Source organism: uncultured Aquimarina sp., from assembly GCF_947496855.1.
Taxonomy (GTDB): Bacteria; Bacteroidota; Bacteroidia; order Flavobacteriales; family Flavobacteriaceae; genus Aquimarina.
The window spans coordinates 57,672-100,143 of sequence record NZ_CANMED010000009.1; the positions used below are offsets into that span (position 1 = coordinate 57,672).

Below are 42,472 nucleotides of genomic sequence, written 5' to 3' on the forward strand. Positions count from 1 at the left end.
AAGGATCCATATGCTATAATCGCTATGCTAATTTCTGGATTATTGTTGATTCCTCTTTGGATCACTATAAAAAAGGGTAGAAGAGTATTGAGTAGACTTTTTGCAGGCTTACAAGTATTTTTGATTTTGCTTGCAGCATTCGTATCTCATTTTCCTAATATCATTATTACAGAAACGCATAGTGTTAGCTTATTAGAAAATATAGCACCGGATAGTGTGATTAATGTTTTAGGAATATCGTTAATTATTGGTGGTGCAGTAATCCTTCCTGGATTGTTTCATTTATTGAAATCATTTAAGATGATTAAGATTCTAGAACAGCACGATAATCCTTCAGTTTAATAAAAGTATTTTTATATTTGTTTTATAAGTACGGGATGTGGCGCAGTCCGGTTAGCGTACACGGCTGGGGGCCGTGTGGTCGCAGGTTCAAATCCTGTCATCCCGACTTGACTATTTTCTTTTAGTTACAGAACGTTGTAAATCGAATGATTTTCAACGTTTTATGTTTTTGTGGGTATCAAAAGAAACCCAAAGAAAGCATAGAATATAAAGGGCATATATATCCTTTATTTCAATTGCCTACAATATGAAAAAACTGCTTCAAATAATAATTCTTACTTTAATCACAGCTTGTGGTTCAACAAAAACTACGACTGACTTAATTGCAGACGAAAAATTTGAGTTATGCTCTAAAATCAGATATAATCAGCTCATGACCGAAGTTGGACCGATTGATGGAAAACTGATTTACAAACAGAATATTCATAGTTTACTAGAAAACTCTTTGATCCAAGAAAAATATCTGACCGAAATAAGTAAAAGTGGATACTCTGAATTATTAAAAAAAGTAAATCGGGGAGAAATCAAACCTGATTTTTTTGAGAAACTTAAAACGGATATAGGGTTTGATCCTTATTTATTATTTCCGATTAACTCTCATTTATCCTGCTATGGCTACTTATTTGAACAATTAAATGTTTTAAACAAATCAAGTTGGCAATATGAATTTGGATTAGCTTATAACAAATTTGAAGCTTATGGGAATTTAGAAAAAGAAAGTGAATATTTAATTGACGTACTGAATAAAATTCCAGAAGATAAATTTCAATTAATAATGTATCGGAAGTTATTCTTGGATTTAATATTTACACAACTGAATTAAGAATACTGCGGGTAATCAATAACTTTCTAAATATATTGAGTCATATCTTGTAAAGAAATTAGAAAAATAAAGTTCAATAAAACGATGAAATTAAGTGATACTATTCTGTGGTTATCTTCAAAATCAATCGAAGAGAAAATACAATTCAACGAGATTTTGCTGTCCCAAATGACAATTATGAATAGAGCCATTTGGAGTGACTCTGGATATTCTGACAAAATTAAAATAGAATGCCTAAAATGGTCAAATGAACTGGCTCATAGAATCTGGAATTTAATATTTGAACTCAGGAGAGGAGAAGACAATAATTCTGAAAATGAATTGGCAGAAAACATTAATTTCTATAGACAGCAATCCAAAGATTTCGCAGGACATTTAGGTGCAACTATAAAAGAAACAATAAGTAGATATAATCATTTTGAAAAAAGTTAAGTCAAAAATCAATATAAAAAGTTCAATAAACCGATAAATGAACAACTTAACTGTAAGGGATGAGGTCGTATATTTTAAAAATCTAACTTGGAGGGAGTTATAATTTTAATGATTTTTTGTTTTTTTTCTCCGATAATCAGAAGGTTTTTGTTCATAAACCTCCTTAAAACATTTGATAAAGTAGGAAGTACTAGCGAATCCTACATCAAATGCGATCTCTGATATATTCTTATATTCTTCTTTTAAGAGCGTTGCTGCTATCTTTAATCGATACGTCATAACCATTCGGCTGGGAGACATTTTGGTAATAGACTTTACATGACTATAAAAATTAGTTCTACTCATTCCTAAATCATATCCCATTTTTGAAATACAAAAATCAGTATTTGAATAATTTTTAGATAAATAATTATAAACCCTATCCATAAACATGATATTTTTATCTTTTATAGGACTATTGGTACCGTCAAAAAAGAGTTTCCCTTTTAAATGATTTTCTAATAAGAAAATTCTCCCTAGGTGACCATTTATTTTTGCTTGTAGTAGAAATAACGTTTTAGAAGTATCTAATATAAAATCGATGCCTTTATCATAACAACTGACAAGTTCTGTTTCTGATATGTTGTCTTTTTCGGGATACCATAAGATTGTTATATGAGTCATATCGTCCTCTTGTAAGATGTAGAGAATTTTACGAACTTGATCAAATTCAGGTAGATGAAGAACGATAAGATCTGGATCTTTTTGTCGTATAAGAGATGATAATTTTGATATATTATATAAGAGCATTACAGTATATAAAGTGTTTAAAACAGTATATACGGAGTTATCACTATATGTACTGGTGATAAAAAATAGAGTATGTTTTTTTACTAATTTGATAGTACACTTCTTACTACTATATTATATAACTAACCTATAAAAAAGATCTTTGTATACTATGTGATATCATAATTAAAAAAGAATAAATTTCCCTTAAATAATTTTCGATCCAGATACTAACTCATTACTAACTTTTAGTAAGAAATAAGTTTTTCTTATTCGTATTATGATTTTATAAAAAAGACCTTTTTTTTAAGCTTATATTAGAAGTTAATTATTCATCAACTAGTCTCGAAATCAATGAAAATATTTGATTTCTACAATCTCTTTTTCTACCCATCAAAATTTATCAATGAATTGTCTTCTGTAACTGTAGCCCGAAGAGTTCTTTGAGTTTATTATTTAGCTATTGGATAGCATGGATAGTCAATCGAAAAATACAATTGAACCCAGATTATGGATTGAAAAATCTATTATAATTTGAAATCTTCATTATGAAGTTCCAAGATATAATCTGGGTTCAATGAATTTAACACAGTACTATCTGTTAAGATTCCTTGTGTTCATCCTAGTTCTTTGGAAAAACTAGTATCAACGTGTTTTCATAATATCTATTTGCCCTTTTATAAAGGAGATATTAAGGCAAATCATTGCCAGTATAAGCCTGTCGAGACTTAAAAAAATTAAAATTTCTTTAATCTGTAACAAGCTTTTTATGATACAATAACTTTATTTTATCGAGATACTAATTAATTTAATTTTTTTACTCCTCCTTGCTTAGATGATAGAGGGGTATCATTTGAAGAATACCGATATTATTAATTAGGTGCTTCTAATCCTATAGATGTTCCTATAGTAGTTGCCCAATTACCACCATTATCACTAGAAAATTGCCAATTCATCATACCTCCAAGAACTCCATCTTTTTGAATAGGATCTATGATTTCTGAAACAATATCATCTATAGAGATATATCCAGAACCGGCATCATTAACTGTTACAGGTAATCCAATCAAAAGTTTTTCAGAACTTAAACCAGAAAGTTCAGAGAATAGCTGATAAGAAGATATAATTTCACTGGGATCACCACTCCAAGGAGGATTGTTATAAAACTGCACATTTAACCAATCAATACTATCTCCAACTTGTTGCATTACTTCTACATAGCCATCCATACCACTATCTACTTCTAAGTATGGAGGTTGAGGGGCATGCGTAATTAAATATTGTGGACTTGGTAACTCTGTTCGTAAAGCATTCGTCAAATTGACGAGAAAATCAACGCCATTATATGCTGCAGTACCCGTAAAAGAAGATGTATCTTCAAAATCGATATCTATTCCATCAAGGCTGTATTGGGTAATAAATGTAGCAATGGATTGTGCTAATTCTGTTTCATTCCCAACAATTTTACTATACGCTTCAGAAGACATATCTCCTCCTCCAAAAGAGATAAGGACTTTTTGTCCATTGGCTTGGAGTGCTGCAATCGCTTCTATTGTAGTTTGTGTTAATTCAGGAGGGCTTTGTGATGCAGCGATACCTCCCCCAAGTTGTAATGATAATGGCTCTTGTTCTGTGGTATAGAGAAAAGCTAAAATGATATCCGTATACGGAAGACTTGTAGCGGTATCTAAAGCGATAGTTCCATCGTTGTAATAAGTGACTAATTTTGACATAATTGTGTTTTTATTTAAGTTTAAAATTTATTTAGTATTCTAGAGTATAATAGCAAGCATATTTTTAATAATTCTGGATAACTTAGGGCTTTGTTCTTCGCAATTTTATATTATTTTATGAATTGAAACTACCGTAGTCTCCCATCTTTTTCTGTTTTCGAGCAACTTCAAAATCATAAAGGGTATTACTATTTTTTTGTGGTATTTATTTTTCCGAATTTTAAGATGATATTGGGGTTTCCTTTAAAATAAATAGACGGATCTGTTCCAAATATGTCATCATAAGAAAATGCATATGCTAGATTATTAAGTGCTTTTTCATGTAGAATACTTGAATAGTAAAAAATAGGAGCATTTGCAGTATACCAATTGGCATTATTCACCCAATCATCTGCATTATTCATATGCATACACCCTCGACAAATGGAAATTAAGATTGCCATTGCCACAGGATCAGTGGCCCAGTTAGGAGCAGCACTTCCTTCTGTATTAGCTGACAAAAGAAATCCCCAATCAACCGGTGTATCGTCTAACATATTATAACCAGAAAAACCATTAGAAAAATCAGGAAGATTCCCGATATTACTAGGTCTTGGCAGTGTAGGGCAAGATGCATACGGTTGTGTTCTAGCTGCATCGGTATAGATATTTAAATTTAAGCCTGTATTATCAATTTCTCCATAATAAATAGGTCCTGGATTAGTACTCGTATACAATTTACTATAGCAAGTAAATTTTCTGTTACTTGCATAACATTCATTATTGACATATTCTCTCCAAAAATGAGTTCGATGTGTGGCTCCAGTAGCCATTTCACTATCGTTACTACCTAAATCTATTGGGCTAGCTGATTTAGGAGATAATATACGTATCAAGTTATTATTCGTGTCTTTTAATACCAAGGTTTTCATAAAAGAAGTATTCCCATTGGTTCCAGAAATATCTGGAATGGCATTAAAAGCAGTAATTATATCCGCTCTTGAGGTTTTATAACCTATGATTCTATCTTTTGAGATATTTACATCGTAAGCGGTTATTGTAAATGAAAGCCCAAAAAAGTCAACATTGGTAAGGTTTACATTCGGATTTGGAGCTGTAACGACTCCATTAGATTTGTGAGCAGCATTATCAAATTCTATTTTGTCATAAATAACAGTATTATTTTTGTCATTTACGGGTCCTGATACTGCGAATACAGGGATCTCTGTCAGACTTTGACCAAAACTAATATAGAGACGTGCGCTACCAATATAAGGTACTGTTATTACATAATTACCATTTGAATCTTTCGTAAGTAGATCTAATGAGGTCACCATTGTATCTGTTACTTTATTAGAGGAAAAATTTGCTGCCATTAATGCACCTGTTGAGAAATCGAGATAACTAAAGTCTCCGTTCGCAACTGGTTGTCGGTTAACATCAATATTTACAGCAGTGCCAAGCACAAGAACAAAGATTTCTTTATCTCCGTACTCTGTTTCTGTTGTGTTTAGTCGAAAATTAGTATTCATTATATCTGTTTTTTTTTAAGGTTTGAATAATTATATTTTTTCCATTTCAGTATAATTGGATGCCATTATAGAATTAATGACTTCATTATCTACTGGATACCATCGTTTGTCTTGTGTGTTTTTAATACTGGTGTTGGCACTGTGTACTGTGGCTACGAAACCTTTTTCGTAGGTATGACTTTTTACATTCACTCCCCATTGCCAGGCAAAAACAGCATCTTCTCCAATATTGATATCCTGAAATTGATGGTGTTGCCACACCTTTTTTTTGTACGACATAGTAGCACCTGCAACCCATGCTTTTTGCTCTTTTGGATACTGATATTTCCAAGCTTTTTGTGTCTCAGGATTATAGAAATATAACTGAGATAAGCCACAGATATCTGCACCACTAGAGTGTAGTGCTGATACCTGATGTTGTAACCAATCAGAAGCATACCAATCATCATCATCCCAATGCACAATGATTTCGCCGGATGCTTTTTTACAGCAAAAATTCCGTTTGGCACCGATGGTCATCCGTTCCGTAAGCCGAAAATATTTTATTTCTGGATGGTCTGGAATTGAATGTTCGATAGATTCATTTCCATCGTCTGCTATGATCAGTTCTTTAAAGGGGTAATTTTGGCTTAAAAATCGTTGAATTGCTTCTCCAACAAATTGAGAACGATTATACGTGGGCATAATACAGCTTACCGTCTCTGATAACTTTCTCTTTTGGTTGTAAAAAGCTTTATTTCTGATCACTAGCTCAAATTCATTACAGGGAATCCATCCTTCTGGAGAGGGTTTATTTCCTAAAGTAAATTGCCAACTATTAGAAGAATGCCTAAGATATACATACTGATTATCGGCCTCTATTTTCTTAAGCCTAGCATTTTTCTCTATCCCCTGCATTAAAAAATCAGCATCTTCTCTTAGTGAAGTATTAGGATAAGGACCTGCTATCTCCCATACTTTTTTTAGAAAAACTAGTGTTCCTCCAGCAACATTCTCAACAAAAAGTTGGCGATGTAATTCATCCTTACACCTCCAAAAACTCCAATCGTCTAGTCCAAAAAACGGAATGTTGCTTAATGCTGTAATTTCACACTCGCCAGTTATTATAGGTGTTATTTGAACCCTTAATCTCTTGGGGCCATATAGATCATCATCATCCCATTGTGCAATGATTTTCCCACCTGCATGTAAACAAGCTATATTCCGTTTGCCTCCAATACTTTGTTCTGTTGTCTTTATGAAATGAATATTTTTTGCTTCAGGAAACTTTGCAGGAAGGTCAGTTAGATCGTTATATACTATTATCAATTCTTTGTTCTGGTATTCTTGTTCTAGAAAATATCGAATAGATTGTTCAAGATATCCTGCACGATTAGCTGTAGGCATGATACAACTTACTAATGGGCTTTCATCAAGTACAACCATATCTGGATGTATAATGGTTGAGGTATTCTTTTTCCTGTATTCTTTTTCCCAGGAACAATTTGCTTTAAGCGTTTTGATACCAGATAAGTTTTTAGAATGTAACTTTTGGATTTTTTTCTTTAAAGAATATTTGTCGTTTAGCTGATTGCAATAGCTATCTTTTATGATTCTTGTGACACAAATATTGGTTAAAACAACTGCCTGTTTATTTTTGAGATGCGCTCTTATGTTATAATCTAATACCCAGTAGTCTTCTGTTTCATAAGAGATATCCGCATCTCCGATTTCATCCACTAGTTCTTTTCTAACGAAATAACAGTATGTTGGATTTTCATCGGTTAATGAAATGAAACGATATTTGATGTCAGATTTTGTGACTAAAGCATCTAATGGTGTGTCGATTAATTTTTTTTGTTGTAAACGAGGCGTCAATGACGGTATAAGAATTGCTTGTTCAGGCGAATGATTAAAGTGTACGATCATTTGTAATAACTGCGAGATGGTAATCTCCACACCTGCTTCGATCCATAAAAAAGCTTCGACTCCTGTTGTACTAATGAGTTGATTAAAGAAACTTGCTTTTGTAGCAATTTGTTTTTCAGATAGCACTTGTACAAAAGGCATATGTGATGTAATAGCAGGTGTTTTGGTATTCGTAAGCAAATAAAGCTTATGGATCGCATAGAACTGCCCATAATTAAGACTTGCTAGCGATTTATCAATCATAGCTTTTGTAGCCTGTGGAGCTGCATAAATACCTATGTTTATCTTTCTAATGACCTTATCTAACATATGCATATTTTATAAGGTGATGAACATATGCATTTTTAGACCTTGTTTCTGTACTTACTCGTACTGGAGAATCAGCATCAGGCGTATCTGCAGGAGGACTCGTAAAAGCTGGAGTCTCAGTTGCTAATGAAACGGGACCCCCAGTTGTCCCTCCTATTTCTGAAGTTTCAGAGGTTTCGGAATATTGATGTTCATGTGTCTGGAAAGCATCTTCTTGGAAAGTTCCTATTTTATTTATATTATCAGAAGAAGCATTTTCTTCGTTAGCCAAAAGCCTTTGGTCTTGATCAGGATCATTTCCTGAATTACCTGCTGCTCCTCTAAGAAAATATCCTCTATAATCGGGAATGCGAAATGTTTGATCTGCAGGTAAATCATTGGTTACTTCTGTGGGCTCTCCAGAAAGGCTGTACAGAAAACCAATTGCCTGAAAAAGTTCTGGATATGCTCTACAATACAATAGTCGTCCATCACAAACTATCCAACCACTAGCTTCTATATTATTAGTGATTCCTGTTGTTTGTTGGATACTTGTATATGGTTGCTGATTATCTGGAGGTGATGAAACAGGTGTGCTTACTATCCCAGCATAAGCAATGACAGAACCTATTGGAGCGTCACCTCCTTGATTTATAAATGATTGTATCATGAGATTGAAATTATTTCGATATTATTAAAAGGTAATTCGTCTCCATCCTGTAACCATTGCATATTTGTAGGAACTACTATTTCCCATGATTCATCGGTCATATGGGGTACGATATCAGTATCTGTTGTCTTTTTAAGAGCTACGGCAATGGGTTTATCGGATTCTATAATTGGTGTTATTGGATTAGCAGTATATGGGACTAAACCTGTACTCAGATAATAAAGCATTTGATAATTAAAATCAGGTGTTACCGGGACCATTACTCGAACGTGTTTATTGTCAGAATATTCACTAAATGCTTGATCTATATGAAAATTTTGTATGGATTTATGAATGTTTTCTTTTTGTGGAGCGTTATTTTCTTGATAAAATTCATATACACTTTCTTTCCACTCCATTGCAGATTCAAAGAACTGGTAGTAAGTAGGTTGATTGATATCTGTCATGAGAGAATCAATAGGAGATTGTATGGCAGTATTTTTTTCTAGATTGATAGTATATAGCAAAGCTTTACAGGAATTAATCACAGATCGGTTGATCCAATTTTTTGTTTTTGCTTTGTTTGTATCTTTAATCTCATCTATAGTACTTTTTGCCATTGCTATATTATTCGTATATGCTTTTATGATCGCATCATATACGGCAATTCTCCAAGTATTCATTAATGTATTAGAAGGTGTCGTTTGTATGCCTACTGCTATATAAAACCCTGGTGATGTTGGAGGAGAGGTATAAGAAGAAGTTTCGTTTACTACAATAGGAATGACATTAGCTGCATTTTCGGGATGAATAGAATCCTGAAGTGTAATAGTACGCTTAGAAGTAGTGATTTCATTTTCTGATGTGGTAAGGTCAATCATAGCAGTACCTACTAATAATTTCATATCCGAATTTATGGTGTAATTTACTTCTGTCTGATATGGAATGTACCCTTCTTCTATAGGCAACATTTGAGCAGTCATTTTATCATCATTAAAAAAAACATAAAATGTTTTTAATTCTTCAGGAGGAAGTGGTACTCCCTGTACTCCATAATCAGCTGCTAATGTTGCATAATTTTTACGAGAGATAGATTCAAAAGAAATGATAGGTTCTGTTCTATTAGCGGGAGGGATCAATCCATTTTCTATTAGATTGATATCACCTTCTATGTTAGGAAAAGGTTTGTCGATGAGAAATTCTAGTAGAAACCGATTTCCATAATTAATCACGCGAGCATTATATATTTTATTAACCCAATTATAGATACCTCGTACATTGAGTTCATTCGTACGATTGTCTAACGTATGTACTACGGCTTCTTCGGTTTTACTCACTTGATTTCTTGTAAATACCTGTTTTATATTGTGGCTCATACGTGCTATAGTTTGATCTAGCACTTTTTTTGCAAAATGAGTATCATTTGTTTTATCATGTAGATCAGGTGTTCTTGTTAATGTCACCTCACCATTATAAGTTCCTGTAGTGGGAGGACCGTATGAGGCCTCTAACTTGTTGTAATTATCAGTATTGGTATCTGTACCTGTTAGCGTATTACTAATTTCTGTGTTCAATCCTCTAAGACTTGTTTCCCATGTAGTATCATTCTCTAGAATAGTTTCATTCGTGTTTACAGTAGTTTCATTCATTTCCTGCGAGGAAGCGTTACTTCGTTCCTTTATTTCGCCAGAAAGGACATTTTCTATATGAGCAATTTCTCCCGATCGATATCCTATTAATTTATGCTGAATCATATGTAAATCGCCAATGGCATAAGGGACTACTGTTCCTTCGATCTGAGCTATGTTTTGTAAACTACCAGTATTGGCAGGAAGAGGAAATACGGGAGCAGGTAATACGATAGAAGCATTTAGGATGTGAATTAATTCTTCTTCGTTTGGGTTGAGCATAAGATGGTCAAGAATATTACAAACTAATAAAACTTTGATGTCGTCTTGTAATCCTTTGATATTAAAAAAATTGAGCACTGTTAATGCAAAAACATTTTGCCAAACTTGATCTTTTAATTGACTATATGAAGTATCTGTTAGAGCTTCTCCTAAAGTATCAGATACAATATCTAATTCTTTTAAAATTAGTGCTTCTAGTTCATTGCTAGTTGTATATTCGAATCGATGAGTACGATCATAAATAGCAGGAAACTTGTTGTAAGGAAATGGGAGCGAATTAGTATCTATGATATATTGACCAGTATAGGGTGCTGCTCCATTGACAAATTCAAAGGCTTCTGCTGTTATTTTCTCTCGTGCTCCAGGTTCTGGCACTCCATTATTATTAAAACAAGATAAGAAATTAGCATATAAATTAGGAACATGTGGACTAAGTATGATCTCTTGATACTCCATAAAATACATTTCTTCTGCTGAGGTAAGATCTGGCCATTTTCTCAAATAGACATACGGAAATAAATCATTATAATCAGCTGGCAAAATTGTTTCTTCTTCTGGGATAGTAGGTTCTGGTAAAGGATCAATAGGGTCAACAGGTTCTATTGGATCAGGAATAGGATCTACAGGAGTTGGTGATATATCATTAGGAATACGCATGATATTACCTTCGAAATGATTTTCTAAATCTAGACAATAAAAAGTATTGATCCAGATAAAATTCTGATCATTACTTTTATAGAGCATCATTTCTCCTTTTATATTAATCTTATCAGGAAAAATAAGTTCAAATGGTTCTGTTTCATCAGTGCAAAGACATCCTTTCCAATAAAAGATTTCATTATTTTGAGTCTTATCTTTTCTTAATAATCGATATTCGACATAACAACACCCAGAACTATTACAGTCAGATATTTCAAGTGCATTTCCTTCAAATGAAAATTCGAAAAGAAATTGTTTTTTATTACATGTTTCTAATTGATACGTATACATGGTATTTTATTTTTTAGGTATATTTTAAAAAAAAATTGAAATGATTTCATTCGATATACAAACAGTGTTACTTAAAAAATGATTTTTATTCGTTGATTTTATACCAGTTTATGTATCAAAACTTGATCAATGATACTGTGTTTTTTACCCTCTCAAATCCTATGTTAATTCAATAAACTATTGAAATAAAATGTAGGGAAGAAGAATGGGAAAATGAACAGGTATATATACGGTATTTTTAATCCAAAAGAATATCAGACTTTACTTGGAGCTGTTTTTTCCTTCAGTATATAATGCAGGTTATTATAATCATCTGATGTGATGATACTAATAATTTACTACAGATAGTATAGTATTCTCATTTGTTGTGATGCACATTATCTTTTGATTACTAAAAATTATTTTTTAGAGATAAGTATCCCCAATATTTTTATTTTAGTAATTTATAATATAGGCTCTAACTCGAATCTAAAAGGGGTTGCATTAATTCCTGTACCGCCACCAGTCATAATTAGATTTGCGTTGGTTATTCCTTGTAAGGAAATCCTAGTGTTTTCATCACTAATAATTGCAGATTTTACTGCATCTCCTTCTTTAATTTGAGAATTGACTCCAACATATATATAGGGTTCAAATTCGAATACAGCTTTCTCTCCAGGAGATACTCCTTTTTTTATTGCTGCTAATTTGCCTCCTCTATAGATCTCAGCATCTATTGAGCCAACAGCTAAGTCGTTTTTAATCTGGACATCTGTATAGTTTGATGTTTTTATAGGATCTAATTGAAGTATATCTCCAGAGTCTGAATATTCGACGTCCCATTTCTGGCCATAAGATGCTGGTAGTCGATCTGATACATTTCTATAAGAATCTATAACTCCTACATCGAATTCTGTTGGATATATAAAATCATGAGTCCAATTGACTCCACAATTTCTGATTACATGCCAAGCCACTGCAATTTCTTCATAGTCTATGGCTACATTTCTTAGAAAAATAACTACTTGTGAGTTATTCTTGTCATATGATTTATTGATAAAGGTTATATTGATGCTCATTGTTTTAAGAATAATAATATCTGATCTTTTAGAAAAGGAGTCAGACATAGCCCTATTTTTTTTAATTATATTGTTTAAACTTTGAACTTGTTATAAAAGACAATTTTATTGTAGCAAATCCAAAGTACAAATGGTATTAAACCGGACTTATCCATTAGTATTCATATACTGATCCATAGTTAAATCAAAACATTTGTGTGAAAAATGTGATTGATTTGTTGCTCAATCAAGCTTTGACCTTTTTGATGCTAATGATATAAGCCCTGTTTAAGTTTCTGTAATTAAATCTATTAGATATTAATATTAAAAAATTACAGTTGCATACTATATTGTATAGTTTATTATGATGTTGGTATTAAGTCAAATTGAAAAGGCGTAGCATTCACTCCAGTTCCACCACCTGTCATAATTAAACTAGCTTTAGTTAATCCAAGCAAAGAAAATTTCTGATTAATATCACTAAGAATAGAAGAGTTAATAATCTCACTCTGTACTACTTGAGCATTTACACCTACATAGATATAAGGCTCGAATTCGAATACAGCTTTTTCTCCTGGAGACACTCCTGTTTTGGTTGCTAATAAATTTCCGTTTTTATAAATCTGAGCATCTATAGAGCTTGTTGGAAGTGAGTTTTTCACTTCGACTTCTGTGCTACTTGATCCAGGATTAGAATCCAATTGTAACACATCTCCAGAAGTAGAACGAACAACATCCCATTTCTGCCCGTTTACTGCCAACTGTTGATCCGATACGTTTCCATAAGAGTCAGCTGCAGCTACGTCAAATTCCATTGGGTATATAAATTTATGACTCCAATTACGACCACAATTCTGAATTACTTTCCAAGCAATAGCTGTTTCTTCAAAATTTGTAGCCACGTTTTTTTGAAAGATGACAATTTCAGAATTATTCATGTCATCAGAGTTGTTGATAAATGTGATTTCGATATCCATTGTAGTATTGGTATTTACGATGTCTGATCTTTAAAACAGGAGCCAGACGTTACCCTTTTATTATTGTTTTTTAATTAACAATAGGTTATATAGTTTCATAGCTTACAGTAATGTCATTATTTTGTGCTCCGACTCGAAGATGTTCTGATTCAAGATCTTTTTTAAAAACAACCTTAGGTTCGCCATTCCTGAGACTAAATGGACTTTTATAACCTGCATTTCCTTTTATGGCACTTACAAATTCACCAGGTTTTTTTTCGTAATCAACATAAACTTCTGCGACACCCAAATCAGAACTAATAGTCATTGTAGGAGAATTTCCAAGATCAATTTCGGCGGTTTTATCTTTTTTGATTTTTGTTATTGTCATTTCAATTAAATTTTTATTAATGATTTTTCATAGTATATATTCAAAACTAAATACAGACTATTTTTGTTTGTATAGAAAACTTCTAAGGGTTTATATATCTCTTTTCTATTGGTATTTAAACACCTACCCATTTCTTACCGTCCCATCTTAATTCGTGTCCGAATGTTGGTTTTGCTTGAGAACTTAAAAATGGACCTGGAATGGTTGCTTTCTTTTCCCAATGAAAATTAGTTAATAACCAATCTTTAGAGTCAGGTGTGAATTGTTGGTATTTATCATGATCATGAGCACCTTGATCTCCATACATTGTTGCATCTCCTCCTGATTCGTGGGTGAATTTTTGTACTAAATATTTTGGCATGTTATGTTTTTTAAAAAAATGTTAAAGCTTTATTTTCTCAACCAATGATAATTTTTAGGGTATAAAATCACTTTAAAAATTATCATTAGTTTTTGTAGATACGTATTTACTAATATGCTAGTTCAAATGATTTCTGTTTTTGGGCACCTCCTTTCATATTTTTAGATGTATTAATAATTTGATATGTAGTTAATTTCGTATCAATATGTCTTTTTATATTCATTAAAGTAATTAACTCTTACAAAGCACGTTTTTTCATGACTTTATAGATGGAAGTTATGTTCATAGTAATTGAACTTATGTTCTAAAAGAGGGAATTAATCTCATTATTTTGTTAAAAAAGCATCAAGATTGATTTTGATTAACTCATCCTAATAAACAAACCAGAAAATCCTCCAGGGATATCCGGAGTCTGATTATTTCCATCATCGGGATTATAATAATCTGTTGCATCACTTGCAATCCAATGTTGTCCATCACCACAAAGAATGATGTCATATTCATTTACAGGAGGTCTATTATATACTAATCCAGGCTGATCCTGTGTAGCGACTCCTAAATTATCCAACGTTGCTAATTCTGCATTAATTAATTCCTGAAAAAAACCTAATGCAAGAAGCGCATCATTATTAAAGTTAACAATTATATTATCGGGATCTACTCCAACGTTAATCGCCGTATTAACAACAGAAGACGGCAATGACATTCTTGTATCATTGACAATCAGATTAGGATTATTTACGAATTGTTCTTGTACTGACCCAGCTATAAATCCATCTTGTATAACCTGAATAGCTATATATGCCTGAACTCCTAATTCATTATCGGGGGTTTCTACATTAATCCCAATGATACCATGACTTGGCAAATGTGGTAATGCGGGCAAATTCCCTTCCAATTCAATCTCATTTATTATCGCCGCCAGCGCAAATCCACCACAACAGTTATTTGGATTTGGGTTAATTTGATTTTGGTTTCCTGTAAAGTCTAACATTTTTTTGTTTTTTTAGGTTCATATACAATACCTAATATTCTATTATAGATTCTCAAGTTTCTTGATTTGGTTTATACTATATTTTGTTATGTGTAATTTTGTTTATGTAGTATTACAACTTGTGAAAATATGTATAGCATATTTGACACTTACAAAGCACGGTGTTTTTTGTTTTTCAGGATATAAGCTATGTTCATAGTAATTGAACACATGTTCTAATATGGGGAATTAATCTATTTTTATTGCCAATAAAAAACTCGATATACTTATTCTATTATAAAAATTACATTATTGGATTATAGTAATTTGTTTTTGTTATTCTTAGTCTAATACTATTCATAACTGGAAAGGATTATATTACACTTGATGATTAGAGTTTTGTTATAAGCTGATTCTATCAGGTCGTGTGGAAAGTTTCTTAACTATCAAAAGAGGTTAATTCAATAATAATAAATCTCTGTGGTTAATTTGGACATTTTATGATTTTGTTAGTTAAAATTAAAAATACTCAAATAAGATGAATGTGTTTTCATCTATTTGGCTGTAATTTTATGAAAATTCATAAAGTAAAGAGACGTAACAAAACAAATACTATGGAAGCTTCAGAAAAATATTTAAAAGATGCAGAACATCTAGCTAATTCATTAGAAGATAATTCTTATATAGTTACCTTAACTAAAGAAAATTTTGTTCAGTTATCTATTGAATAAAAACAAAAACTGATGGGTTCAAATTTATTTATGGATTCGAATTCAATATCATATTTAAAACCAAAGTCTAAATAAACAATCACCACCAGAATGCAATTAGCACGGATTTAAGAGCGAAGAAAGGAGATAAGTGACGATCAGTCCTTAATGAGTTTTTCGTGAAGTAAATCAAGCTATTGAAGGAAGGTGAAAAAAGCAAAAAACAAAGTCTAAATAAACGGATCGTTTTAAATACTTATAGCACAAACTTTTATGTTCTAGCTTTTACACATCGGTAACGCATAGAAAAGTACCTGGCCATTTTACACAAGGAACGTTGGGACCTGCTTTTACGGAGAGTAGTTCTTGTTTATTTAAAACTTGAACATTTTGTAAATTTAACAGTTTTTCTAACATAATAAAATATTGAATAATGAGGACGTTAGTTTAAAGTTTGTAGATGAACAAACATATTTTTGGGATAATGTTTGTAATTTCTATTAAAAAACTGAAGACCTTAATTAGATTCATACTCCAATAAAAAGAAAAGATATAAAAGTCCAATAAAACGATGGATCAATATCAATTCGAATTATGGCATTTAATAATTATTATACCCGTTTGGCTTTTAGGGATGTGGTTTACTAATTATATTAGAAAAAAGAAATATAAAGGGTTCTAAAATATAGAATTTTCATAGTATTAGAATTCTATATTTCCGTCCACATCCATTCACCAGTATTCTTATTTACATAGTAGTATATTTTGTCACATTCAAAGCTTTGATATGTGTTGATAAGCTTTTTGAAAATTGATTTAGCCGCTCTTAGAGTTTTTTCGCTTTCTTGTTTTCCTTCTATATTATAAACAGTATAGGTGTGGTATTTTAGCAACGCATAATAGCTCCCAGAATTACTAACCTTTATGTAAGATATTCCACTGTATGCCCTTTCAATTTTTAAGTTAATAAAAGCATCATTTACATTAAGCGCTGAAAAGGAACTGTTCATTGATAGGAAATTTCCCACAAATTCAGGAATAATTCCATATAAATAGCAATAAAGAGTTTGTATATTTGGGATATAATATAAAACTGTATGTGTTACGAAGCGTCGCAATATCGAAAAGTAAAGAAGTTAGAAGCTCATTACGGAGCTAGAAGATCAGAAAAATTGAATTTCCTGAAGATCTAAATCTTATAATTAAAAATTTAGCATCGAACTATCAAAAAATGTATGTAAAAACGGAGCTGATCGTTGTTTTGTTACACAAATGTTTTACAAAATTATTTTTTATTCATTTAAGTAATTGATATTCAGTTAAAAGATATTAGTCTGGGGGCCGTGTGGTCGCAGGTTCAAATCCTGTCATCCCAACCAAGAAAACCTCCTTGTTTTCAGTAGATAACAAGGGAGTGTTTCTTCTTCATGTTATAGGTAGTTAGCTTTTAGTATATTGGGATTCGTGCCAAAGTGTGCATACGAAAATATGCATAACCTTAAAAAAATCGATCAATTAAATTTAAAGCTATAAGAGGAAACTATACAATGTTTTATGTACGAGAAGTATTATAAATCGCGTAAAGTGCGAAGAGCTTTATTTTCAATTATGTTAACTATAGTGCTATGAGATGTTTTCTAATCTCATTTATAAGTCATAAAAAAATTTATCCAGATATTTCTAGATATTCTAAGAATTATAGGAAGAGAAAAAATCATTACTAAAACAATGATACAATATGTAATAATCAAATCTATGCCAAATAAGAGGTTCGATATAATAAAAGCCGCACTTGCAAACATAATACCTACAGGATAACTTACATACATAGCACCATAAAAAAAAGAAGGCTCTATTTTATATTTTGTTTGGCAAGAACTACATCGTTCTTTCATTTTTAATGTTTCTCTTAATTTGTATGGATTTTTCTCAGAATACATACTTTCATTTTGACAAACGGGACAACTACCTTTTAAGATACTGTTGATTTTTGTTCCTTTTAGAAATTTCATATGATATAGTATTTGTAAATAAAAGACTTTATTTTTATTACAATAAATATTTTAATTCATTCTGTAAGCCTGTATTTTCTTTATTTAAAATGTAAATTTAATAATGTTTAGGTTTTAAACATTCAGAGTTTTATCACATTTTTTTGTACTTTTAGGACATATTTTACTTTTTCTTGAAAACGATACCAATATTAAATATTGCTCAATTTGAAAAGGAAGAATCCTTGTCTGATTTTTACAGTAATGATCTAAAGAATCATTTGCTAAAAAATAAGGAAATCTTTCATAGACCCCATAAGCATGACTTTTACCTATGCGTATTTTTTTTAAAAGGTTGTGGCTTACATGAAGTTGATTTTAATTCTTACACAGTATCACCAGGAAGTGTCTTTTTTTTGATGCCAGGTCAGACACATTATTGGAAATTTGACAAACAGCCAGAAGGTTATATCTTCTTTCATTCTCAAGATTTTTATGAATTTCATTTTTCAAACAAAAAACTCCAACAATTTCCATTTTATTATTCATATAATAACCCGCCTTATATACACTTGACGGTAGATAAGATTTATGGATTAAAGGCTTATTTCAATGAGGTAAATTTAGAGTTTCATCAAAATCTTCCTTTTAACAAACAAAAGATAGCCAGTTTAGTTGATCTTATTTATATTGATTTATCTCGTTTATACGTAGATAAAAAAACTAGATATACATCTTCAACTCCGATTTACTTACAAACGTTATCTGCTTTAGAAGCTACAATAGAAGAATTTTATAAAACAGAAAAATCCGCAAAATTCTATGCAAAAAAACTTAATATTACCGCTAAACACTTGAATCGGATTACAAAAACAACATTGAATAAAACTACAACAGGATTAATAACGGAACGTATTCTATTGGAAGCAAAACGACTAATTGTACATTCTGATAATTCTTTGTCCTTAATTGGACAAAGTTTAGGTTATGACGATTATGCCTATTTCTCTAAGGTTTTTAAATTGAAGACACATAAAACACCCTTGGAGTTTAGAAAAGAATATCGGTTGTAAAGTAAGCTAAATTAGATCTTAGCGATGTAATAAAAAATCCAATCATTTCTGATTGGATTTTTTATTAATACTAGTATTTACTATGCGTGATAATAGCGTTCTCTATAAATTTTACCGTCTTTCCATTCTGTTACTACTGTTTGTTCAGAGAGCATTGTGCTTCCGCCTTTAAGTTTTAATTCCATTACTGCATCATAGAAAGAATGGTTTCCATTAATAGCATAATTTTTTATATCATATCTAATGAATTCTGAAAGTTGATTATCGATAAAATCTTGTTCAAATTTTAGATTAAATTCTTTTCCTTTTTTGGGTTCATCATTACTTTCTCTTAGTTCAACATCATTATGTAAATAAGTGTCCATAGCTTCAATGAAAGCTCCTTTTGATAATAATTGGTGAACGTGCTTCAGGTTGTTTTCGATTATAGTTTCCATATGTGTTTTATTTTTTGGATTAATTATATGTGCAAATTTAGGACAGAAGTAAAGGTTGCAAAATGTAAATTATTCCTTAAGAGCGATAGATTTTTCTTTTTTGATAAAATTTATTTGTTTATTTGAGTATGAGATTAGATTATTCAAGTATAAAAGATGAGAGTTCCTTTATTCTTACTGATTTTAATTGCTCTCCGGCATTAGGTTTACTAAGAGATAAAGGATTATATAAAATCATATGGAGTAAGGATCACGGGGTAAGTTTTCGTATAGATGGTTCTTTTATTGAGTTAAAGAAAGATCAAATCGTCTTTTGTACCCCGATGAATGTATTAGAGATTGATAAAAATACGGACGGTATCATTTCATTAGTCTTTAATAGAGAATTTTATTGTATTAGAGATCATGACCAGGAAGTCTCTTGTAATGGGTTTTTGTTTTTTGGTTCTTCTGTTCCACAGATATTAACACTCAATGAAAAGGATAAAATAAGTTTCTCGATAATGTTCGATTCTTTTAAAGAGGAATTTGAAAACAAAGACCAAATACAAGGTGAAATGCTTCAGACACTTCTAAAAAGATTTCTTATTAAATCTAGAAGACTTATAAAGGAGGACTTGCCAGAACCGGATTTGCCAAATAATCAATTGGATATTATTAGGAAGTTTAATATTTTGATTGAACAACATTTTAGGGAAAAACATCAAGTAGCTGAGTATGCAGAACTGTTGTTTAAATCTCCGAAAACCTTATCTAATTTATTTCATAAATATAGCGATAAATCGCCTTTAGCGACTATTAACGAGCGTATCGTACTTGAAGCAAAAAGATTATTGATATACTCAGACAAAACTTCAGAGGAAATAGCCTATGAGTTAGGGTATAAAGAAGCGGGACATTTTTCTAAATTTTTTAAGAAACACGCAGGTATGAATCCCACGGAGTTTAAAAGTAGAAAACTCACAAATTATTAAAATTCAGAATGCTAGTATTTTAATTAGAACAATTAAAAAAGACCAACTATTTCTAGTTGGTCTTTTAAGATATATTACATGAAATTTTAAAAGATTAATTCTTCATATTGTCTTTCACCAAATTGTAAAATTTATCAAATTTCGGATCAATTATGATTCTCGTTACAGTTTCAATACCTTCAGTACTAAACTCGCTTTTTCCTATAGCTTCCAGGCGTTTAGCGTCCACTTTATAATCTGATTGTAGCACTCTCACAATAGAAGCAGCTTGTCTGGAGCTTAAATCCCAATTGTCTATAAGCTTTTTCCCATCAAGTTTTAGGGCATTACTATTTCCTTCTACCAGTACATTAAGATTTGGATTGGCATTTAGTGTAGCAGCAATCTTTTCTAATGTTGGTTTTGCTTTTTCATCTACAATATAATTTTTATCGTCTTCTCCGAAAAGTGTAGTATTAGGTAAAACTATATGTATTGTGCTATTACTGATTTTTATATTGTCACCTCCGATAGCATTTTTAAACTTACTAAATACAGCTAAATTGATAGAGTCATTAGCCGTAATTGCATCATTGATTGCATTTAGTTGTTGATCTTTTACTTTAATGATTTCTTGTGAGGTCTGCAGATTAGTGGCTTTTTTGTTAGAAAGCTCTGTGAAACTACTCATGTTAGTTAATAGCGTAGCATTAGTTTCTTTAAGGTCGGCTACCTGAGTCTCCATTGTTTTTACTTTGGACTGACTTACTCTTTCATTTTTACGAGCTTCAGTTAGTTCTCCTTCTGTAGTCTTTATTTCTTGTCTAAGCTTATCAATTTCTGCTAGTAGGTCTTTCTTTTTTTGTGCGTGTACAAATGTATTGGTCAATAACAATACAGAGGCAAATAAAATAATTTTTCTCATGGGTTTAAGCGATTTGTTGCAGCAGCAAAAATAAAACAATTTTATAAACTATAACCAAAAACCAGAGGTTATGACTTTTCTAACAGTTTCTTCGCATTATTAATACTAGAATTAATTTGATCTTTCAACTTATTCACTTCAATTTCTTCTTCCTGAAGCATTTTCATTTTAGCAGTAAATTTTTCTATGTCCTTCGTTGTGTTTTCTTCTCCATGTGGAAACTTAGTACTAAAATCACTCATCCAATCCATCATAAAATCATAAGAGTCCTTAAGATCTTTTTGGGCATTAGCATATGACTTACCTGTAGCGGTTGTATCAATTTTCGGTTCCAGATCTTTTATTAAAGAACTCATCGTTCCCATTTGAGGCATTACTTCATCGTGGACATCAATTACGTTTTGCATTAATGCGTCAAATTCTTGTTCTTCTTTAGATAGTTGATTACAGGAAACATTTAAAATGAGTCCTAAAATGAATAATAAGTAATATAATCTGTTAGTTTTCATGAGTATTGTTTTTTGTGTTTCAAATGTATTAATTTTTTAAGTATACAGGTGTAAGCCATTGTTGATTAATGAATTCTAGTGAGTTTGTACTTTTTTCTTCCATATTCTATTCCTAAAATTAATAAAAGACTTATTCCAAATAAAGGGAATATTAAAGAAAGTAATACAAGAATTACGATAATACCATATCCAACCTTAAATGAAGCTGGAACTTTGGGAACACCCCAACTTTTCTTTCGCTTTCTTAATAAATAAGATAGAATGGCAGATACACTCATTACGGTTAATGCAATAGCGGTAAGAAGAATTAACCACCAATTAATGATACCGAACTGGCCCTGATGAAACGCCATAAACCACATTCTGGCGCGCATTAAAATACCTACATCCGTCCAAGTGAGTTTTAGAATAGGTTCACCTGAGTATTGATCAAAATGTATTTTTTGTTGGGTGCTTAAATCAGAAGGATTAAAATTAGATATACTAAATACTCCTTTAGGTCCTTTGGGAAAACTTACTGTTACTTCACCTGGAAGTTCTATTGCTTTTGCTTTTAAAACCATTTGATCTAATGTTAATGGAGTTCCAGCAATATTGGACTTTAATTGATGACCTCCCCAAGTAGATGGGTACCCAGTATTGGTTAATTTTTGTACGGTTTTGAAGTTTTCTCCGAAAACGTCTGTCCAAGGAAAACCTCCCATTAAGATCATTAATAATAAGATAGATATCCAGAAACCAGAAATAGCATGAAGATCTCGATAAAAGGTTCTACGATTGATATTAGTCCGAGGAATAAAATACCCTTTTAATTTCCACCCTCTTTCTGGCCACCAAATATATAAGCCAGTAAGGATCAAAACAATCATCCAACTAGCAATCAATTCAATAATTTTAGTGCCAAATTTACCCATTAGTAATTCTCCGTGTAATTTTCGTACCGTATGCATATCCGTTTGTTTCGCAACTATCTCCCCAGAAACAGTACCAGAGTATGGATTTATAAATAAACTACTCTTACCGCCAAATCTTCCGGAGACAAACTCTGTAGCATGTTTAGGTGAACTTGGAATAACAATGGAATTTGGTTTTTTAATAGCCTTATCATTAGCTATCGCCAATTGTTCTTGGAAAGAAATTGAATTGTCTGTAACAACTACTTCTTTAATATATTTTTGTCTCGGAGTTTCATAATCAGATTTAAATAAATAAATAATTCCGGTTATAGAAAGTATAAGAATAAATGGAAGCGATATTAGTCCTGCTATGAAATGCCATTTCCAAAGCCATTTATTAAGTTTTGATTTTTTGTTCATGATTTCAATAATTATCAGAGGTTTATAAAAAGATCTACCTCCATTATTTCCTATTACCTCATAATAGAAAACAATATGTGTAAACCAATTGTAGAGAAGTCGACTCTTTAAACACATATTTAATATGGAAGTAGATCATAATTATATTTAAAAAACTTCAAGTTTTAAAAGTTATATCGAACTCCAAGATGAAAAGCTCTTGGGTTTCCTATGGTGAAGCTGTTTTCGCTTCTAAATACATTGTATGAGGCTCTTGCAGCATATAATTCATCAAGAATATTTAAAGCATGTCCCCATATTTCAATTCCTTTATAATTTAATGATGCTCTAAGATTAAAAATACTATGACCATCATAAGTAGCAGTACTAAAAGAACCATCATCATTTTGCGCTTGATTCTCGAAACTAGTATTGTAGCTTCCTACCAGTTCGTGTTCTCCTGTTATACTAAAGCCAATGTTTCCAAAATCCTTACGATAAGTAATAGCAGAAGTCCCTAATAGATTAGGAGCAGTTTCTCTTTCTGTGTCAGAATAATCTACACCAGAATCAAAAAAGTCTATATATTCATGTTTAGCATAGCTACCATTGTGTGAAATGGATAACTCTTTAAGGATTTTATAAGTAATTCCGTATTCTACTCCATAAGATCTTGTTTTACCTGCATTAGTATTAAAGAAATTATCATTTTCATCACGCAATGTGATCAATGTATTTTTTCCTTCTAAAACATATATTGCAGCGTCTAAAGTAAATTTCGATGGAATCGAATAATACCCTCCAATTTCATAATTATTATATCTACTAGGTTTTATTCCTAGTACTTGATTACGATTTCTGTATAGTGTAGAAACTTGTGGGGGAGTAAACCCTTGGGAATAATTAGCATAGATGCCTGTTTGGTTAGAAAAGTTATAATTGATTCCTAGTTTAGGAGTCAGATTATTAAAATTATCTACGGCATCTTCTACACCTACAACGCCATCTGTTTGATTGTCATAATCATATTCGAATCCATCATATCTTAATGCAGCAGTAACTTTTAATTGCTCAATAGGAGATATCTCATATTGCAAAAATCCAGCATAGTTAAAGATATTTGCTTCATAGTTTAATATAAAATCTCCTGAGTTGATTGTAAAATCTGTATTCCTTGCTGTTTCTGGATCAACAATAATACTAGTTGTTTCTGCTACGTATTTTTGCGGAGAAAAATCACCTGTAGCACCTAATATCAAAGAAGAGTTTGCAAAATCAAAATTTAGTTTATGTTGTATTAAACCTACAAAACTCTTAAATTGATTAGAGTTTATTTCTCCAGAACCAAATCCAGTTAACTGACCTTGGTCTCTAAATTGACGTACTCTGTATGATGGATTTTGATCCATTGTATTATCTCTAATAATAAAATTAAAAGAGGTTTTGTTACGATCATTCCAGAATTTATCAAATGTCGTTCTTAGTCTAAAAGTCAGAGCTTCCCGTTCAGTAAAAGTTTGATCACTTTCAAAATTCCCTCCAAAATAATCAGACTCACTTAAAGAACCAGTCATATCTGACCTGTAATCTACAATGTCCAAAACAGTTGTCCATTTTGTAGTTTCAGAAAAGTCATAGACTGTCTTAAACGTAAAGGCGAGTTTTGTGTAATCACTATGTTCTATAGGGCCATTTTTTCGTTGTACATAATGTCCTCCTAAATAAAACCCAAACTTATCATTGGTTCTGTCTGAAACTTCTAATTCATAACGAGTTAATCCAATATCATTTGTTTGAAATCCTAAGCTACCACTAAGGTTTTCTGTCGGTTTTTTGGTGATAAAATTAAAACTACCACCAATAGACTCACTACCGTAAATGCTTGATGCTGGTCCTTTAAGTACTTCTATGCGATCATAAGAAATATCATTCATTTCTAATAATGCGTTATGATTAAATACAGAAGTCGGTCGTATTTGTAATCCATCTTCAAGATATAAAAACAATGCTTTTGTAGAAATAGGGGATCGAACTGCCATGAAATGTTGTTCATTACTAGCAGCTCTAGAAGTAGACATAAAAACTCCAGGTACTTGATTAACCAGTTGGTCAATACCGAAAGCTTTTGTCTCTTCTATAGTTTTGGCGGATATAGTAGTAATAGATCCAGGAACGTCAGAGCGTTTTTGAATTTCTCTACTAGCAGAAGTTACAAAAACCTCTTCTAACGCAACATTATCTAGGGATAAACGGATAATATTGACGCCATCAGTAAGAGGAACTTGTTTCGTTGTATATCCCAAAAAACTAATGGTAACTTGATTTGAATTTTGAAGTATTATTGTAAAGTTTCCATTAATATCACTCATAACTCCATTTATCGTAGTATTAGATGCTATTATTGATGCTCCGGGTAATGGGTTGTTAGAGTTGTCTACAACTTTTCCTTGAAAAGATTGTGCGTAGCTATAAATTCCAAAAACAAGGAATATAGCAAACATTAGTATGTTTTTCATTATATATAATGTGTAGGTATAGTCACTGTTAAATAGATGTACACCTAGTTATTAATTAGTAAGTAAATATTTTATAAGGCGTATTGAAGACCTAGCGTAATGGTTTCTTTATTTCTTAATTGTATGCCATTCATATTTTGGAATAACGGAATGGAAGCTTCAAAACCAAGACGAAGGTTTTTAATACTTCCTTTAAAAGCATATAAATTAAATCCTAAACCAGCATTTGTATAGGTCATTCCAGAATTTGCAGTATCTGCAGTGATTACCATCATTGGGTTTAGATCAGGATTAGTTCCACTTATTTTATCAGTAGCTCCTAGTTCTAATCGTCCAGAAAAACTTAGCCAATCCGCAGCCGTTACAGCTATCCAATTGTTTAAACTATACTTATTTCCTAAACGATATTCATTATCATTTTCACCAATTCTAAGAGTAGTTCTTGCTTGTGTACCAAAAGAAAGAATGTTCCATTGTTTTAAATAGGTTAAAGCAATTTCAGTATCCCAAGTTCCACTTCCGATTTGCATTGGGTAGGGAAGTATTGTTTCATTTGGAGTAGAAGCAGGAGTAACATCTTTTTTGTCAATACTACCTGTAGGTATGGATAGGCCTATCTGACCGTGTAATTGTTGTTTGTTTTTATTAAAGAATTTATATAATGCTCCAATTTTAGTATCACCAAATCCAGAAGATTCTGTTTTGAATGCCCCTCCCATAGCGGTAAGATGATCCATTTCTTGTGATGAATAGTTAACCATAGCCATTAAGGTTATTTTATTATTTGGGGCATACATTATTCCTAACATGTGCATATTCATTGGCATATTAGTAGGAGTAACCATGTAAATATCATTAGGTGGTAAGGCATTAGAAAAATCCACGTTTTCGCTACCTCTATTAAGATCTTCCATGTTCATATACATGTAACTATAACTAAACATGAATTCACCTTTTCCATGTGTATGATCTCCCATTACTGATATTGGAGCGTGTCCATCTGGTCTTGATCCTGACCATTTATTTTCTTTATCTCCTTCTTGTGCGGATATAAATTGTGTTACCATTAAAATAATGGCATAGATATATGTTTTCATTTTATAAATGATTTTTAGTAGAATAAGCTGCCTTTTTCAAGAATACGCTCATAAAGAGGTATAACCAACTTGGTTTTAATAGCTTTAAATTTTAAAAAATAGCGTGCATAGTTAATCAACTAATAATAATTTTCAGTTGACTTCTATAATATGACATCACTTTTATAGTGATTATGAGAAATAAATTTCTGGAGGGTGGTCAATGTTTTTAGAAATATTTTTTTGGTATGAGTATACTGGCTTCCAGTTAGTTATATGTTCTGTTTGGAAATTTAAAATATTTTTAATTTGTAGGGTGTTATCCTCAAAGAAGAGTGGGAGAAAAGCTTCTACAATTATTGTTAAAGCATTGGTTGGAGTATCGGAAGTTGTCTTACTCATTTTCATTTGAGTCATCAGATAACACTTTCCATTACAATTTAGTTTTGGTCTTTCTTTATTGACGCAATATTTTTCTATAATAGTATCAATATTTAATTGGTAATAAAGTACATTACTAATCTCTATTACTGGTTTAATAGCAAAAGCTGTAAATATTAATATGGAAAAAAAGAGTCTCACTATACGATCTTCAAATTTGTCGCAAAGATACAATTCTTGGTATTAGTAATTAGAGGAGAGTTTCTTAAAAAAAGCCTACTATTTACATAAAGCTGCGAGTATATCATATGATTCTGTGAATTAACAGAAATAATAATTCCTCAAGCATACATTATATGCTTGAGGAATTATTTTTAATAATATTTATAAATTACCTATGTATTGTCTGGGTTCTATCCGGTCCAACAGAAACAACAGTTATTGGAGTTTCTAATTCTTTTTCCAAAAACTCAATGTAGTCATTTAGTTCCTTAGGAAATTGAGATTTATCATTCATTTTGGTAAGATCTTCTGACCAACCTTTCATCTCTGTATATACAGGCGTTACATTCTCTGGTTCGATATTGTAAGGTAGATGAGTGATTGTTTCTCCTTGATAATTATAAGCAGTACATACTTTTAGGGTTTTAAAACCACTTAGTACATCACCCTTCATCATCATTAATTGTGTTACACCATTTACGTGTACAGCGTATTTTAATGCTACTAGGTCTAACCATCCACATCTACGAGATCTTCCGGTAGTAGCACCGAATTCATTACCCACACGTCCCATAGTTTCCCCATCTTCATCAAATAACTCTGTTGGAAATGGTCCACTACCTACTCGAGTAGTGTAGGCTTTAAAAATACCAAATACTTCTTTGATCTTATTAGGAGCGACTCCTAATCCAGTACAAGCTCCGGCAGCAGTTGTGTTAGAAGATGTTACAAAAGGATACGTTCCAAAATCAATATCTAGTAAAGACCCTTGTGCACCTTCTGCCAATATTTTTTTTCCTTCTCTTTGTGCTTGATAAAGATATTCTTCACTATCAATAAAAGTTAAAGATTTTAAAGTCTTAACAGCTTCAAAGAATTCATTTTCTAATTCTTCAAGATCATATTCTATTTTTGCATCATAGAAATCGATCATAGCTTCGTGTTTATTTGCTAGGTTACGGTAACGTTCTTTCCAGTCGGTTAACTCAAGATCTCCAACACGAATACCATTTCTACCAGTTTTATCCATATAAGTTGGACCAATACCCTTTAGTGTTGAACCAATTTTAGCCTTTCCTTTAGAAGCTTCTGATACAGCATCAAGAATTCTGTGAGTAGGCAGTATTAAGTGTGCTTTTCTAGATATTACTAACTTCGATTTATAATCTAAATTAAACTTAGCTAGATTATCTAATTCTTTTTTGAATATTACAGGGTCAATAACAACACCGTTTCCTACTAAGTTAATTGCCTTATCGTGAAAAATTCCACTCGGAATCGTATGTAATACATGTTTAATACCATCAAATTCCAATGTGTGTCCTGCATTAGGACCGCCTTGAAATCTAGCTATAATATCATAATTTTTTGTAAGAACGTCTACAATTTTTCCTTTACCTTCGTCTCCCCATTGAAGACCAAGTAATAAGTTTACCGCCATTAGTTTTCTTGATTAGTTGGTTTCTTTTTAGTTCCGTAGAAATACAATGAATGATTTGTAATATCTACATCAAAAATTTCCTCGATTGTTTTTTTTATGGATTGTATTCTTGGATCACAAAACTCCAGAACTTCACCGCTGTCCGTTAGAATAAGGTGATCGTGTTGTCTGTCGAAATATGATTTTTCATATTGTGCCTGGCTTTGACCAAACTGATGTTTACGTACTAACTTACAATCTAGTAAGAGTTCTATCGTATTGTATAGTGTAGCTCTACTAACACGATAGTTTTTATTTTTCATTTTAATATATAGCGACTCAATATCAAAATGTTCTTCACTTTCATATATTTCCTGAAGTATAGCGTAACGTTCAGGTGTTTTTCTATGACCATTTTCCTCTAGAAAACTAGTAAACACATTTTTAACGATGTTTTGATCGTTTTGCGTAGTTGTTTTGGTACTCATAATGCTTAAAAAAGCAAATTTACATTATTTTTTATAAGTGAGAGACCAATTTATAAATACTTATTCAGAAAAAATAGAATGACTTATTCTCGTATAACTTTATCAATCCCATTTATTTTAGTGAGATTTTGAATTACTGTTTTTAATGTGTTTTTATTTTTAACACCAACTGTGATTTTACCAGTGAAAACCCCATCATTTGTATCAAAATTCATGTTGTAGATTGCTAAATGCATGTTGTTCGATATAACCTGGGTCACTTCATTAACGACACCTATATTATCTATTCCGTTAAGTCTAATAACAGCTTTAAATACTTCTTGGCTAGAATCGATCCATTTTGCCTGTATGATGCGATAAGCATAATTACTCTGTAATTGTAGGGCATTAGGACAATCTTTTTTATGAATTTTAATTCCTTCGTTAACGGTTATAAATCCAAAAACATCATCTCCCGCAATAGGATTACAACAATTAGATAGTTTATACTCTAGTTTTTCAGAATCTTTACCAAAAACCAAAAGGTCATATTTGGAGGTGATTTCATCCTTGTTAACAACGTCTTTTGGATTTCCTCTTCGAATTTTATTTTTGATAAAATTCATAAATACATTACTACGAGTAGTAGCGAACTCTTTAATTTTTTGATTGTCAATAGTTCCTATACCTACTCTGTAAAAGAGATCCTGACTAGTTTTAAGCTTGAAGTAGAGTACAAGTTCGTTTACTACTTTTTCGCTCATTGTTATTTTTTGAGAGCGTAGTTTACGTTTTAGTATTACTTTTCCTTCTTCGGCAATTTGTTTCTTTTCGTCACGTAGCGCAGATTTTATTTTAGACCTTGCTCTTGCAGTAGTGGCATAGTCCAGCCAGTTAGAGGAAGGTTTTGATTTCGTGGAAGTAATGATTTCTACTTGATCTCCATTATGAAGCTCGTGACTTAATGGAACTAGTTTATTGTTAACTCGAGCACCTCTGGTTCTTAGACCTACTTCTGTATGCACACTAAACCCAAAATCCAAAGCTGTAGCACCTTTGGGTAGAGATTTTAGATCGCCTTCAGGCGTAAAAACAAAAATTTCTTTAGCATACAAATTTAGCTTAAACTCCTCTACAAAATCTACGGCATTAGCTTCAGAATTTTCTAAAGCTTCTTGTAATCTATTTAACCATCCATCAAGACCTTGATCCTGCTTTTCTTCTGTGTTTTTATATTTATAATGCGCGGCGTATCCTTTTTCTGCAATCTCATGCATACGTTCACTACGAATCTGAACTTCTACCCATTGACTGTCAGGTCCTATTACAGTGATGTGCAATGCTTCATACCCAGTAGACTTAGGTTGAGAAATCCAATCTCTTAATCTAATTGGGTTAGGACGATAGTAATCTGTAACAATAGTGTAAATTTTCCAAGCAATAAACTTTTCATTTTCAATATCGTCAGCTTTGTATATAATTCTTATTGCAAATTTATCATACACCTCATCGAATGAAATGTTTTGTTTCAGAATTTTACGTCTGATTGAAAAAATAGATTTAGGTCGACCTTTTATTTCATAATCAAGCCCTTCTTTATCAAGTCCTTCTTTTATTTTATCTGAAAATCTTTTTATATAAGCATCTTGTTCTTCTTTGCTTTCTTTTATTTTTTCTAAAATATCTTTGTAAACTTCAGGTTCTGTATATTTTAATCCTAAATCTTCTAATTCAGTTTTAATATTATAAAGTCCTATTCTATGTGCTAAAGGGGCATAGATATATAAGGTTTCTGAAGCAATTTTAACCTGTTTATCAGGACGCATGGAATCCATTGTTTGCATGTTATGCAAACGATCGGCAATTTTAATAATGATAACTCTTACATCGTCGTTAAGTGTAAGTAGCATTTTTCTGAAATTTTCCGCTTGTAGCGAAATATCTCTATCCTTTTTTAAAGAAGATATTTTTGTTAATCCGTCTACAATACGTGCAACGGTTTCTCCAAACATTTGTTCAATATCTACTAAAGTATATTCAGTATCTTCAACCACATCGTGTAACAGCGCTGCGGCAATGGAGGTTGCGTCTAAACCAATTTCACTAGCTACTATCTTGGCAACAGCGATAGGGTGGAAGATGTAAGCTTCACCACTTTTACGTCGCTGATCTTTATGTGCGTCTACAGCAATATCAAAGGCCTGTCGTATTAGTTTTTTATCGTCTTTACTGAGATCACGATAACTAATACGAAGCAACTCTTTATATTGCTTTGCAATTTGCTTGTTTTCCTGTTCTATAGCGGCTTCAGTCATACTATAAAGTTTTCTTAGAAAGCCTTTTCTTTAATGTGATTGTGTGTATTATCAATGAATAAAAACTTAGTTTTTATCTTGAGTAAGAGCTAAAAATACAATTAAGAATTGTAACCACCAAGTCTATCCTAATTCATTTGTTTTCGTATATTTTTTATTCTTTGTAAAAGTGGTGGATGTGAGTAATGTATGAATACCATAGCTGGGTGAGGAGTCAAATTACTAAGGTTATTTTTGGATAATTTTTTTAAACTATTAATCAGTGCTTCACCATCATAAGAGCTCTTAGCGTAGTCATCTGCTTGGAATTCAAAGGCTCTAGAAACAACATTCATTATGAGCCCTGTAATTTCTGATATTGGACTATATAGAATTCCAAAAGCAACCAATCCAATATGAAAAGATGGTACAGCTACACCTAATGCTTCAGAAAGTAGAGGATTCGATATGAAAAGAGACAAAAACCATAACGTAACCCCTGTAAGTAAAATGGATAAAAGAAGATTTATTATAACATGTCTTTTTTTGTAGTGTCCTACTTCGTGCGCCAAAACAGCTACAATCTCTTCTTTGTTAAGATCTTTAATTAAAGTGTCGTATAATGTGATTCTTTTTTCACTTCCCAAGCCAGAGAAGTAGGCATTTGCTTTTGTACTTCTTTTAGAACCATCGATTACAAAAATATCTTTTAACTGAAACCCGACATTATTAGAGTATTCTTGAATTGTATCTCTCAGTTCTCCAGGTTCTAATGGGGTTTGTTTATTAAATAATGGAACAATAAGTTTTGCATAAAACATGTTCATTGCTAATGTGAAAATAGAAATTAGAGCCCAGGCATATATCCAGAAATTTTCTCCTGTAATTTCATAAAACCACATAATCAATGCTAGTAAGCTACCACCAACAATAATCATCATGATGATACCTTTTATTTTATCAATAAAAAAAGTCTTAGTAGTAGTTTTATTAAATCCAAACTCTTCCTCTATAACAAAGGTTTTATAATAAGCTGCAGGTGTGGATAGGATATCACTACTAATCATTATAATGCCGAAGAAAATAAGACCTACTATAATCGAATTATCTGAAAAATTTCTAGCTATTCCATCTATCCATGCAAAACCATCAAGAAAAAAGAATAATAACATAATGATTAAAGAGACCGATGAAGAAACCATCTTGAATTTATAATTAGCTTTTTTATAAGCTATAGATTTTTGATATTCATCTCCAGGATAAACATCAGAAAGTTCTTCAGGAATCCTATTGTTATAATGTCTAGCATTAAGAATGTCAAGTAAAGAATCTATAAGAAATACTATTACAATAATAGTAATCAATAGGTAAAACAGTAGGTTAGATGTCATTTGTATAGGTTTGTAGCTTTGGGATTTGTAGGTTTAGAAAGTTAATGATTTTTTAGATATCAGACAACAAAATTACGTTGTCGTTTCGCTTCAAAAATTAGTATTCCTGCAGCTACTGAAACATTCATCGAATCTATAACACCACTCATGGGTATTTTAATATTTTGTGTAGTGTTTTCTAACCACTCATCTGTTAAGCCCTTATCTTCTGTACCAACGACAATTGCAGTAGGTTTAGTATAATCTTGGGTATAATAATTTTCAGAAGATTGTAATGCAGCTCCGTAAATATTTATTTTATTATTAGTTAAGAAATTTATAATTTCTAAAGTACTGCCTGTAGCAACTTTATTTGTAAACACACATCCAACACTAGATCTAATGATATTAGGGTTATAGATATCGGTTCTTGGGTTCGCGATTAAAACAGCATCAACCTTTGCAGCATCAGCGGTACGAAGCAATGCGCCAATATTTCCTGGTTTTTCTGGGGATTCTGCAACTAAAATTAATGGGTTGTCTGTCTGTAAATCTAAATTACTAAGTAATGTTTCTTTTGATTTCGCTATAGCTAAAATACCTTCAGTTGTCGATCTATGAGAAAGTTTTTGATAAATTTCGGAGGTGATTTCAAAAAAATCGATTTCATAATCATCTGCTTTTGTTATTAAAAAAACTTCTTCTTTAGAAATAATAGAATCGCAATAATATATATGTTCTAGTTGATATCCTCCTGAAATAGCAAGGGATATTTCTCTTCTACCTTCAATAAAAAACCGATTTTCTTTTTTTCGGACTCTTGATTTATCTTTAAGCTGGTTTAAGAATTTTATTTTGGGATTCTGGTTACTCGTAATTTGTTTATGCATAAAGGCAAATATAGCAAGAGAAGAAGAAAATTATTCACTTTATAGCTGTAAAGAAGTCAAATTATTGAGCTGGTTTTTTATTTCTAAAATAATTATAGGGTATGAGGTGTCTAGTATATCCATCAATTGTATAATGTAATCAGAACTACGTTCTGTTTTTTCATAGTGTTCCATTTGTTGAAGAATAATTGCTTGTTTTGATAAGCCCAGTGTTTTGAAACTGGATTTCAGTTTGTGAGCAAGTTCTGAAATCAATGATAGATTTTTATCTTTCACTGCTGATTGTAACTTTTTGTAATCTTTTGGTGTTTCTTCTATGAATATCTGAAGTACAGATTTAATGATTTCATTATCTCCGGGAAAAGTTTGGTATAGTGTAGAAAAATCACATAATTTTTGATAATTGTTACTTGTGTTATTTCTTAGTATATCGGCAGTATTGTTAGAAGTTAGTATATTTTTTGTTAAGTTCGGTTTCAGATTATGTAATAGTTCTTCTAGTGCTTTTTCACAGATAGGTTTTGTAAGATAAAAATCCATTCCGGATTCTATCGCGGTTTTTTTAGATTCAGGAAAAACATCTGCAGAACATGCAATAATAGGAATGTTTTTTATTTTTGAGTTACTAGAGCTTCTAATATGAAAAGTCGTTTCAGGCCCATCCATAACTGGCATATGCATATCCATTAAAATTAGATCATACCTACTGTTGTTAAGTTTCTCTAATGCAATTTTTCCATTTTCAGCGATATCTGCTTGGATGTTCCAATTAGAGAATAATTGTTTGATAAAGAATTGATTCATTCGGTTGTCTTCTACGATCAGAACACACATTCCGAATAAAGAAGGAGTATTTTTTTCTTTTGATGTTGAATCCGAAAAATCTTTTGAAGATGTTAGCCTGCTTTTTTTATATTCAATCGAAAACTTGAAATCAGAACCTTGATAAGGAGTGCTTTCTGCTATTAGATTACCTCCTTGTAATTCAATAAGTTGTTTAGATATTGAAAGTCCTAAACCAGTTCCTTCTATTTTATGTTTACCTGGTTCATGAACTTGGTAAAAGCTATTAAAAATATTATGTAATTTATCTTCAGCTATTCCTATACCTGTATCCTTCACAGAGAAGTTTATCACGATACTATTAGATTCTTTTTCTTCTACTTTTATGTTTATGGTGACTTCTCCTTTTTGAGTAAATTTGATAGCATTACCTAGAAGATTTGTTAAAATCTGATTCAATCTAAACTGATCGCCAATGATGAATTTAGGTAAAGATGGGTCTATAATTGTTTTGTAATTAAGCCCTTTTTCATCTGCTTTTATTCTAAAACCTCTAGAAATATTATTAATAAGTTCGTGTATATTGAAATCTGTTTCTTGCCAAGTAAGTTTACCAGCTTCGATTTTGGAGAAATCTAAAATATCATTTACTAGCACTAAAAGATTTTCTGCGGAGAACTGAATGCCATCGAGGTTCGCCTTATCTACTTCAGGACTAGAAAACTCACTTTTTTGAAGAATACCTGTGAGACCTAATATCACGTTCAACGGAGTTCTTATTTCATGACTCATATTAGATAAGAAGATCGATTTAGCTTTTGCTGATTTTTCTGCAAACACTTTTGCTTCCCTTATGTCATTATCAATGATCTTCCTGTTTGTTATATCTCTAAAAAAAGCATTAAATAAATAATCATCCTTTGTTTTAATAGCAATTATGGTAAGTTCTACATAAACTATACTGCCATCTCTTAGAGGTACAGAAGTTTCTACTCTTTTATTAATCAATTGCCCTTCTCCAGTTTCAATATAACTTTTAAAACTACTACGTAGTTCTTCTCTTAGCTTATATGGAACAAGGGGGTAAATACTTTGTCCAATTGTTTCTTCCTTATTTACTCTTAGAATGACTTCAGCTTGTTTATTCCAATCGAGTACTATACCATCTTTATTTGCTAAAATAATTCCATCCAAAGCGGTATCCAAGATCCTGGATTTTAGATGTTCGCTATCTTTTAGATCATCTTCTATTTTTTTTCGTTCTATGATCTCTTTCGTGAGCCTTTCATTAACATCTTCTATGCTGTGTAATTGTTTTTGTAGCATTTTTAGCATTTGCTGCTTACTCGGAAAGTTGATTAGATCTTTAACAAAGATATCTTCTGGAATTACATTTAAGGTAGCGGTAAAAGAGTCGAGTAGGTGATAGGATTGGAAATGTTGTTTGTAGACATTGAGATATATATTAGCAATAGTGTTCTCGCCAAGATTTTCTTTTATTTTAAAAAATATTGTAGAAGAAAATTTCAACAATTCTTTTCTTCCTTCGGCAATTTCTATAGTATTAGAGTTGTCAAAAGTATCTAGATCAATTTTTATTTTTTCTAAACCAGAATCATTAAAAACACCAATTAACTCTATGGATTTTTCTAATACAAGGATGAGAAATATTTTACAGATAGATAGCTCTTGTCTTTTAAGTTCCTGTAAAATTGGTCTAAAATTTGGGTAACGAAATAAAAAACTATGATCAGTATGTATTTTGTCTCGGAGTTTTTGTTTGGTATAATTACGGATTGTGTTTTTTTCAATTAGATGATCTTCTAAAAGTAAATACAATTCTGGAAGTGATTGGATTTTGTTGTTTAAAGAAAGTTTATTAAAAATTTCTGTTTTAGCTTTTATATCTAGAGCATTAGTAGGTTGGTCAATCTCTTTCCAAAGAAAATTTATTAAAAATAGAATATCTTTCTCCTCTTTATTCAAGGGGGTTTTAGATTTTCTCTTTTTGGGTAGAGTTTTAAACCAATTTGGGATCATGGGGCTTTATTTGTTATTGGTCATTTCTATTTTCTAAATATCTAATATCAAAAATTAGAGTTATGAGTCATAGATTAACCTCCTGTTTTTCCCCAAAAAAAACATTTTTTAAAACAGAGTTAAAAATATACCTAACAGAATATAATTTATAAAAAGATAAGAATAGAATATTGAGTTTTCTATTTATTTTTAGCTCAGTTTGGTCAAAAATAGTGAAAAAATGGCAATTAGCACTGTTTTTTACCGATAAAAAGTATGTTTCATCGATGAAGAGTGTTTTCTGAAGTTTGATTATAATAAAAAAACCTCGCTTTATAAAGCGAGGTTTTTCTTATAAGTGAGAAAATATATTATTTAAAAATTACTTTACTTTTTCTACAATAGCTTTAAAAGCTTCTGGATTGTTCATAGCTAAATCTGCAAGAACCTTTCGGTTTAATTCGATGTTATTAGCTTTTACTTTTCCCATAAATTGAGAATAAGACATACCGTGTATACGAGCACCTGCATTAATACGAGTGATCCATAAAGCACGGAAAGTTCTTTTTTTGTTTCTACGGTCTCTATAGGCATATGACATTGCTTTATCGACTGCATTTTTTGCTACCGTCCAAACGTTTTTACGACGTCCGAAGTAACCTTTTGCTTGCTTAAGAACTCTTTTTCTTCTAGCTCTTTTCGCAACGGAATTTACTGATCTTGGCATAATTTTAAATTTTTTAGTAGTAGGCGGTCGATAAATCGACTCTTTATCTTTTTAAATTTTATAGATCTACATTGGTAAATCTCAAATTTTAAAGGCCCAACTCCTGGGTTTATAATAATTCTAACCTGATTAAAAAGCGATTACTTCAAACGTAATTGTTCTTTAATACTATTTTCATCGCTTTTGTGCACTAACGTAGAGTGCGTTAAAGCCAGCTTACGCTTTTTAGATTTTTTTGTCAAAATATGACTCTTAAAAGCGTGCTTTCTTTTGATTTTACCAGTACCCGTAAGCTTGAAACGCTTTTTAGCACTGGATTTAGTTTTCATTTTAGGCATTGTATCCTTGTTTTTATAATAATCTCACTTATTATCTTTAAAACTTCTTAATATTAAGAGGTTTTTATTACTTTGTTTTCTTAGGAGCAATAAACATTATCATTCGCTTACCTTCTAATTTTGGCATTTGTTCTACTTTACCATATTCTTCTAATTCTTGAGCAAGCCTTAATAGTAATATTTGCCCCTGATCTTTGTATATGATAGAACGTCCTTTAAAGAAAACGTAAGCTTTTAGTTTAGCTCCTTCACTTAAAAATTTGACTGCGTGTTTTTTCTTAAACTCGTAATCGTGTTCATCAGTGTTTGGGCCAAATCTAATCTCTTTGATCGTAACTTTAGTAGCCTTATTCTTAAGCGATTTGTCTCTTTTCTTTTGTTCGTATAAGAACTTTTTATAGTCCATTATTTTACAAACAGGAGGTACCGCTTTAGGAGAAATTTCCACAAGATCTAATTCTTGCTCTTCAGCAAGTGCTAATGCTTTCTTAGTTGGGTATACACCAACTTCTATGTTATCGCCTACAAGACGTACTTCCTCAACCCTAATCTTATGGTTGATTTTGTGAGCATCTTCTTTGATTACTCTTAGTGGTTTTTGAGACCTTCTTCTTCTTATTGCTATGACTAAAAATTTTTAAATTAAACTTAATTATTTTATCTATCCGTTAAACGGTTTTAACGTTCTATTTATTTCTTGTGTAATTATTTCAGTGAACTTATCAATAGTGATTGCTCCAATATCTTCTCCTCCGTGTTTTCTTACGGAAATTGTATTGTCATTTTCTTCTTGTTCCCCTACAATTACAATGTAAGGAATTTTTTTCATTTCTGCCTCTCTAATTTTCTTACCCATTGTTTCATTTCTATGATCGGCAAGGGCGCGAATTTCGTTATTTTCTAACAAATTTAAAACTTTTTCAGCGTATTTTTCATATTTCTCACTGATTGATAGTACAATAACTTGTTCAGGCATTAACCAAAGAGGGAAGTTGCCGGCAGTATGCTCTAATAAAATGGCAATAAATCTTTCCATGCTACCAAAGGGAGCTCTGTGAATCATCACTGGTCTGTGCATTTCATTGTCACTACCTTTATATTCAAGATTAAAACGCTCCGGTAAGTTATAATCTACTTGTATGGTCCCTAATTGCCAACTTCTGCCTAAAGCATCTTTAACCATAAAGTCTAGTTTTGGTCCGTAAAAAGCAGCTTCGCCAGTTTCGACTACATAATTAAGATCTTTGTCTTTTGCAGCATTTATAATTGCATTTTCTGCTTTTTCCCAATTTTCAACATCTCCAATGTACTTTTCAGGATTATTGGGATCTCTTAAGGATACTTGTGCTGTGAAATTTTCAAAACCTAAAGATCCAAAAACGTATAGTACAAGATCTATTACTTTTTTAAATTCTTCATCTAATTGATTAGGAGTACAGAAAATATGAGCATCATCTTGGGTGAAACCTCTTACTCTTGTAAGGCCATGAAGTTCTCCACTTTGTTCGTATCTGTAAACAGTACCAAACTCTGCATAACGTATAGGTAAATCTCTATAAGACCACGGGGCGCTATTATATATCTCACAATGATGAGGACAGTTCATTGGTTTTAATAGAAATTCTTCTCCTTCCGCTGGAGTATTTATTGGCTGAAAACTATCCTCTCCATATTTTGCATAGTGACCAGATGTAACATAAAGTTCTTTTTGTCCAATATGTGGAGTAACAACCATTTCATAACCTGCTTTTTTCTGAGCTTTTTTTAAGAAATTCTCTAAGCGCTCACGTAAAGCAGCTCCCTTAGGAAGCCATAAAGGTAAGCCTTGACCTACTTTTTGAGAAAAAGTAAAGAATCCAAGTTCTTTTCCTAACTTTCTATGATCTCGTTTTTTAGCTTCCTCTAATAACTCAAGATATTCTTTAAGTTCTTTTTGTTTCGGGAAAGAAGTACCGTAAACCCTAGTAAGCTGTTTGTTATTTTCATCTCCACGCCAATACGCACCAGCAACACTCATGATTTTAACAGCCTTAATAATTCCTGTGTTAGGGATATGTCCTCCTCGACATAGGTCTGTAAATGTGTCGTGATCACAGAATGTAATGGTTCCGTCTTCAAGATTTTCTATTAATTCAATCTTATATTCGTTACCTTCTTCTTTATATTTAGCTAAAGCATCAGCCTTAGAAACCGATTTCATTTTGAATTCGTGTTTCCCTCTAGCAATTTCCAACATTTTGTCTTCAATAGTCTTGAAGTCTTTTTCAGATATACTTTGATCTCCAAGGTCGACATCGTAATAGAATCCGTTGTCGATAGCAGGACCAATAGATAGTTTTACGCCAGGATATAAATCTTCTAACGCTTGCGCTAGAACGTGAGAGGTAGAATGTCTAAAAGCTTTTTTTCCATCATCATCCCTCCAAGTAAACAAAACTAAGTTTCCATCTGTTGTCAATTCTGTTGATGTCTCTATTGTGGTATCGTTGAACTTTGCAGAAATAACATTTCGCGCAAAGCCTTCACTTATATCTTTTGCAACATCTAAAGCAGTAGTACTATTACTGTATTCTCTAATCGAACCGTCAGGTAACGTAATTTTGATCATTATTTTTCTAATTAAAGAGGCAAAGATAATACGATAATAAAATCCTCACAATAATTACTGAATATTTAAAATAAATAAAGTAGATGTTCAATAAGGTTTTATTTCTTGTAGCTTAATAGTTTGGATGTGTATAGTTTTTTTAGGATTTGTTTTTTGAGGTTTAATTTTTGAGGTTTAATTTTGGAAAAAATAGAATTAAAGTAAGATGACTATTATTGTTTTAATCGAGTAGTATTTGGTTAAAGATTCAAGATCGTATTCCTTTTTGAAAATAGAATCTAGATTTCTATATAATATCATTTCAAATCAGTGCTTTATAATTTATAAAAAATGTATTTGTAGGTTATAAAAGTATGTAGATTAATACTTTTTAGGTTATAATATGAAGAAATGTAACATGTGAATTTAGACGGTAAGGTCTTAGATTAAGTGTAAGTGTAATCAGTTGGATGTCAGTAATTTTATTTCATTTGTGAGAATGATAAGTTGCTATTGTATTTGATTCTACAATGTGTGTAATTAAGAATAAAGAAAGAGATAATAAGTTGTGTAATAATTTTATGAAGATAGCGTTTTTTTGTATTGTTTTTTTGTAGTTTATTCTCTTAAATTCAGGGGGTTAATTGTATTTTAAAAACTTGGAGGACAAGGTTAAAGGTGTTAATGAATTAAATTTTGATGATTTTGCTCCATTGTCTATTGGTAAGACTGATTCATTGTCGTATGAGTGGTTAAGTAAAGCATATAATATGCTGGCTGTAGGGTGCAGTTTTAAAGGCTTAGTTAAGATTAGGGGTTAATATCTTTTAAAAGGTTTGGATTTGTTCAAAAAACAAGTTGTTTGTGAGTAGATGTCTGTTCATCATATTAGAGGTTTAACGGATTATTCCTTTCATATAAAAGTATAGCAAGGCTATTCTTTTATATGAAAGGAATATAGAGGTTAATAAAGATAATAATACTATTTATTTTTCTTTAATAATTTGGGGCAGATTTATTCCTAAAAAATAAGGGGTAAAAATGCTCTTTATTATAAAAAAATGGCTTGTGAAGTTTCTGAAGAATATAGGGCAAGAAGGTATTGTATAGAAAGTATGAGTGATTGTTATTTAAAAATGGGGAGATTTGATGAGGCTATTTCTTACGGAGAACTAGTTTAGGAAATGTTTGAAGATAAAGATTTAAAGTTTGTGCTTCTTTTTTTAGAATACAATGGTACAAGCTTATCATAATGAAAAGCAGTATCAAAAGACTATTAGTATATATGAAAGTTTGTTGGAAAAAGTAAAATAAAAAGAGTTTGTTGATATCGAGATTCAAATTTTAGAAAATCTTAGCCATTCATTAAAAACACAAAAGAAATATAAAGAAGAGGAGGAGCTTACTATCTATAAATATAAACTGAAAGATTCTTTGGTTAAGATTCAAAAAGAGAAGGAGATTACAGAATTATGAATTAAGTACGATATTCTTGATTGGGAAAGGAAAATCGAATTATTAAAAAAGAATCAGGAAATTAAGGATAATCTTTTGTTATTGGATCGGAAGCATATGAGATTGCTCTTCTGTGTACTCTTTATTATAACTGTTTCTGTTTTATTTTCTTAATTGTGTATAAAAAAGTTGGTAAAAAAAATAAACTTAGTAAACAGCAAGAAGAAATTGATGACGAATTCACAAAGTCATTGATTAAAGAACAAGAATAAAAATTAGTAAAAACTTTATTAGATGTTCAGGATACGGAGTGAAACGTATCGCGAAGGATTTACAAGACAGTACTGGGGGTAATTGGTGGTTATAAATCTAAAATTAAGATCGATAAATCGACAAAATCAAGAGCTCAATTTAGTAAAGGAATAAATAGGTAAAACTTAGTAGCTTGTTAGAAAGATTTCTCATAATCTTATTCCTGATAATTTTTACGGGAATAAATTCGGAGATGTTTTAAAGGAGTACCTGAATGATATGGTAGCTGCTAATAATATAAAAATGACTTTTAGTGTGTTTCCTGAAAATATAGTTGATGTGTTAGATGAAAAGTTGTCAGTTGAAGTTTTTAGGATTGTTCGGGAATTATTTGGTAACACCTTTTAAACATGCAAAAGCTAATATGATTACTTTATAGATAGATGTGTTAAACGATGATATTCATATTATTTATGAGAATAATGGTATTGGGGTTAAGCCCTGCGTTGGGAAAGAAGGGATAGGATTAAAGAGTATTAGGAGTAGGTTAGAGAAGCTTAATGGAAAACTTGTTATCGATTCTGTTTTAAATAGAGGGACAATTTTAGATATAGAAATAAGAGGAGTAAAGTAAAACATAGCTTCATACTTTCCGGAAACCAATGTTTTGGTTCCTTATAACCATTATGCAGATAAGAGCAATACTCCAA

The 42,472-nt window shown here is 31.5% G+C and carries 38 protein-coding genes and 1 tRNA gene (1 of these 39 running past the window's edge); 9 read left to right on the forward strand and 30 right to left on the reverse strand.

Annotation, left to right across the window (positions count from 1 at the left end; genetic code table 11):
* From Q0921_RS23815 to Q0921_RS23830, 4 genes are all read left to right on the forward strand, one after another.
* A protein-coding gene (locus Q0921_RS23815; RefSeq protein WP_299261500.1) for a cytochrome d ubiquinol oxidase subunit II crosses the window boundary here: on the forward strand, window positions 1–342 show its 3' portion. The gene continues 696 nt to the left of window position 1, outside the view; the window shows 342 of its 1,038 coding nt (coding positions 697–1,038); its start codon lies off the left edge, out of view; the stop codon is at window positions 340–342.
* A 31-nt stretch (window positions 343–373) separates the two neighbouring features.
* A tRNA-Pro gene (locus tag Q0921_RS23820) sits at window positions 374–448 on the forward strand.
* 141 nt (window positions 449–589) lie between these two features.
* Entirely contained in the window at window positions 590–1,165 is a 576-nt protein-coding gene (locus tag Q0921_RS23825) for a hypothetical protein (RefSeq protein ID WP_299261502.1), read from the forward strand.
* A 177-nt stretch (window positions 1,166–1,342) separates the two neighbouring features.
* Window positions 1,343–1,597 carry a hypothetical protein gene (locus Q0921_RS23830; RefSeq protein ID WP_299261504.1) on the forward strand — a complete coding sequence of 85 codons (255 nt, stop codon included), beginning with the start codon at window positions 1,343–1,345 and terminating at the stop codon, window positions 1,595–1,597.
* 105 nt (window positions 1,598–1,702) lie between these two features.
* Here Q0921_RS23830 and Q0921_RS23835 read toward each other — a convergent pair whose 3' ends face one another.
* From Q0921_RS23835 to Q0921_RS23885, 11 genes are all read right to left on the reverse strand, one after another.
* Complete coding sequence (locus tag Q0921_RS23835) at window positions 1,703–2,386, reverse strand: AraC family transcriptional regulator (RefSeq protein ID WP_299261506.1); 684 nt, start codon at window positions 2,384–2,386, stop codon at window positions 1,703–1,705.
* Window positions 2,387–3,237: 851 nt separating this feature from the next.
* The gene (locus Q0921_RS23840) at window positions 3,238–4,098 is read right to left on the reverse strand and encodes a glycosyl hydrolase family 18 protein (protein WP_299261508.1); all 861 of its coding nucleotides are present in this window, start codon (window positions 4,096–4,098) and stop codon (window positions 3,238–3,240) included.
* A gap of 188 nt (window positions 4,099–4,286) precedes the next feature.
* Complete coding sequence (locus Q0921_RS23845; protein WP_299261510.1) at window positions 4,287–5,609, reverse strand: beta-1,3-glucanase family protein; 1,323 nt, start codon at window positions 5,607–5,609, stop codon at window positions 4,287–4,289.
* A gap of 30 nt (window positions 5,610–5,639) precedes the next feature.
* Complete coding sequence (locus Q0921_RS23850) at window positions 5,640–7,826, reverse strand: glycosyltransferase family 2 protein (RefSeq protein ID WP_299261512.1); 2,187 nt, start codon at window positions 7,824–7,826, stop codon at window positions 5,640–5,642.
* A complete protein-coding gene (locus Q0921_RS23855) occupies window positions 7,816–8,475 on the reverse strand; it encodes a phage tail protein (RefSeq protein WP_299261514.1) in 660 nt (219 codons plus the stop codon). The genes Q0921_RS23850 and Q0921_RS23855 overlap by 11 nt, the downstream gene beginning before the upstream one ends.
* Window positions 8,472–11,354: a hypothetical protein gene (locus tag Q0921_RS23860; protein ID WP_299261516.1), complete on the reverse strand. Its 2,883-nt coding sequence runs from the start codon at window positions 11,352–11,354 to the stop codon at window positions 8,472–8,474. Before Q0921_RS23860 ends, Q0921_RS23855 begins: the two co-directional genes overlap by 4 nt.
* Before the next feature lie 443 nt (window positions 11,355–11,797).
* Entirely contained in the window at window positions 11,798–12,460 is a 663-nt protein-coding gene (locus Q0921_RS23865) for a hypothetical protein (protein ID WP_299261518.1), read from the reverse strand.
* A 293-nt stretch (window positions 12,461–12,753) separates the two neighbouring features.
* The gene (locus Q0921_RS23870) at window positions 12,754–13,368 is read right to left on the reverse strand and encodes a hypothetical protein (RefSeq protein ID WP_299261520.1); all 615 of its coding nucleotides are present in this window, start codon (window positions 13,366–13,368) and stop codon (window positions 12,754–12,756) included.
* A gap of 85 nt (window positions 13,369–13,453) precedes the next feature.
* Window positions 13,454–13,738 (reverse strand): hypothetical protein, encoded by a 285-nt coding sequence (locus Q0921_RS23875; protein ID WP_299261522.1) that lies wholly within the window; start codon window positions 13,736–13,738, stop codon window positions 13,454–13,456.
* A 115-nt stretch (window positions 13,739–13,853) separates the two neighbouring features.
* Window positions 13,854–14,099, reverse strand: coding sequence for a hypothetical protein (locus tag Q0921_RS23880; protein ID WP_299261524.1), 246 nt, complete (start codon window positions 14,097–14,099; stop codon window positions 13,854–13,856).
* 361 nt (window positions 14,100–14,460) lie between these two features.
* Window positions 14,461–15,093 carry a hypothetical protein gene (locus tag Q0921_RS23885; RefSeq protein WP_299261526.1) on the reverse strand — a complete coding sequence of 211 codons (633 nt, stop codon included), beginning with the start codon at window positions 15,091–15,093 and terminating at the stop codon, window positions 14,461–14,463.
* 551 nt (window positions 15,094–15,644) lie between these two features.
* Here Q0921_RS23885 and Q0921_RS23890 point away from each other — a divergent pair.
* Window positions 15,645–15,803 (forward strand): hypothetical protein, encoded by a 159-nt coding sequence (locus Q0921_RS23890; RefSeq protein WP_299261527.1) that lies wholly within the window; start codon window positions 15,645–15,647, stop codon window positions 15,801–15,803.
* 689 nt (window positions 15,804–16,492) lie between these two features.
* Here Q0921_RS23890 and Q0921_RS23895 read toward each other — a convergent pair.
* The gene (locus Q0921_RS23895) at window positions 16,493–16,792 is read right to left on the reverse strand and encodes a hypothetical protein (protein WP_299261529.1); all 300 of its coding nucleotides are present in this window, start codon (window positions 16,790–16,792) and stop codon (window positions 16,493–16,495) included.
* Window positions 16,793–17,425: 633 nt separating this feature from the next.
* Window positions 17,426–17,794: a DUF983 domain-containing protein gene (locus Q0921_RS23900; RefSeq protein ID WP_299261531.1), complete on the reverse strand. Its 369-nt coding sequence runs from the start codon at window positions 17,792–17,794 to the stop codon at window positions 17,426–17,428.
* 173 nt (window positions 17,795–17,967) lie between these two features.
* Between Q0921_RS23900 and Q0921_RS23905 the strand changes: the two genes are divergently transcribed.
* The gene (locus Q0921_RS23905; RefSeq protein ID WP_299261533.1) at window positions 17,968–18,846 is read left to right on the forward strand and encodes an AraC family transcriptional regulator; all 879 of its coding nucleotides are present in this window, start codon (window positions 17,968–17,970) and stop codon (window positions 18,844–18,846) included.
* 80 nt (window positions 18,847–18,926) lie between these two features.
* Here Q0921_RS23905 and Q0921_RS23910 read toward each other — a convergent pair whose 3' ends face one another.
* Complete coding sequence (locus tag Q0921_RS23910) at window positions 18,927–19,283, reverse strand: hypothetical protein (RefSeq protein WP_299261535.1); 357 nt, start codon at window positions 19,281–19,283, stop codon at window positions 18,927–18,929.
* Window positions 19,284–19,411: 128 nt separating this feature from the next.
* Here Q0921_RS23910 and Q0921_RS23915 point away from each other — a divergent pair, with 128 nt between their 5' ends.
* Window positions 19,412–20,257, forward strand: coding sequence for an AraC family transcriptional regulator (locus Q0921_RS23915; RefSeq protein ID WP_299261537.1), 846 nt, complete (start codon window positions 19,412–19,414; stop codon window positions 20,255–20,257).
* A gap of 94 nt (window positions 20,258–20,351) precedes the next feature.
* On the opposite strand, the gene Q0921_RS23920 is transcribed toward Q0921_RS23915, so the two are convergent.
* From Q0921_RS23920 to thrS, 16 genes are all read right to left on the reverse strand, one after another.
* Window positions 20,352–21,161 (reverse strand): OmpA family protein, encoded by an 810-nt coding sequence (locus tag Q0921_RS23920; RefSeq protein WP_299261539.1) that lies wholly within the window; start codon window positions 21,159–21,161, stop codon window positions 20,352–20,354.
* A gap of 68 nt (window positions 21,162–21,229) precedes the next feature.
* Entirely contained in the window at window positions 21,230–21,670 is a 441-nt protein-coding gene (locus tag Q0921_RS23925) for a hypothetical protein (protein WP_299261541.1), read from the reverse strand.
* A 65-nt stretch (window positions 21,671–21,735) separates the two neighbouring features.
* Complete coding sequence (locus tag Q0921_RS23930) at window positions 21,736–22,986, reverse strand: PepSY domain-containing protein (RefSeq protein ID WP_299261543.1); 1,251 nt, start codon at window positions 22,984–22,986, stop codon at window positions 21,736–21,738.
* Window positions 22,987–23,150: 164 nt separating this feature from the next.
* The gene (locus Q0921_RS23935; protein ID WP_299261545.1) at window positions 23,151–25,481 is read right to left on the reverse strand and encodes a TonB-dependent receptor; all 2,331 of its coding nucleotides are present in this window, start codon (window positions 25,479–25,481) and stop codon (window positions 23,151–23,153) included.
* Window positions 25,482–25,552: 71 nt separating this feature from the next.
* Complete coding sequence (locus Q0921_RS23940; protein WP_299261547.1) at window positions 25,553–26,578, reverse strand: transporter; 1,026 nt, start codon at window positions 26,576–26,578, stop codon at window positions 25,553–25,555.
* A 171-nt stretch (window positions 26,579–26,749) separates the two neighbouring features.
* Entirely contained in the window at window positions 26,750–27,139 is a 390-nt protein-coding gene (locus tag Q0921_RS23945) for a hypothetical protein (protein ID WP_299261549.1), read from the reverse strand.
* 190 nt (window positions 27,140–27,329) lie between these two features.
* Window positions 27,330–28,601, reverse strand: a complete 1,272-nt coding sequence (locus tag Q0921_RS23950) for an adenylosuccinate synthase (RefSeq protein WP_299261551.1) — start codon at window positions 28,599–28,601, stop codon at window positions 27,330–27,332.
* Complete coding sequence (locus Q0921_RS23955; RefSeq protein ID WP_091412900.1) at window positions 28,601–29,068, reverse strand: Fur family transcriptional regulator; 468 nt, start codon at window positions 29,066–29,068, stop codon at window positions 28,601–28,603. Before Q0921_RS23955 ends, Q0921_RS23950 begins: the two co-directional genes overlap by 1 nt.
* An 83-nt stretch (window positions 29,069–29,151) precedes the next feature.
* On the reverse strand, window positions 29,152–31,362 hold the full coding sequence (locus Q0921_RS23960) for a RelA/SpoT family protein (RefSeq protein ID WP_299261553.1): 2,211 nt from the start codon (window positions 31,360–31,362) through the stop codon (window positions 29,152–29,154).
* A gap of 128 nt (window positions 31,363–31,490) precedes the next feature.
* Window positions 31,491–32,732, reverse strand: a complete 1,242-nt coding sequence (locus tag Q0921_RS23965) for a M48 family metallopeptidase (RefSeq protein ID WP_299261555.1) — start codon at window positions 32,730–32,732, stop codon at window positions 31,491–31,493.
* Between the two features lie 59 nt (window positions 32,733–32,791).
* Window positions 32,792–33,601 (reverse strand): RNA methyltransferase, encoded by an 810-nt coding sequence (locus Q0921_RS23970; protein WP_299261557.1) that lies wholly within the window; start codon window positions 33,599–33,601, stop codon window positions 32,792–32,794.
* A 39-nt stretch (window positions 33,602–33,640) separates the two neighbouring features.
* A complete protein-coding gene (locus Q0921_RS23975) occupies window positions 33,641–36,424 on the reverse strand; it encodes an ATP-binding protein (RefSeq protein WP_299261559.1) in 2,784 nt (927 codons plus the stop codon).
* A 361-nt stretch (window positions 36,425–36,785) separates the two neighbouring features.
* Window positions 36,786–37,130, reverse strand: coding sequence for a 50S ribosomal protein L20 (gene rplT, locus Q0921_RS23980; protein ID WP_027394179.1), 345 nt, complete (start codon window positions 37,128–37,130; stop codon window positions 36,786–36,788).
* Window positions 37,131–37,270: 140 nt separating this feature from the next.
* Complete coding sequence (gene rpmI, locus Q0921_RS23985; RefSeq protein ID WP_027394180.1) at window positions 37,271–37,468, reverse strand: 50S ribosomal protein L35; 198 nt, start codon at window positions 37,466–37,468, stop codon at window positions 37,271–37,273.
* A gap of 67 nt (window positions 37,469–37,535) precedes the next feature.
* Complete coding sequence (gene infC, locus Q0921_RS23990; protein ID WP_299261569.1) at window positions 37,536–38,051, reverse strand: translation initiation factor IF-3; 516 nt, start codon at window positions 38,049–38,051, stop codon at window positions 37,536–37,538.
* Between the two features lie 78 nt (window positions 38,052–38,129).
* Window positions 38,130–40,076, reverse strand: coding sequence for a threonine--tRNA ligase (gene thrS / locus Q0921_RS23995; protein WP_299261561.1), 1,947 nt, complete (start codon window positions 40,074–40,076; stop codon window positions 38,130–38,132).
* Between the two features lie 638 nt (window positions 40,077–40,714).
* Here thrS and Q0921_RS24000 point away from each other — a divergent pair.
* Both Q0921_RS24000 and Q0921_RS24005 read left to right on the forward strand, forming a co-directional pair.
* Window positions 40,715–40,876, forward strand: a complete 162-nt coding sequence (locus Q0921_RS24000; RefSeq protein ID WP_299261563.1) for a hypothetical protein — start codon at window positions 40,715–40,717, stop codon at window positions 40,874–40,876.
* A gap of 1,331 nt (window positions 40,877–42,207) precedes the next feature.
* Window positions 42,208–42,396, forward strand: coding sequence for a hypothetical protein (locus tag Q0921_RS24005; RefSeq protein ID WP_299261565.1), 189 nt, complete (start codon window positions 42,208–42,210; stop codon window positions 42,394–42,396).
* Window positions 42,397–42,472: the final 76 nt, after the last annotated feature.

What these genes read in the sequence shown, in the direction of transcription:
- Q0921_RS23825 (WP_299261502.1), top strand. Translation starts at nt 590, where the DNA reads ATGAAAAAACTGCTTCAAATAATAATTCTTACTTTAATCACAGCTTGT.
- Q0921_RS23830 (WP_299261504.1), top strand. Translation starts at nt 1,343, where the DNA reads ATGAATAGAGCCATTTGGAGTGACTCTGGATATTCTGACAAAATTAAA.
- Q0921_RS23835 (WP_299261506.1), bottom strand. Translation starts at nt 2,386, where the DNA reads ATGCTCTTATATAATATATCAAAATTATCATCTCTTATACGACAAAAA.
- Q0921_RS23840 (WP_299261508.1), bottom strand. Translation starts at nt 4,098, where the DNA reads ATGTCAAAATTAGTCACTTATTACAACGATGGAACTATCGCTTTAGAT.
- Q0921_RS23845 (WP_299261510.1), bottom strand. Translation starts at nt 5,609, where the DNA reads ATGAATACTAATTTTCGACTAAACACAACAGAAACAGAGTACGGAGAT.
- Q0921_RS23850 (WP_299261512.1), bottom strand. Translation starts at nt 7,826, where the DNA reads ATGTTAGATAAGGTCATTAGAAAGATAAACATAGGTATTTATGCAGCT.
- Q0921_RS23855 (WP_299261514.1), bottom strand. Translation starts at nt 8,475, where the DNA reads ATGATACAATCATTTATAAATCAAGGAGGTGACGCTCCAATAGGTTCT.
- Q0921_RS23860 (WP_299261516.1), bottom strand. Translation starts at nt 11,354, where the DNA reads ATGTATACGTATCAATTAGAAACATGTAATAAAAAACAATTTCTTTTC.
- Q0921_RS23865 (WP_299261518.1), bottom strand. Translation starts at nt 12,460, where the DNA reads ATGTCTGACTCCTTTTCTAAAAGATCAGATATTATTATTCTTAAAACA.
- Q0921_RS23870 (WP_299261520.1), bottom strand. Translation starts at nt 13,368, where the DNA reads ATGGATATCGAAATCACATTTATCAACAACTCTGATGACATGAATAAT.
- Q0921_RS23875 (WP_299261522.1), bottom strand. Translation starts at nt 13,738, where the DNA reads ATGACAATAACAAAAATCAAAAAAGATAAAACCGCCGAAATTGATCTT.
- Q0921_RS23880 (WP_299261524.1), bottom strand. Translation starts at nt 14,099, where the DNA reads ATGCCAAAATATTTAGTACAAAAATTCACCCACGAATCAGGAGGAGAT.
- Q0921_RS23885 (WP_299261526.1), bottom strand. Translation starts at nt 15,093, where the DNA reads ATGTTAGACTTTACAGGAAACCAAAATCAAATTAACCCAAATCCAAAT.
- Q0921_RS23890 (WP_299261527.1), top strand. Translation starts at nt 15,645, where the DNA reads ATGAAAATTCATAAAGTAAAGAGACGTAACAAAACAAATACTATGGAA.
- Q0921_RS23895 (WP_299261529.1), bottom strand. Translation starts at nt 16,792, where the DNA reads ATGAACAGTTCCTTTTCAGCGCTTAATGTAAATGATGCTTTTATTAAC.
- Q0921_RS23900 (WP_299261531.1), bottom strand. Translation starts at nt 17,794, where the DNA reads ATGAAATTTCTAAAAGGAACAAAAATCAACAGTATCTTAAAAGGTAGT.
- Q0921_RS23910 (WP_299261535.1), bottom strand. Translation starts at nt 19,283, where the DNA reads ATGGAAACTATAATCGAAAACAACCTGAAGCACGTTCACCAATTATTA.
- Q0921_RS23915 (WP_299261537.1), top strand. Translation starts at nt 19,412, where the DNA reads ATGAGATTAGATTATTCAAGTATAAAAGATGAGAGTTCCTTTATTCTT.
- Q0921_RS23920 (WP_299261539.1), bottom strand. Translation starts at nt 21,161, where the DNA reads ATGAGAAAAATTATTTTATTTGCCTCTGTATTGTTATTGACCAATACA.
- Q0921_RS23925 (WP_299261541.1), bottom strand. Translation starts at nt 21,670, where the DNA reads ATGAAAACTAACAGATTATATTACTTATTATTCATTTTAGGACTCATT.
- Q0921_RS23930 (WP_299261543.1), bottom strand. Translation starts at nt 22,986, where the DNA reads ATGAACAAAAAATCAAAACTTAATAAATGGCTTTGGAAATGGCATTTC.
- Q0921_RS23935 (WP_299261545.1), bottom strand. Translation starts at nt 25,481, where the DNA reads ATGAAAAACATACTAATGTTTGCTATATTCCTTGTTTTTGGAATTTAT.
- Q0921_RS23940 (WP_299261547.1), bottom strand. Translation starts at nt 26,578, where the DNA reads ATGAAAACATATATCTATGCCATTATTTTAATGGTAACACAATTTATA.
- Q0921_RS23950 (WP_299261551.1), bottom strand. Translation starts at nt 28,601, where the DNA reads ATGGCGGTAAACTTATTACTTGGTCTTCAATGGGGAGACGAAGGTAAA.
- Q0921_RS23955 (WP_091412900.1), bottom strand. Translation starts at nt 29,068, where the DNA reads ATGAGTACCAAAACAACTACGCAAAACGATCAAAACATCGTTAAAAAT.
- Q0921_RS23960 (WP_299261553.1), bottom strand. Translation starts at nt 31,362, where the DNA reads ATGACTGAAGCCGCTATAGAACAGGAAAACAAGCAAATTGCAAAGCAA.
- Q0921_RS23965 (WP_299261555.1), bottom strand. Translation starts at nt 32,732, where the DNA reads ATGACATCTAACCTACTGTTTTACCTATTGATTACTATTATTGTAATA.
- Q0921_RS23970 (WP_299261557.1), bottom strand. Translation starts at nt 33,601, where the DNA reads ATGCATAAACAAATTACGAGTAACCAGAATCCCAAAATAAAATTCTTA.
- Q0921_RS23975 (WP_299261559.1), bottom strand. Translation starts at nt 36,424, where the DNA reads ATGATCCCAAATTGGTTTAAAACTCTACCCAAAAAGAGAAAATCTAAA.
- rplT (WP_027394179.1), bottom strand. Translation starts at nt 37,130, where the DNA reads ATGCCAAGATCAGTAAATTCCGTTGCGAAAAGAGCTAGAAGAAAAAGA.
- rpmI (WP_027394180.1), bottom strand. Translation starts at nt 37,468, where the DNA reads ATGCCTAAAATGAAAACTAAATCCAGTGCTAAAAAGCGTTTCAAGCTT.
- thrS (WP_299261561.1), bottom strand. Translation starts at nt 40,076, where the DNA reads ATGATCAAAATTACGTTACCTGACGGTTCGATTAGAGAATACAGTAAT.